At 67.3% G+C, this 56,696-nt stretch carries 51 protein-coding genes and 1 pseudogene (1 of these 52 only partly in view); 15 read left to right on the plus strand and 37 right to left on the minus strand.

What is annotated here, in order from left to right; genetic code table 11:
• Nucleotides 1-227, plus strand: the final stretch of a protein-coding gene (locus I4484_RS11130) for a bifunctional nicotinamide-nucleotide adenylyltransferase/Nudix hydroxylase (RefSeq protein ID WP_197447377.1). Its footprint begins 850 nt before the window's first position; 227 of the gene's 1,077 nt are visible here — the last part of the coding sequence; its start codon lies beyond the left edge, outside the window; its stop codon occupies nt 225-227.
• 226 nt (nt 228-453) lie between these two features.
• Here the strand turns inward: I4484_RS11130 and I4484_RS11135 are convergent, their stop codons facing one another.
• From I4484_RS11135 to I4484_RS11165, 7 genes are all read right to left on the minus strand, one after another.
• Nucleotides 454-1,371 (minus strand): LysR substrate-binding domain-containing protein, encoded by a 918-nt coding sequence (locus tag I4484_RS11135; RefSeq protein ID WP_197447378.1) that lies wholly within the window; start codon nt 1,369-1,371, stop codon nt 454-456.
• Nucleotides 1,372-1,488: 117 nt separating this feature from the next.
• Nucleotides 1,489-2,907: a cardiolipin synthase gene (cls, locus tag I4484_RS11140; protein WP_197447379.1), complete on the minus strand. Its 1,419-nt coding sequence runs from the start codon at nt 2,905-2,907 to the stop codon at nt 1,489-1,491.
• Between the two features lie 145 nt (nt 2,908-3,052).
• Nucleotides 3,053-4,558, minus strand: coding sequence for a fumarate hydratase (locus tag I4484_RS11145; protein ID WP_197447380.1), 1,506 nt, complete (start codon nt 4,556-4,558; stop codon nt 3,053-3,055).
• A gap of 172 nt (nt 4,559-4,730) precedes the next feature.
• The gene (gene nei, locus I4484_RS11150) at nt 4,731-5,552 is read right to left on the minus strand and encodes an endonuclease VIII (RefSeq protein WP_197447381.1); all 822 of its coding nucleotides are present in this window, start codon (nt 5,550-5,552) and stop codon (nt 4,731-4,733) included.
• A gap of 159 nt (nt 5,553-5,711) precedes the next feature.
• Nucleotides 5,712-7,733: an excinuclease ABC subunit UvrB gene (gene uvrB, locus I4484_RS11155; protein WP_197447382.1), complete on the minus strand. Its 2,022-nt coding sequence runs from the start codon at nt 7,731-7,733 to the stop codon at nt 5,712-5,714.
• Between the two features lie 81 nt (nt 7,734-7,814).
• Entirely contained in the window at nt 7,815-8,237 is a 423-nt protein-coding gene (locus I4484_RS11160; RefSeq protein WP_197447383.1) for an OsmC family protein, read from the minus strand.
• 16 nt (nt 8,238-8,253) lie between these two features.
• The gene (locus I4484_RS11165) at nt 8,254-8,451 is read right to left on the minus strand and encodes a hypothetical protein (RefSeq protein WP_197447384.1); all 198 of its coding nucleotides are present in this window, start codon (nt 8,449-8,451) and stop codon (nt 8,254-8,256) included.
• A gap of 139 nt (nt 8,452-8,590) precedes the next feature.
• Between I4484_RS11165 and I4484_RS11170 the strand changes: the two genes are divergently transcribed.
• On the plus strand, nt 8,591-9,631 hold the full coding sequence (locus I4484_RS11170) for a folate-binding protein YgfZ (protein ID WP_197447385.1): 1,041 nt from the start codon (nt 8,591-8,593) through the stop codon (nt 9,629-9,631).
• Here I4484_RS11170 and I4484_RS11175 read toward each other — a convergent pair.
• Genes I4484_RS11175 through prfC form a run of 3 tightly spaced genes read right to left on the minus strand, consistent with a single transcriptional unit; the run spans nt 9,628 to nt 12,576 of the window.
• On the minus strand, nt 9,628-10,395 hold the full coding sequence (locus tag I4484_RS11175) for a TatD family hydrolase (protein ID WP_197447386.1): 768 nt from the start codon (nt 10,393-10,395) through the stop codon (nt 9,628-9,630). The genes I4484_RS11170 and I4484_RS11175 overlap by 4 nt on opposite strands.
• Nucleotides 10,396-10,438: 43 nt before the next feature.
• Nucleotides 10,439-10,927: a large conductance mechanosensitive channel protein MscL gene (gene mscL, locus I4484_RS11180; RefSeq protein WP_197447387.1), complete on the minus strand. Its 489-nt coding sequence runs from the start codon at nt 10,925-10,927 to the stop codon at nt 10,439-10,441.
• Nucleotides 10,928-10,986: 59 nt separating this feature from the next.
• Nucleotides 10,987-12,576 (minus strand): peptide chain release factor 3, encoded by a 1,590-nt coding sequence (gene prfC / locus I4484_RS11185; RefSeq protein WP_197447388.1) that lies wholly within the window; start codon nt 12,574-12,576, stop codon nt 10,987-10,989.
• A gap of 146 nt (nt 12,577-12,722) precedes the next feature.
• Here prfC and I4484_RS11190 point away from each other — a divergent pair, with 146 nt between their 5' ends.
• On the plus strand, nt 12,723-13,988 hold the full coding sequence (locus tag I4484_RS11190) for an ATP-binding protein (protein ID WP_197447389.1): 1,266 nt from the start codon (nt 12,723-12,725) through the stop codon (nt 13,986-13,988).
• A gap of 19 nt (nt 13,989-14,007) precedes the next feature.
• Complete coding sequence (locus I4484_RS11195) at nt 14,008-14,547, plus strand: response regulator transcription factor (protein ID WP_197447390.1); 540 nt, start codon at nt 14,008-14,010, stop codon at nt 14,545-14,547.
• A gap of 108 nt (nt 14,548-14,655) precedes the next feature.
• On the opposite strand, the gene I4484_RS11200 is transcribed toward I4484_RS11195, so the two are convergent.
• Together I4484_RS11200 and hybE are read right to left on the minus strand one after the other, a co-directional pair.
• Nucleotides 14,656-15,429, minus strand: a complete 774-nt coding sequence (locus tag I4484_RS11200) for a 3-hydroxybutyrate dehydrogenase (RefSeq protein WP_197447391.1) — start codon at nt 15,427-15,429, stop codon at nt 14,656-14,658.
• Between the two features lie 87 nt (nt 15,430-15,516).
• Nucleotides 15,517-15,963 (minus strand): [NiFe]-hydrogenase assembly chaperone HybE, encoded by a 447-nt coding sequence (hybE, locus tag I4484_RS11205; RefSeq protein ID WP_197447392.1) that lies wholly within the window; start codon nt 15,961-15,963, stop codon nt 15,517-15,519.
• A 121-nt stretch (nt 15,964-16,084) separates the two neighbouring features.
• Here hybE and I4484_RS11210 point away from each other — a divergent pair, with 121 nt between their 5' ends.
• From I4484_RS11210 to I4484_RS11220, 3 genes are all read left to right on the plus strand, one after another.
• The gene (locus I4484_RS11210; RefSeq protein ID WP_197447393.1) at nt 16,085-16,906 is read left to right on the plus strand and encodes an inositol monophosphatase family protein; all 822 of its coding nucleotides are present in this window, start codon (nt 16,085-16,087) and stop codon (nt 16,904-16,906) included.
• A 119-nt stretch (nt 16,907-17,025) separates the two neighbouring features.
• Nucleotides 17,026-17,286, plus strand: coding sequence for a GrxA family glutaredoxin (locus tag I4484_RS11215; protein WP_197447394.1), 261 nt, complete (start codon nt 17,026-17,028; stop codon nt 17,284-17,286).
• Between the two features lie 151 nt (nt 17,287-17,437).
• The gene (locus I4484_RS11220) at nt 17,438-18,205 is read left to right on the plus strand and encodes a DUF1338 domain-containing protein (RefSeq protein WP_197447395.1); all 768 of its coding nucleotides are present in this window, start codon (nt 17,438-17,440) and stop codon (nt 18,203-18,205) included.
• 171 nt (nt 18,206-18,376) lie between these two features.
• Here I4484_RS11220 and I4484_RS11225 read toward each other — a convergent pair whose 3' ends face one another.
• Together I4484_RS11225 and I4484_RS11230 are read right to left on the minus strand one after the other, a co-directional pair.
• A complete protein-coding gene (locus I4484_RS11225; protein ID WP_197447396.1) occupies nt 18,377-19,036 on the minus strand; it encodes a CoA transferase subunit B in 660 nt (219 codons plus the stop codon).
• A 78-nt stretch (nt 19,037-19,114) separates the two neighbouring features.
• A complete protein-coding gene (locus I4484_RS11230; RefSeq protein WP_197447397.1) occupies nt 19,115-19,816 on the minus strand; it encodes a CoA transferase subunit A in 702 nt (233 codons plus the stop codon).
• 130 nt (nt 19,817-19,946) lie between these two features.
• On the opposite strand from I4484_RS11230, the gene I4484_RS11235 reads away from it, so the two are divergent.
• The 4 genes from I4484_RS11235 (at nt 19,947) to I4484_RS11250 (ending at nt 23,315) form a co-directional block, all read left to right on the plus strand.
• Entirely contained in the window at nt 19,947-20,840 is an 894-nt protein-coding gene (locus tag I4484_RS11235; protein WP_197447398.1) for a LysR family transcriptional regulator, read from the plus strand.
• Nucleotides 20,841-20,918: 78 nt separating this feature from the next.
• A complete protein-coding gene (locus I4484_RS11240; protein WP_197447399.1) occupies nt 20,919-21,788 on the plus strand; it encodes an acyltransferase in 870 nt (289 codons plus the stop codon).
• The gene (locus I4484_RS11245) at nt 21,737-22,687 is read left to right on the plus strand and encodes a LysM peptidoglycan-binding domain-containing protein (protein WP_197447400.1); all 951 of its coding nucleotides are present in this window, start codon (nt 21,737-21,739) and stop codon (nt 22,685-22,687) included. The genes I4484_RS11240 and I4484_RS11245 overlap by 52 nt, the downstream gene beginning before the upstream one ends.
• Nucleotides 22,688-22,691: 4 nt before the next feature.
• Entirely contained in the window at nt 22,692-23,315 is a 624-nt protein-coding gene (locus I4484_RS11250) for an alpha-ketoglutarate-dependent dioxygenase AlkB (RefSeq protein WP_197447401.1), read from the plus strand.
• 6 nt (nt 23,316-23,321) lie between these two features.
• Here the strand turns inward: I4484_RS11250 and I4484_RS11255 are convergent, their stop codons facing one another.
• The 21 genes and pseudogenes from I4484_RS11255 to I4484_RS11355 all read right to left on the minus strand — a co-directional run bounded on the left by I4484_RS11255 (nt 23,322) and on the right by I4484_RS11355 (nt 49,034).
• Nucleotides 23,322-24,596, minus strand: a complete 1,275-nt coding sequence (locus I4484_RS11255; RefSeq protein WP_197447402.1) for an O-antigen ligase — start codon at nt 24,594-24,596, stop codon at nt 23,322-23,324.
• Nucleotides 24,597-24,725: 129 nt separating this feature from the next.
• The gene (gene glmS, locus I4484_RS11260; protein ID WP_197447403.1) at nt 24,726-26,576 is read right to left on the minus strand and encodes a glutamine--fructose-6-phosphate transaminase (isomerizing); all 1,851 of its coding nucleotides are present in this window, start codon (nt 26,574-26,576) and stop codon (nt 24,726-24,728) included.
• 139 nt (nt 26,577-26,715) lie between these two features.
• Nucleotides 26,716-28,683 (minus strand): nucleoside-diphosphate sugar epimerase/dehydratase, encoded by a 1,968-nt coding sequence (locus tag I4484_RS11265; RefSeq protein WP_197447404.1) that lies wholly within the window; start codon nt 28,681-28,683, stop codon nt 26,716-26,718.
• A gap of 50 nt (nt 28,684-28,733) precedes the next feature.
• Nucleotides 28,734-29,915: a DegT/DnrJ/EryC1/StrS aminotransferase family protein gene (locus I4484_RS11270; protein WP_197447405.1), complete on the minus strand. Its 1,182-nt coding sequence runs from the start codon at nt 29,913-29,915 to the stop codon at nt 28,734-28,736.
• Complete coding sequence (locus tag I4484_RS11275; RefSeq protein WP_197447406.1) at nt 29,915-30,625, minus strand: acetyltransferase; 711 nt, start codon at nt 30,623-30,625, stop codon at nt 29,915-29,917. The genes I4484_RS11270 and I4484_RS11275 overlap by 1 nt, the downstream gene beginning before the upstream one ends.
• Entirely contained in the window at nt 30,618-31,217 is a 600-nt protein-coding gene (locus I4484_RS11280; protein ID WP_197447407.1) for a sugar transferase, read from the minus strand. The genes I4484_RS11275 and I4484_RS11280 overlap by 8 nt, the downstream gene beginning before the upstream one ends.
• The gene (locus I4484_RS11285; protein ID WP_197447408.1) at nt 31,214-32,464 is read right to left on the minus strand and encodes a glycosyltransferase family 4 protein; all 1,251 of its coding nucleotides are present in this window, start codon (nt 32,462-32,464) and stop codon (nt 31,214-31,216) included. The genes I4484_RS11280 and I4484_RS11285 overlap by 4 nt, the downstream gene beginning before the upstream one ends.
• A gap of 11 nt (nt 32,465-32,475) precedes the next feature.
• Nucleotides 32,476-33,594, minus strand: a complete 1,119-nt coding sequence (locus tag I4484_RS11290) for a glycosyltransferase family 4 protein (RefSeq protein ID WP_197447409.1) — start codon at nt 33,592-33,594, stop codon at nt 32,476-32,478.
• Complete coding sequence (locus I4484_RS11295; protein WP_197447410.1) at nt 33,554-34,903, minus strand: hypothetical protein; 1,350 nt, start codon at nt 34,901-34,903, stop codon at nt 33,554-33,556. The genes I4484_RS11290 and I4484_RS11295 overlap by 41 nt, the downstream gene beginning before the upstream one ends.
• A 16-nt stretch (nt 34,904-34,919) precedes the next feature.
• Nucleotides 34,920-36,368, minus strand: coding sequence for a polysaccharide deacetylase family protein (locus I4484_RS11300; RefSeq protein ID WP_234283487.1), 1,449 nt, complete (start codon nt 36,366-36,368; stop codon nt 34,920-34,922).
• Between the two features lie 5 nt (nt 36,369-36,373).
• The gene (locus I4484_RS11305; protein ID WP_197447412.1) at nt 36,374-37,300 is read right to left on the minus strand and encodes a GNAT family N-acetyltransferase; all 927 of its coding nucleotides are present in this window, start codon (nt 37,298-37,300) and stop codon (nt 36,374-36,376) included.
• A complete protein-coding gene (locus I4484_RS11310; RefSeq protein WP_197447413.1) occupies nt 37,297-37,947 on the minus strand; it encodes a GNAT family N-acetyltransferase in 651 nt (216 codons plus the stop codon). Before I4484_RS11310 ends, I4484_RS11305 begins: the two co-directional genes overlap by 4 nt.
• Nucleotides 37,948-37,949: 2 nt before the next feature.
• The gene (locus I4484_RS11315) at nt 37,950-39,575 is read right to left on the minus strand and encodes an asparagine synthase-related protein (RefSeq protein WP_197447414.1); all 1,626 of its coding nucleotides are present in this window, start codon (nt 39,573-39,575) and stop codon (nt 37,950-37,952) included.
• Nucleotides 39,572-41,017, minus strand: coding sequence for a lipopolysaccharide biosynthesis protein (locus I4484_RS11320; protein ID WP_197447415.1), 1,446 nt, complete (start codon nt 41,015-41,017; stop codon nt 39,572-39,574). The genes I4484_RS11315 and I4484_RS11320 overlap by 4 nt, the downstream gene beginning before the upstream one ends.
• 28 nt (nt 41,018-41,045) lie before the next feature.
• Nucleotides 41,046-42,131 carry a DegT/DnrJ/EryC1/StrS aminotransferase family protein gene (locus I4484_RS11325; protein ID WP_197451006.1) on the minus strand — a complete coding sequence of 362 codons (1,086 nt, stop codon included), beginning with the start codon at nt 42,129-42,131 and terminating at the stop codon, nt 41,046-41,048.
• A gap of 51 nt (nt 42,132-42,182) precedes the next feature.
• Nucleotides 42,183-42,776: pseudogene (locus tag I4484_RS11330) on the minus strand (acyltransferase); the annotation flags it as partial.
• Between the two features lie 8 nt (nt 42,777-42,784).
• Nucleotides 42,785-43,735 carry a Gfo/Idh/MocA family protein gene (locus I4484_RS11335; RefSeq protein ID WP_197447416.1) on the minus strand — a complete coding sequence of 317 codons (951 nt, stop codon included), beginning with the start codon at nt 43,733-43,735 and terminating at the stop codon, nt 42,785-42,787.
• A 29-nt stretch (nt 43,736-43,764) separates the two neighbouring features.
• On the minus strand, nt 43,765-45,081 hold the full coding sequence (locus tag I4484_RS11340) for a nucleotide sugar dehydrogenase (protein ID WP_197447417.1): 1,317 nt from the start codon (nt 45,079-45,081) through the stop codon (nt 43,765-43,767).
• Between the two features lie 112 nt (nt 45,082-45,193).
• Nucleotides 45,194-47,392, minus strand: a complete 2,199-nt coding sequence (locus I4484_RS11345) for a polysaccharide biosynthesis tyrosine autokinase (RefSeq protein WP_197447418.1) — start codon at nt 47,390-47,392, stop codon at nt 45,194-45,196.
• A 36-nt stretch (nt 47,393-47,428) separates the two neighbouring features.
• Nucleotides 47,429-47,887 (minus strand): low molecular weight protein-tyrosine-phosphatase, encoded by a 459-nt coding sequence (locus tag I4484_RS11350; RefSeq protein WP_197447419.1) that lies wholly within the window; start codon nt 47,885-47,887, stop codon nt 47,429-47,431.
• A gap of 10 nt (nt 47,888-47,897) precedes the next feature.
• On the minus strand, nt 47,898-49,034 hold the full coding sequence (locus tag I4484_RS11355; RefSeq protein WP_197447420.1) for a polysaccharide export protein: 1,137 nt from the start codon (nt 49,032-49,034) through the stop codon (nt 47,898-47,900).
• 785 nt (nt 49,035-49,819) lie between these two features.
• On the opposite strand from I4484_RS11355, the gene I4484_RS11360 reads away from it, so the two are divergent.
• The 4 genes from I4484_RS11360 to I4484_RS11375 are packed head-to-tail and all read left to right on the plus strand — an operon-like array spanning nt 49,820 to nt 53,809.
• On the plus strand, nt 49,820-50,137 hold the full coding sequence (locus I4484_RS11360) for a hypothetical protein (protein WP_197447421.1): 318 nt from the start codon (nt 49,820-49,822) through the stop codon (nt 50,135-50,137).
• Nucleotides 50,137-50,889: a YjbF family lipoprotein gene (locus tag I4484_RS11365; protein ID WP_197447422.1), complete on the plus strand. Its 753-nt coding sequence runs from the start codon at nt 50,137-50,139 to the stop codon at nt 50,887-50,889. Before I4484_RS11360 ends, I4484_RS11365 begins: the two co-directional genes overlap by 1 nt.
• A gap of 14 nt (nt 50,890-50,903) precedes the next feature.
• Nucleotides 50,904-51,686: a capsule biosynthesis GfcC family protein gene (locus tag I4484_RS11370; RefSeq protein WP_197447423.1), complete on the plus strand. Its 783-nt coding sequence runs from the start codon at nt 50,904-50,906 to the stop codon at nt 51,684-51,686.
• Nucleotides 51,683-53,809 (plus strand): YjbH domain-containing protein, encoded by a 2,127-nt coding sequence (locus tag I4484_RS11375; RefSeq protein WP_197447424.1) that lies wholly within the window; start codon nt 51,683-51,685, stop codon nt 53,807-53,809. Before I4484_RS11370 ends, I4484_RS11375 begins: the two co-directional genes overlap by 4 nt.
• A gap of 77 nt (nt 53,810-53,886) precedes the next feature.
• On the opposite strand, the gene gcvT is transcribed toward I4484_RS11375, so the two are convergent.
• Complete coding sequence (gene gcvT, locus I4484_RS11380; RefSeq protein WP_197447425.1) at nt 53,887-55,002, minus strand: glycine cleavage system aminomethyltransferase GcvT; 1,116 nt, start codon at nt 55,000-55,002, stop codon at nt 53,887-53,889.
• Nucleotides 55,003-55,092: 90 nt separating this feature from the next.
• The gene (locus tag I4484_RS11385) at nt 55,093-56,499 is read right to left on the minus strand and encodes a sodium:alanine symporter family protein (protein ID WP_197447426.1); all 1,407 of its coding nucleotides are present in this window, start codon (nt 56,497-56,499) and stop codon (nt 55,093-55,095) included.
• Nucleotides 56,500-56,696 lie beyond the last annotated feature (197 nt).

Consider the following 56,696-nt stretch of genomic DNA (forward strand, 5'->3'; position numbering starts at 1 on the left):
GGCTGTTCGACGAACCCCACCGCAGCTGGCGCGGCCGCACCCTGGCCGAGGCCTTCTACTTCGCCCTGCGCCCCGACCAGCAGTTGCCCCGGCTCAAGCCGGTCAAGGGCGGCGATCACGCGCGCTGGGTACCGTTGGCCGAACTCGAGCCCGACAGCCTGTTCGAGGACCACTTCTTCATCATCCAGAACTTTCTCGGCCTGCCGGCCGACTTCGGCGGGGCCTAAAAGTGCTTTACGGATCGGCGAGCGGCCCTAGCGCAAGGCGACCGGAGCACAGGAGGTGCAGCATATGGTGTATATGTGGCGCCTCGACGGTCCGACGCTTCGGCACCGCGTACAAATTCGTCGGGAACGAATTTGAACAGCCTTTAGGCTGGCCCGAAGGATAGCCGCCAGGGGACGGCGGCGATAGCGCAGCGATTGCGGGCGCAGTCATTCGTCGAGTGCTTTCCTAAGCCTGTAGGAAGTCGCGCGGCAGCTTCATCATCTGCCGCCACAGCTTCTCGACGCCCGGCTTGTGCACCAGCGAGCAGCGATAGAGGCGGATCTCCAGCGGCACGTCCCATTTCTCGCCGCCGGCGCGCACCAGCCGGCCGTTCTTGAGCTCCTCGCGCACGCAGAAGTCGGGAATCCAGGCCAGCCCCACCCCTTGCAGCACCATGCCCTTGAGGCCTTCGGCCATGGCCGTCTCGTAGACGGTACGCAGACGCAGGCGCAGCGGGTCGTTCTTGAGCAGCATGCGCACGCTGCGGCCGAGGAAGGCGCCCTGGGTATAGGCCAGGTAGGGAATCGTGTCCTTGCTGTCGAGGCTGAAGCGCGGCCTGCCCTTGGCGTCGGGGAGGCTGACCGGCAGCATCTTGACCTGGCCGATGGAGAACGAGGGGAACACCTCGGCATCGAGCTGCATGGTCGCGTAGGGATCGTGGTAGGCCAGCATCAGGTCGCAGTTGCCCTCGCGCAGCACGTGGATCGCCTCGCCCACGTTCATGGCCACCAGCCGCGTCGGCAACTCACCCAGCCCCTCCTGCAGGCGTGAGATCCACTCGGGGTAGAAGCTCAGCGCCAGGGAGTGGGCGGCCACGATGTCCAGCGCCTCGCGCGCCATGGAAACGCCACGCAGGTGGCCCAGGCATTCGTTGAGCTGTTCCACCAGGTTGCGCGCCGTGATCAGGAACAGCTGCCCTTCCGGGGTCAGGTTGATGGGCGTGGTCGAGCGGTCGACGAGGGTGACGCCGACTGCCTGCTCGAGTGCGCGAATGCGGCGACTGAAGGCCGGCTGAGTGACATGGCGCTGCCGGGCGGAGGCAGAGAAGCTGCGGGTGTTGGCCAGGGCCACGAAATCTTCCAGCCACTTTGTCTCGAGGTTCACCGGGACTCCCGCTGACAGCAATCACGATTCGAGTGAATTCATCGTGCCCCAGGACATCTTTCTGAGGCAGCGCCTAATGTACCCCAGCCGCTCATCGAACCCAAGGAACTTCACGCCTCACTGGATCGGCGCGGTGAGGTAGGCGGCGCGTGACACCAGCTTGCTCCACAGCGGTCGCCGCTGAAGCTCCTCGTAGCTGATGCGACGGCAATCGGCGAAGTCCCGCTCGAGCATCAGGTGCACCTCGGCCGCGAAGCGACGGTCGGGGATGAAGGCGGTGATCTCGAAGTTGAGGCGGAACGAGCGATTGTCGAGGTTGACCGTACCGACCGCCGCGGCGCTGTCATCGATCAGTATCACCTTCTGATGCAGGAAGCCCGGCTGGTAGCGATATACCTTGACCCCGGCCCGCACCATGTCGGGGAGGAACGAGAAGGCGGAAATGTAGATCAGCAGGTGGTCGGGATGCTCGGGCATCATGATGCGAACATCGACGCCGCGCATGGCCGCCAGGCGCAGGGCGTCCTGTACGCCCTGGTCGGGCACGAAGTAGGGGCTGGTCACCCACAGCCGCTCCCTGGCGCTGTGGATGGCCTGCTGCACCAGCAGGCTCGCGGTCTCCTGGCGATCGGCGGGGCCCGACGGCACGATGACCACGTTCTGGCACTCGTCGCAGGTCACTAACGGCTCCCAGCACAGGTTGATGACTTCACCGGTCGCCCAGTGCCAGTCTTCCCAGAAGGCCTCTTGCAGGCCCAATACGCTGGGGCCGGTGAGCTTCAGGTGGGTATCGCGCCAGGGACCGTGCCGGGGATGCTGGCCGAGGTACTCGACCCCGACGTTGAAACCGCCTAGCCAGCCCTCTCGGCCGTCGACCACCAGGATCTTGCGGTGGTTGCGAAAGTTGAGCTGAAAGCGGTGCTTGAAGCCGCGCGACGAGCGGAACGGGCTCACTTCCACCCCTGCATCGGCGAGCTCGCGGAGATACCCCTCGGCAAGCTTGCGGCTGCCGATCTCGTCGAACAGGAAGTAGACCCGCACGCCGCGTCGCACGGCGCGAAGCAGGCGCTCCTTCAACTGCTGCCCCAGGGCATCGTGGCGGACGATGAAGAACTGTACCAGCACGTAGTCGCGGGCGGCATCGATGCCGGCGAAGATGCTGTCGAACGTGGCCTTGCCGTCGATCAGCAGTTGCGCATGGTTGCCGCTGGTCAGCGGCATCATGGCCAGACGCTCCACCGCGCGCACATCGGGGCTGCGGGCATCGGCCAGATACGGTTCGAGGCGGACGCGATAGTCGGCGAGAATGCGCCGCAGCACGGTGTCGCGCTCGCCGCGGGCGGAAACGTAGCCATAGAAACGTGGCCGGCCGAAGATCCAGTAGGCAGGCACCGCCAGATAGGGGAAAGTGACCAGGGAGATGATCCAGGCCACGGCGCCCTGTGAGGTGCGACTCGAGAGCAGCGCCAGGATCGCCGACAGAAAGCCGAGCAGATGCACCAGGAAAATCGCTAGGCCGAACAGCCAGGATGCCATGATCTCTCCCTGAAAAAACAGCACGCTGCAGCATACCCCAGACGACGACGGCCCCGCCAGTTGGCGGGGCCGTTTGCAGCATGGGCCATCGACGACCAGAAGGACGCCGGGGACAGCCTTGTTCCCGGCCCAGGGTCGAGCGCCCTCAAGCGCGCTCGGCGATGATCTCCTTCCACTTGGCGGGGCCGGTCTGGTGCACCGAGGTGCCCTGGCTGTCCACCGCCACGGTGACCGGCATGTCCTCGACCTCGAACTCGTAGATCGCTTCCATGCCCAGGTCGGCGAAACCCACCACGCGGGACTTCTTGATCGCCTGGGCCACCAGATAGGCGGAACCGCCCACGGCCATCAGGTAGACCGCCTTGTTGTCGCGGATCGCCTCGATCGCCGCCGGGCCGCGCTCGGCCTTGCCCACCATGCCGAGCAGGCCGGTCTCTTCCAGCATGGTACGGGTGAACTTGTCCATGCGCGTGGCGGTGGTCGGGCCGGCCGGGCCGACCACCTCGTCGCGCACCGGATCCACCGGGCCGACGTAGTAGATGAAGCGCCCTTTCAGATCGACCGGCAGTTCCTCTCCCTTGGCGATCATGTCGACCATGCGCTTGTGGGCGGCATCACGCCCGGTGAGCAGCTTGCCGTTGAGCAGCAGGGTGTCGCCCGGCTGCCAGCTCTGCACCTCTTCCGGCGTGACCGTATCCAGGTTGACGCGCTTGACGTTGTCCCCCGCCTCGCGGGTGATCTCGGGCCAGTCCTCGAGCTTCGGCACCGGCAGCGCGGCCGGGCCGCTGCCGTCCAGGGTGAAGTGCGCGTGACGGGTGGCGGCGCAGTTGGGGATGATCGCCACCGGCTTGTTGGCGGCGTGGGTCGGGTAGTCCTTGACCTTGATGTCAAGCACCGTGGTCAGGCCGCCAAGGCCCTGGGCCCCGATGCCGCTCTTGTTGACCTTGTCGAACAGCTCCAGGCGCAGCTCCTCGGCGCGGTTGGACGGGCCACGCGCCTGCAACTCCTGAATGTCGATGGGGTCGAGCAGCGCCTCCTTGGCGATCTCCATGGCCTTCTCGGCGGTACCGCCGATGCCGATGCCGAGCATGCCGGGCGGACACCAGCCGGCGCCCATCTTGGGCAGTTGCTCGAGCACCCAGTCGACCACGCTGTCGGAGGGGTTGAGCATGGCGAACTTGCTCTTCGCCTCGCTGCCGCCGCCCTTGGCCGCGACGTGCACCTCGACGGTGTCGCCCGGCACCAGCTTGTGATGGATCACCGCCGGCGTGTTGTCGCCGGTGTTCTTGCGCGCTCCGTCCGGATCGGCCAGCACCGAGGCGCGCAGCACGTTGTCCGGGAAATTGTAGGCACGGCGCACGCCCTCGTTAATCATGTCGTCGAGGCTCATGTCGGCCTCGAAGCGTACGTTCATGCCCACATGCACGAACACGGTAACGATACCGGTATCCTGGCAGATCGGCCGGTGCCCCATGGCGCACATGCGCGAGTTGATCAGGATCTGAGCGATGGCATCCTTGGCCGCCGGATTCTCTTCCCGCTCGTACGCCGCCGCCATGGCGTCGATGAAATCCTTGGGATGGTAATAGGAGATGTACTGCAGGGCGTCGGCGACGCTCTGGATCAGATCGTCCTGGCGGATCACGGTCATGTGCTAGGAACTCCTCGGCAGTGTCGGCATGCCCGCTTCTGGATTCGCAAGCGCGAAGCGGCGGGTTCGAACGGTGCCGAATTATACCGTATCGGGACCTGCTAGACAGGTTCGTAGGCCAAGGTAGTAGGCAGACTGGAGATATGCAGGAAGATAACGGTATAAATACAAGTTACTGTGACTGGCACTGCGGGCAAAGATAGAGCCGACGCGAAGCCACCATGGCCCGTTCGATGGGCGTACCGCAGGCATGACACGGCAACCCGTCGCGCTCATAGACAGCAAAGCGACAAAGGCGCCGGTTCTCGCCTCGCCGTCGCGCAGCTGCTGCCCATTCGTCACGGTTGGTCACACCTGCCTGGTCGTAGGCACGCCGCGTCACGTCGAGAATGGCGCGCGCCAGTAGCGCCAGACGCTCCTCGCCCAGCTCCATGGGCTTCTCACTGGGCGAGGCGCCGGCGAAGAACAAAATCTCTGAGCGAAGGTAGTTGCCGATGCCGGCAAATGGCGCCTGGTCGAGCAGCAGGCCGCCCAGCCGGCGGCGCACGAAGCGCGGCTCGCTCAGCCGCGCCATGGCCTGCTCCGGGGTAACGCCGTGGGTCAGCAGGTCGGGGCCGAGCCGGGACAGGAACGGATGCTCGGCGAGCCTGTCGCCCGGCCACAGCGAGACGTCCGAGGCGCTGTAGAGGCTGGCCGAGCGCCCTTCCGCCGTCAGCCGCACGCGCAGCGAGCGCTCGGTATCGGGCTCGCGCTCGGCGTCGTGCAGCTTCCACACGCCGTAGAGCTGGTTGTGACTGTAGAGCACGCGACCGTCGTCGAAGCGGGTCAGCAGCGCCTTGCCCCAGCTGTCCACCGCCGTGACCTCACGCCCTACCAGCGAATCGGCCTCGGCGGCCAGTTCGGGGAAGGCAAACCACACCGACTCCAGCCGCCTGCCAGCAAGCTGCTCGTGCAAGCGGTCGGCGGCACGGCGAATCTCAGGGCCTTCGGGCATCGTGACTCCAAGTTCAGGACAATGCGGGAACGCAGCAAGAGGCGCCGGGGACTGGGCGTAGAGGGGGTCTTTTGCCATGGATGGCAAAAGTAGCGCCCAGGGATGGGTTTACAGCGCCCCCTCGTAGTCCTGTCGACGGAAAGCCTCGAGCGGACAGACTTACCCAAGCGCCAGTTGCCGCTCCTTGAGCTCATGCAGCCGGTCGCGCAGCCGTGCGGCCTCCTCGAACTCCAGGTTCTGGGCCGCCTCGAACATGGCGTCCTCGACCCGCGAGACCTCCTTGACCAGGTCCGTCGGCGAGAGCTCGGAGATATCGTAGATCGCCGCACCCTCGGCCACCTTGCGCTCGCCGCGGCGCCCCTTGCCCTTGCGACCCGGGGCCTGGGCCGCCTCCATGATGTCGGCCACCGAGCGGGTCACGGTGGTGGGCGTGATGCCGTGCTTCTCGTTGTGGGCGATCTGCTTGGCGCGGCGCCGCTCGGTCTCGTCGATGGCGCGGCGCATGGAGTCGGTCACCCGGTCGGCGTAGAGGATCGCCTTGCCGTGGGCGTTGCGCGCCGCCCGGCCGATGGTCTGGATCAGCGAGCGCTCGTTGCGCAGGAAGCCCTCCTTGTCGGCATCGAGGATCGCCACCAGCGAGACCTCGGGGATGTCGAGGCCCTCGCGCAGCAGGTTGATGCCCACCAGCACATCGAACTTGCCCAGGCGCAGGTCGCGGATGATCTCCACCCGCTCCACCGTGTCGATGTCCGAGTGCAGGTAGCGCACCCTCACGTCATGTTCGTCGAGGTACTCGGTGAGGTCCTCCGCCATGCGCTTGGTCAGGGTGGTGACCAGCACCCGCTCGCCCACTTCGGCGCGGGCACGGATCTCGGAGAGCAGGTCGTCGACCTGGGTCGAGGCCGGACGCACCTCGATCTCGGGATCGACCAGCCCGGTGGGGCGCACCACCTGCTCAACCACTTGGCCAGCGTGCTCGGCCTCGTAGGGCCCCGGGGTGGCCGAGACGAAGATCGTCTGCGGGCAGATGCGCTCCCACTCCTCGAAGGTCATGGGGCGGTTGTCCAGCGCCGAGGGCAGGCGGAAGCCGTACTCGACCAGCGTCTCCTTGCGCGAGCGGTCGCCCTTGTACATGCCGCCGACCTGGGGAACGCTGACGTGGGACTCGTCGATGAACAGCAGCGCATCGTCGGGCAGGTAGTCGAAGAAGGTGGGCGGCGGCTCGCCGGGGTTGCGGCCCGAAAGATAGCGCGAGTAGTTCTCGATGCCGTTGCAGTAGCCCAGCTCGTTCATCATCTCGAGATCGTAGAGAGTACGCTGCTCCAGCCGCTGGGCCTCGACCAGGCGATCGTTCTTGCGCAGCCACGCAAGGCGTTCGACCAGCTCGGCCTTGATCGCATCGGCAGCCGAGATGATGGTCTCCCGCGGCGTCACGTAGTGGCTCTTGGGGTAGATGGTCATGCGCGGTACCTGGCCGCGCACCTCGCCGGTAAGCGGGTCGAACAGCCGGATCGAGTCGATCTCGTCGTCGAACAGCTCGACCCGAACCGCTTCCTCGTCGGAATCGGCCGGGTAGATGTCGATCACGTCGCCGCGCACCCGGTAGGTACCACGCTTGAAGTCCATGTCGTTGCGGGTGTACTGCAGCTCCGCCAGGCGGCGCAGGAAGCGGCGCTGATCGATCAGCTCGCCGCGGGTGAAGTGCAGGCGCATCTTGAGGTACTGGTCGGGGTCGCCGAGACCGTAGATCGCCGAGACCGACACCACGATCAGCGCATCGCGCCTTTCCAACAGCGCTTTCGTCGCCGAGAGCCGCATCTGCTCGATGTGGTCGTTGATCGAGGCATCCTTCTCGATGAAGGTATCCGACGAGGGAACGTAGGCTTCCGGCTGGTAGTAGTCGTAGTAGGAGACGAAGTACTCGATGGCGTTGTCGGGAAAGAACGACTTGAACTCGCCGTAGAGCTGGGCGGCCAGGGTCTTGTTGGGCGCCATGACGATGGTCGGCCGCTGCAGCCGCTCGACCACGTTGGCCATGGTGAAGGTCTTGCCCGACCCGGTCACGCCGAGCAGCGTCTGGTGGGCCAACCCGGACTCGAGCCCGTGGATCAGGCCCTCGATGGCGGTAGGCTGATCGCCGGCGGGCTTGAAGTTGGCATTGAGGCGAAACGGCTTGCTCATGACGGCTCCAGACGGCTTCAGGCGCCGTTCGGCGCCCGGACGGTACGTACCGATATCAGCAGCAAAAGGCCGGCCTTCGGCCTATGCCTGGGTGACATCGGCAGCGCGCGTGGTGACTTCCACGGTGGCACTGGTCATGAGGCGATGAATGGGGCACTTGTCGCTGATCTCCTCCAGCCGCACCCGCTGCTCCTCGTCCTCGATGCCATGGAAGGTCATCACCACTTCGAGTCGGTAGACGCCCTTGCGTTCCTCGCTGTCGTCGCGGTTGACCCTGACGCTGACCCCCTCGAGCGGCCACTGCTTGCGCCGGGCGTACATCTGCGCGGTGATCGCCTTGCAGGCGCCGAGGGAAAGGTCGAAGTAGTCGTGTGGGTCCGGCGCACTATCCTCGCCGCCGAAGGCACTGGGCACATCGGCGTAGAGATCCTCGAACCCCTCGATGCGAACCCGCTGACGAAAGATGCTGTTGCGCTCGCTGACGATCTCGATGGACTTGGGCATGGGCGATTCCGTTCGGTTACTTGATATCGATGGGAAGCTTGAGGGCCTGGACGGCACGGATCAGCGCCTCGCGGCTGACGCGCCCCTCCACGTCCGCCCCATGGCGCCCCACCTCGGCGCTCTCCACGCCCTCCACCATCATCAGGGCCGTGGTAATGCGATTGACCTGATCGGCGCTCTCCACGCCGCTGAAACTGAGCGACTGCTGCGGCATGCCTGACTCCCCGGGGCATGGAATAGGAATGCACGAGTCTAACATGGCAACCTTGAAGCGGCAGCCGCTTGCATTCCCGCCGCCGTGCCCGCATACCATGGGCCATATCCCTGACATGACGACCCGGAGCCACACAGGCATGAACGATTGGATAACCGCCCTGGGAGGACGACGCTCGAGCGATGAGCGGGTGGCGTTCGATACGCCAGACCCCGCCCGCCAGGCCATGGAGCATACCGTCATCACTCCGCTCGTCCACCTCGGCGTTCTCGATGTGGTCGGCCCCGGCGCCGGCAAGCTGTTGCAGGGCCAGACCAGCGCCCAGGTCGACCTGGCCGACGGCAGCTTCGCCCCGCTGACCTGCTTCTGCAGCGCCAAGGGGCGCATGCTGGCCAATGCTCAGCTGCTACGCATCGATGCCGAACGCTACCGCCTGATTCTGCATCGCGGCCTGCTCGCGCCGCTGTGCGCCCACCTGAAGAAGTTCGCGCCGTTCTACAAGAGCGAACTCGCCATCCGCGACGACCTGGTACTGCTGGGGCTGATCGGCAAGGAGGCCCAGGCGCTGGCAGAGGTACGCTTCGACGTCGCCCCTCCCGCCGTCTGGCACCAATCGGGCGACGAGAAGGTGCAACTGCTGGCCCACCCGGGGCCACAGTACCGGCTGCTGGCCTGCCTGCCGCTGGAGCAGGCCGAAGCGGTCGCCACCCGACTCAACGAGCAGGCGGCTGCGGTCGGCAACGCCGTGTGGTGCCTGCAGGACATCCAGGCCGGGCTCGCCTGGCTGACGCCAGCCCACCAGGACGCCCTGCTCCCGCAGATGATCAACTGGGAGGCGCTGGGCGGGGTCAGCTTCAAGAAGGGCTGCTACACCGGCCAGGAGGTAGTGGCCCGCGCCCACTTCCGCGGCCAGGTGAAGAAGCGCCTGGTTCGGGCTCAGCTCGAGGGGGAGTGTCTGCCTGCACTCGGCGCAGCGGTGGTCGACGACAGCGGCAAGAGCCTGGGCGAGATCGTGGCGGCGGAACTCGACGCCTACGGCCAGGCCGAGATCCTGGCAGTGCTGAGTACCCGCGACGATCCCGGCCCGCTCAGCGTCGATGGCCAGGCCGTCAAGCTGCTGAAGCTGCCCTACCCCATCGAACGCCTCGATCCGGAGAGCCTGGCCCAGGCAAGCGCCTAGGGCAAGTCCAGCCCGAACACCCGCTTGGCGGTCGCCGTGCTCTGGGCGGCGACCGCCTCCGTGCTCTCCCCTCGCAGCTTGGCCACCATCTCGCACACCTGGGCGATGCGTGCCGGCTCGTTGCGCTGGCCCTGGTGCCCGCATAGCGGCATGTCGGGGCTGTCGGTCTCCAATACGAAGCCATCCTCAGGCAGGCGCTTCACTGCCCGCCACAGGCGCTGGGCGCGCTCGTAGGTCACGGCACCGCCCAACCCCACCACGAAGCCGAGATCGAGGAATTTCCAGGCCTGGTCCGGCGAGCCGGCGAAAGCGTGAATCAAACCGCCCGCCGGCAGGTCGAGCTGGCGCAGCCGCTTGGAGACCTTGTCGTTGGCGTGTACGCAGTGGATCACCACCGGCAGCCGGCGCGCCTTGGCCAGGCGCAGTTGGGCGTTGAACAGCGCCCACTGGTCGTCCAGGGTCTCCTCGAAGCGCGCGTCGATGCCGCATTCGCCCAGCGCCCGCACCTCGGGATGGTCATCCAGCATCTGCGCCAGCGCCTCGACGTCGCCCTCGCCGTGTTCATGCATGAAATAGGGGTGCAGGCCCAGGCTGACGTGGACGTCGTCGCGCTGGCCGAGCGCCAGCACGGCCGGCCAGCGCTCGCGGGTGGTGCCCGGCACCATGAAGTGACCGACACCGGCCGCCCTGGCGCGCGCGAACATCGCCTCGCGGTCGTCGTCGAAGGCCTCGAAGTCGAGGTGGCAGTGGGCGTCGATCAACATCCGTGTCGTGCTCCCTTGCGTGGCGTGGCTTCGCCGCCTGCCGTCACTCCGCCTCGGCTGGCGTCGCCGGCAGCTCAGAGGTGCAGGCCGGACAGCGCGTGGCCGGAATGGGAATCTTGCTGAGGCAGTACGGGCAATCCTTGACCGTCGGCGCCGCCGCCGTCTCGGGCGGATAGGCGAGGTTCTTGAGCCGATTGATGTTGCGGATCAGCAGGAAGGTGGCGAAGGCGACGATCAGAAACGACAGCACCGCATTGAGGAACAGGCCGTAGTTGAGGGTCACCGCCCCCGCCGCCTGGGCCTGCTCCAGGGTGTGGTAGATCTCCTCCCCCGGGCCGTCGCGCAGCACCAGGAACTGGTTGGTGAAGTTCAGCCCACCCGTCGCCAGGCTGATCAGCGGGGTGAAGACATCCTTCACCAGGCTGTTGACGATGGAGGTGAACGCCGCCCCGATGATGATCCCCACCGCCATGTCGACGACGTTGCCCTTGACCGCGAACTCGCGAAACTCCTTCAGCATCTTCGATGCCATGCCCCCATCTCCCCATCGCAGCTTCTTCGGCTTGCTCTCTCGCCTGGTCGACGCCCGCCTCAGTGTTCCCGGGTGGCGGCGAAACGAATCTCCGGCCAGCGCTCCTGGGTCATCTGAAGATTGACCCTCGTGGGAGCAATGTAGGTCAGGTAACCGCCGCCATCCAGCGCCAGGTTGGCGCTCGCCTTGCGCCTGAACTCCTCGAGCTTCCTGGCATCGTCGCAGTAGACCCAACGCGCGGTCTGCACGTTGACCGGCTCGTAGACGCAGTCGACCTTGTACTCCTCCTTGAGCCGGTGCGCGACCACATCGAACTGCAGGGTACCCACGGCACCGAGGATCAGGTCGTTGTTGTCCAGCGGCTGGAACAACTGGGTGGCGCCCTCCTCGGAGAGCTGCTGGAGCCCCTTCTGCAGCGCCTTGAGCTTGAGCGGGTCCTTCAGCTGCACGCGCTTGAACAGCTCCGGCGCGAAGTGTGGAATGCCGGTGAAGCGCATCTCCTCACCCATGGTGAAGGTATCGCCGATCTGGATCGTGCCGTGGTTGTGCAGGCCGATGATGTCGCCGGGCCAGGCCTCCTCGACGTGGGCGCGGTCGGAGGCCATGAAGGTCAACGCATCGGCGATCTTGACGTCCTTGCCGATGCGCACGTGGCGCATCTTCATGTTCTTCTCGTACTTGCCCGAACAGACCCGCAGGAAGGCGATGCGATCGCGATGCTTGGGGTCCATATTGGCCTGGATCTTGAATACGAAACCGGTGAAGCGCGAGTCCTCGGCCTCCACGGTACGGGTGTCGGTCTCGCGCGGCTGCGGCGGCGGCGCGTACTCGACGAAGCCGTCGAGCATCTCGCGCACGCCGAAGTTGCCCATGGCGGTGCCGAAGTAGACCGGGGTCAGTTCGCCGCGGCGGTAGGCGTCGAGATCGAACTCGTGGGAAGCGCCGCGCACCAGTTCCACCTCCATGCGCAGCTCCTCGGCCTGCTCGGCACCCAGCACCGCGTCGACCTCGGGATTGTCGAGCCCCTCGATGCGCCTGTCGTCGGGAATGCGGCTGCCCTGGCCCTGGGTATAGAGATGGATCACGTCGTTGTAGAGGTGATAGACCCCCTTGAAGTGGCGCCCCATGCCGATCGGCCAGGTCATCGGCGCGCACTGGATGTCGAGCACCGTCTCCACCTCGTCCATCACCTCGATGGGATCGCGAATGTCGCGGTCCATCTTGTTGACGAAGGTGAGGATCGGCGTGGTGCGCAGCCGGCACACCTCCATCAGCTTGATGGTCCGCGCCTCGACGCCCTTGGCGCCGTCGATCACCATCAGCGCCGAGTCCACCGCGGTCAGGGTGCGGTAGGTGTCCTCGGAGAAGTCCTCGTGCCCCGGGGTGTCGAGCAGGTTGACGATGCGCCCGCCATAGGGGAACTGCATCACCGAGGTGGTCACCGAGATGCCCCGCTCCTGCTCCATCTTCATCCAGTCGGACGTGGCGTGGCGGTCGTTGCGCTTGCTCTTCACCGAGCCGGCGAGCTGAATGGCGTTTCCGAACAGCAGCATCTTCTCGGTGATGGTGGTCTTGCCCGCATCGGGGTGCGAGATAATGGCGAAGGTTCTACGCAGCCCGACTTCGCGGGCCAGATCGGCAGCTGACATCAGTCTCGGATTCGTCGTGGCACCCAGACGGTGCGTGAATGGTGAATTGGCACGCATTCTACGGCTTTGCCCCGCACAGTTGTAGGGCAGCGGCGAGAAAGGGCACGAGACGGTATCATGGCGGCACGAATGCTCCAGGAGACGTCATGCCTACCGCTCCCCCCCTCCCGCTGTCGACGCCCAGCCGCAACCTGATTCGCCTGACCATCGTGCGCGGCATCACCTGGACCGGCTTCCTGGCGGCGGTCATCGTCGGCGTCGAACTCCTGCACTTCGAACTCGAGATCGCAGCGGTGATCGGCGTGATCGTCTGCATGGGCCTGGTCAACCTATTCACCTGGTGGCGGCTCGGTCGCCAATGGGCGGTCAACCACACCGAGTACGTGATCCACCTGCTGGTCGACGTGCTCGGCCTGACGCTGCTGTTCTATCTCACCGGGGGGGCCACCAACCCCTTCATCAACTATTACCTGGTGCCGGTCACCATTGCCGCCGCCACCCTGCCATGGCGGTATGCCTGGATCGTCGCCGCCTCGGCCATGGCCTCCTACACCCTGCTGATGTGGGACTACCATCCGGTCCCTCAACTGACCCACGACCAAGGCAACGAGATTCTCAACCTGCACGTGCTGGGCATGTGGATCAACTTCGGCCTGTCGGCCGGCCTGGTGACCTTTTTCATCTTCAAGATGGCCCACGCCCTGCGCAGCCGTGAACAGGCCCTGTCCCAGACCCGCGAGTCGGCGCTGCGCAACGAGCAGATCGTCGCCGTGGCCACCCAGGCCGCCGGCACCGCCCATGAGCTGGGTACGCCGCTGTCGACCATGGCGGTGCTGCTCAGCGAAATGCGCGAGGACGCCCGCGGCAACCCGGCGCTGGAACAGGATGTCGAGTTGCTGCGCCAACAGGTCGATGTATGCAAGTCGCGGTTGCGCCACCTGGTCGAGAGCGCCGACCGCCGACGCATGGCCGAACCCGAAGTGCGCGACGCCCGCGATTGGCTCAGCGGCGTGGTGCAGCGCTGGCTGGTACTGCGACCGGACGTCAGCCACCGCCTCGAGATCGCTAGCCAGCGCGGCACGCCCTGGCTCAAGGTCGACACGACCCTCGACCAGGCAATCACCAACCTGCTCAACAACGCCGCCGACGCCAACCCCGACGACATCCATATCGGCCTGGACTGGAATGCCCAGGACGTGGTGATCGACATCCGCGACCATGGCCCCGGGGTTACCCTGGACATCGCCGACCAGCTGGGCGAGACCTTCGTCTCGACCAAGAGCAAGGGACTCGGCATCGGCCTGTTCCTCACCCACGCCACCATCAATCGCTTCGGCGGCGGCGTGAGGCTGTATAATCATCCGGACGGGGGGACGCTGACCGAAGTGATCCTGCCACACAGTGAGCCCTGAGCGACGCGACGAGGTTGCCATGCAAGATGCCGATACCCGCCTGTTGATCATCGACGACGACGAGATGTTCTGCCATGTTCTCTCTCGCGCCATGACCCGACGCGGCTACGAGGTGCTGGTGGCCAACGATGCCGAACAGGCACTCGCGTTGGCTCGCCGTCACCGCCCCCAGCTGGCCACGCTAGATCTCAAGCTGGAGCACAGCTCGGGGCTGAAGCTGCTGCCGGAATTGCTCGATGTGGTGCCGAACTGTCGCATCGTGGTGCTGACCGGTTACTCCAGCATCGCCACCGCGGTGGAGGCGATCAAGCTCGGCGCGGTGAACTACCTGTGCAAGCCCGCCGATGCCGACGAGATCCTCGTTGCCCTGGGTCGGGAAGAGGGCGATCCGGAAGCCGAAGTGGCCGATAACCCGCCGTCGATCAACCGCATCGCCTGGGAGCACATCCAGAAGGTGCTGCAGGAGCACGACGGCAACATCTCCGCCACCGCCCGCGCCCTGGGCATGCATCGCCGCACCCTGCAGCGCAAGCTGCAGAAGCGGCCGGTGCGGCGCTGATCAGAGGCGCAAGAATGAAGATTGAAGAGAGAAGAAGGGATGGAGTTCTTTCTTCCCTCTTCCAGGTGCGTAGCGCCGCTCTGCCCTTTCGAGCGGCGTAGCCGCGTCTTACTGAGCCGTCCAACCCAGATCAATGTTCCAGCTCGAGCCGCTCACCGCACCCGCCGCATCCGAGGCCAGGTAAGCCACCAGGCCGGAGACCTCCTCGGGATCGATCAGGCGCTTGACCGCGGCGTTCTTGAGCATGATCTGCTCCACCACGTCCTGCTCGTCCATGTTGTGCAGCCTGGCCTGGTCGGCGATCTGGTTCTCCACCAGCGGTGTCTTGACGTAGGCCGGGCAGATCGCGTTGGCCGTGATCCCCTGGGGGCCACCCTCCAGCGCTGCCGTCTTGGTCAGCCCAATCAGGCCGTGTTTGGCACTGATGTAGGCCGACTTGCCCGGCGAGGCGACCTGGGCGTGCACCGAGGCAATGTTGATGATCCGCCCCCAGCCGTTCTGGCGCATCGAGGGCCAGACCGCCTGGGTCAGCAGGAACGGCGCCGTCAGCATCAGGTCGACGATCTGCCGCCACTTGGCTTCGGGAAAATCCTCGATCGGCGAGACATGCTGGATGCCGGCGTTATTGACCAGGATATCGACCCGGCCGAAGCGCTTGATCGCTTCCGCGACGGCTCCCTTGCAGGCCTCGCCATCGGTGAGGTCGGCCTGGTAGAAGGCCGCCCCGGCGGCGTCGGCCTTCTCCTTGGCCTGTTCGTTGAAATCGACGGCCAGGACCTGATGGCCGAGCTCGCGGAACTGGCGTACCACGGCTTCACCGATACCGCTGGCGGTGCCCGTGACCAGGGCGACGCGAGGCACGGGGGTCGTTGCATTGGGCATGGGTAAATCCTTCTACGCGGCGTTGGGATGTGAGAGTGTCACCAGCATAAGCCGGAGGCGGCGATCAGGGCCAGCCGCGGCATCGCCTCAAGCGGCATCCTCGGGGTTCATCACCCGGTCCATCAGGCGTTGCGCCAGGCGGCTGCCCTCCTCGCGTGTCTCCAGGTCGGAGAGATCGTCGAGCAGCTGGCAGCGCCACAGCCACAGTTCCGCCTCCAGCACCTCGGCGACGAAGGGGTAGCGGCCCGATGGCAAGGCGAAGGCGCGACGCTCGCCCTCGGCCGGTGCCGCGACGGTGGCAAAGGCCGGGAACAGCACCAGCGACAGCGAAACGGGGCTGATCAGGGCGCCGACAAGGTAATCGCGGCCCGCCGTCGCCGCCACGTCATCGGGACAGACTTGGAAACACAGCGCGTCGACGTCGAGTTGCGGGTTGTATCCCGGGGCTGTCTCGAGCGCATCGGCCTGGCGGCGCTTCCAGGCCTGGGCCATCTCGTTCAGGCGCCGGTACTGCTCGGGCGTTGGGGCCAGCATGCCGCTCTCCTCTAATCCGCAATGGACGATGCGCCACCGGCGCTCATCGGCGAGAGGTCTCATTCGGCAGGACGCCTCGCGGCTGCTATTCTGGCAGCTCCATGCGCGACGAGGAATGCCCATGCTCCCCCAGCAACGTCTTGAGCTGGCCGTCTCCATCGCCCGCGAGGCCGGCGAGCGAATCGTGGCGGCCAGGCAGAGCCAAAGCTTCAACCAGCAGTTCAAGCACGGCCAGGAGCTTGTCACCGACGTCGACGTGGCCGTCGACACCCTGATCCGCGACCGCCTCGACGCCAGCCTGCCGGGCGAGCAGCGGCTCAGCGAAGAGCTCGCCCCCGACCGTGAGGTGATGCGCACGGCCGAGGCGCTGTGGGTCATCGACCCGATCGACGGCACCGTCAATTTTGCCCATGGCCTGCACCATGTCGCCGTCTCCATCGCCTGGGTCAGCGAGGGCAAGTCCCGCCTGGGCGTGGTGCATGCCCCCTTCCTCGGCGAGACCTACACCGCCCTGTGCGGTCAGGGCGCCTGGCGCAACGGCAAGCCGATTCATGCCAGTCGCACCACCAACCTGCAGCGCTGCCTGGTCGGCACTGGCTTCCCCTACCGGCGCGACAGCCGCCCGCCGTTGATGCGTCGGCTGATGGCCGTGCTGGAGCACTGCCAGGACGTGCGGCGCAACGGCTCGGCCGCGCTCGACCTGTGCGACGTGGCCTGCGGTCGGCTGGATGCCTATTACGAGAGCGTATCGCCCTGGGACTTTGCCGCCGGCCTGCTGATTGCCCGCGAGGCCGGCGCCCGTACCGGCCACCTCTATCCCTGCCCGAAGGGCATTCCGGAAGACCTGTACGGCGAGAACCTGCTGGTCAGCGCCCCCGAGATCCACGCCGAGCTCGGCGACCTGCTGCGCGCGGCCGATGCCAACGAGCTGAGACCGTACTGAAGGCTTCCGCCGCGGCCGCGATAGGGCTGCCCAATCGGGCCGCTAGCAGCCTGCTATTGGCCCGCAGCCCTCCCATCCGTCACAATGGCGCCCAGGAAAATACCTTCAGGAGACATGCTATGTTCGTGGTCATCTTCGGTCGTCCCGGCTGCCCCTTCTGCGTTCGTGCCCAGCAGCTCGCCGAGAGCCTGGAAAGCGCCAACGTGATCGAGGGTCACCGCTACGTGGACATCTGGGCCGAAGGCATCAGCAAGGCCGACCTGGAGAAGACCATCGGCAAGCCGGTCTCGACCGTGCCGCAGGTCTTCATCGACCAGCAGCACGTCGGCGGCTTCACCGAGTTCGATCGCTACGTGCGTGACAATGCCCTCATGGCCTGACGAATCCGGCCCGCCAGGCCGAGACAGAGCGCCGGCCTGGCCCCTGCGTCCATTTCCCGTTTAACGTTCCTCCCCCGTTGAAAGCCGTTCCTGTCCAGCCCCTATACTGAGGTCTAATGCGCAAGCGCATCTGGACATAAGGAACGGCACGATGCAAAGGGAAGAATTCCTCCAGCAGCTCTGGCTCGACTACATCCACCACCATCCAGACGTGGGGATGCTGCGCCTGTGGCCGACGAATGCGCCGGTCGAGTACCTGACGCTGCTCACCCTCAATCAGCCTCCCTTCGCTGCCGACGACCTGCTACCCACGCTCGGCCACCTCGGCTATCGCCCCGTACAGCGCTACGCCATGGCCGACCGCGGCCTGCTGGTCACCCTGCTGGCGCCGCCCGACAGCGGCACCTGGCTGGTGCTGGCGGAACTCCAGCTCAGCAGCCTGTCGCGCCAGCCGCGCGATGCGCTCGCTGCGCTGGTCAGCCGCACCCACCCCCAGGATACCCGCGGCAAGAACCTGCTGAGCCGGGGCCGCCCTTGGCCCATGCCCAGCTGGGACGTCTATCGCTCGCTGTACGACGCGCACCCCTTGGCCGCCTGGTTTGCCGCCATGGGGCCGAGCGTACATCACGCCGGCTTCGACTGCGCACGCCTCGGCAACAGCTTCGAAGCGCTCGATGCCGCCCTGTCGGCAGCCGGCCTCGCGGGCAATGAAGACCGTCATCACGGCGTCTTCCCGGTATCGCCGCTGCTCCAGTATCGCTTCTACCCCACCTGCTCACAGCGGCTTGCCTTTGCCGAGGGCGACGAGCACCGCATCTGCCTGGGCGGCCTGGCCTTGATGCAGAAGCGCCTGAGCAGCGACCACGAGCGCAGCGTGGAGCTGCTGCTGCCTCACCACACCCGCTGCGAGCTCACCTGACCCGCCGCCGGGCGTTATCCACAGAAACTGTGGATAACGCTGTGCAAGACGCCGTGACAAGCCTCGTTGGCCCAGGCACGACGCCCCTCGCTCGGGTTGATCATAAAATCATCACAGATTGAAACAGAAAGGCCCGGGCAAAGCCCGGGCCCGAAGGTACCGCGGAGCAGCTCAATCGAAGGTCATTTCCGGCACGTGATCCGGGACGATCAGCTTGCCGGCGGTCTTCTCGACGATCTCCTCGACGCTGACGCCGGGCGCCCGCTCCTTGAGGATGAAGGCGCCGTTCTCGATCTCCAGGTAGGCGAGGTCGGTGAGCACCCGATTGATGCAGCCCGCCCCGGTCAACGGTAGCGTGCATTTCTCGAGCAGCTTCGACTCACCATGCTTGGAGGCATGGGTCATGGTACAGATGATGTTCTCGGCGCCGGCCACCAGGTCCATGGCGCCGCCCATGCCCTTGATCAGCTTGCCGGGGACCATCCACGAGGCGATGTTGCCCTCCTGGTCGACCTCGAAGGCGCCAAGCACGGTCAGGTCGACGTGGCCGCCGCGGATCATGGCGAAGGATTCGGCGGAATTGAAGATCGCCGCCCCCAGGCGGGCCGTCACCGTCTGCTTGCCGGCGTTGATCATGTCGGGGTCGACCTCGTCCTCGGTGGGGAAACGCCCCATGCCGAGCAGGCCGTTCTCCGACTGCAACATCACGTCGATGCCCTCAGGCACGTAGTTGGCCACCAGGGTGGGGATGCCGATGCCCAGGTTGACGTAGAAGCCATCCTTCAGTTCCTGCGCCACGCGCTGCGCCATCTGTTCGCGAGTCAGTGCCATCTTGTTTGCCTCTAGTGTTCGGTGGAGAAGCGATATGTGGTGTGCCGGTCGCTGCCGGCGGCGGAAGCGGCGCCGGGCTCAGCCCTCGCGCACCGTGCGCTTCTCGATACGCTTCTCGAAGGTGCCCTGGATGATGCGGTCGACATAGATGCCCGGGGTATGGATCTGGTCGGGGCGCAGTTCGCCCGGCTCGACGATCTCCTCGACCTCCACCACGGTGATCTTGCCGCAGGTGGCAGCCAACGGGTTGAAGTTCTGGGCGGTGTCGCGGTAGACCACGTTGCCGTAGCGATCGGCCTTCCAGCCCTTGACGATGGCGAAATCGGCGTGGAACGCCTCCTCGAGAATATAGTGACGGCCGTTGAATTCGCGCACCTCCTTGCCCTCGCCGATCGGCGTGCCGTAGCCGGTGGCGGTGTAGAAGGCCGGAATGCCCGCCCCTCCGGCGCGCATCTTCTCGGCCAGGGTGCCCTGCGGCGTCAGGATCACCTCGATCTCCTCGTTGAGCATCTGCTGCTCGAACAGGGCGTTCTCTCCCACGTAGGAGGCATAGAAGCGCTTGATCTGCTTGTCTTCCAGCAGCACGCCCAGGCCGAAGCCGTCGACGCCACAGTTGTTGGAGATGACGGTCAGGTCCTTGACACCGCGGCGCTTGACCTCGGCGATCAGGTTCTCGGGGATGCCGCACAGGCCGAAGCCCCCAGCCACCACGGTCATCCCGCTTTCGATGCCTGCCATCGCCTCTTCGTAGGAGTACACGCGCTTGTCGAATCCGGACATCGCAAAGCCTCGTCTTGTTGTGAAATGGGTACAGGTGACGGTACCTGATCAGTGTTGACCTGCCCAATATATTTGTTAAGTTTGTTTTTTTTATCAATTGATATGAATTATTTATAAAATAGGCCGCACCATGACCGTCAAGCAGCTTCGCGCCTTCCTCGCCGTGGCCCAGAGCCTCAGCTTTACCCAGGCCTGCGAGCGGCTGCACCTGTCGCAACCGGCGCTGAGCCTGGCCATCAAGGGGCTCGAGGAGACCCTGGGCGGCCCCCTGCTGATTCGCAGCACACGCAGCGTGCGCCTCACGCCGGAGGGCGAGATCCTGGTGCCGCTGGCCAAGCGCCTGCTGGCCGACTGGGACAACGCCGAGGAACTGCTGCGCCAGCGCTTCACCCTGCAGCTCGGGCGGGTGGCCCTGGCCGCCATGCCCTCCATCGCCTGCAATCGGCTGCCTCGCGCGCTGAGGCGCTTCCGCGAGCGTTTTCCCCGGGTCAACGTGACGGTGCACGACGTGATCAACGAGCAGGTGATCGACATGGTGCGCCACCAGCGGGTCGAGCTGGGCATCGCCTTCGAGCCCGAAACCCGCGAGGGCATCGACTTCCTGCCGCTGTTCGACGACACCTTCGTTGCCGTGCTGCCGCCGGATTCCCCCCTGGTCGCCGCCGAATCGGTCGACTGGAAGGCCCTGCTCTCGCACGACTTCATCGCCCTGCAGCGCCCCTCCATGGTACGCATCCTGCTGGAACAGGCCCTGGCGCGCCGGCAAACGGAGCTGCCGGTGGCGTTCGAGAGCCATCAGCTGGCGACGGTCGGTCGCATGGTGGCCAGCGGTCTCGGCGTCAGCGCCGTGCCCACGCTGTGCCGCGAGCAGATGCATGAGCTCGGCGCTCGCTGCGTGCCACTCTTCGACCCCCAGATCCGCCGTACCGTAGGCGTGGTAGTGGGTGCCGGGCAGGAGCTTTCGATTGCGGCGCGGGCGCTGTTCGACGTGCTGCAGACGACGCTGTGCGAGCCGTCAGCGTGAGTGGAAGCGCTGGGCAGTAAGGGCCCGATCCATTAGCATGTGCGGCTATTGTCACGACGTCACATCGAGGAGTCAGGCATGTCGACCCTGAAGGGGCTCGTCAGCGCATTGCTACTGGTGGTCACCACCCTGTTCTGGTCGGTTCCCCTGATCCTGTTGACCCTGCTCAAGCTGATCACGCCGACGCGCCCCCTGCGGTTGATCGTGCTGCGCGGCCTCAATGGCGTGGCGCTGAACTGGATCGGCTGCAACCTGTGGTGGATGCGCCACTGGCTCAAGCCTCGCCTCGAGGCGACCCTGCCCGAAGGCCTGTCGCCCGAACAGCGCTGGCTGGTGATCTCCAATCACCGCAGCTGGACCGACATCTTCATGTTGCTCATGGTGCTGCACCGGCGCATCCCGATGCCGCGCTTCTTCCTCAAGCAGCAGCTCATCTGGATACCGATCGTGGGGCTCGCCTGGTGGGCCCTCGAGTTCCCTTTCATGCGCCGCTACCGCCGCGAGCAGATCGAGCGCAATCCGCAACTGGCGGAGGTCGACCGCAAGGCGACCGAGCGCCTGTGCGAGCGCGCCCGCGAGATGCCGCTCGCCATCTTCAACTTCGTTGAAGGCACGCGATTTACCCCGCTCAAGCGCGATGCGCAGAATAGCCCCTTCCGCCATCTGCTTCGCCCCAAGGCCGGCGGTGTCGCCCAGGTGCTGAGCCTGCTGGGTGCCCAGCTCGACGGTATCCTCGACGTGACCTTGCACTATGCTAACCCGGACCCGACCTTCTGGGGCTTCCTGTGCGGACGCGAAGGGCCGATAACGCTCGAGGCTCGCCGACTCGAGGTACCGGGCTGGATGCTCGACAGTCGCTACCATGACGATCCGCACTACAAGGAACGCTTCCACTCATGGCTCAACGCCCTGTGGCAGGAAAAAGACCAGGCGCTCGCATCGCGCTGACGCTGCTTTACGTACTGGCACTGCTGTCGCTCGTCGCTTGCGCCTCGCCCGGCGGCGAGGTCCAGCGCAGCAGCGATCCCGGCATTGCCGGCAGTTGGGTCGTGGTACAGCGCGGCGACACTCTCGGCAGCATCGCCGCCCGTGCCGACGTGCCGCTGGCCCGCCTGCAGCGCTTCAACCCCGGCGTCAACGCCAATCGCCTGGCGGTCGGCCAGCGCCTGCTGATTCCCACCCAGCAGGAGCGAGCCCCCTCCGGCGGCCCCTACCGCTACCAGATTCGCCCCGGCGATACCTTCTCGGCGGTCGCACGGCGCTTTGGCACCACGCCGGCGCGCATCCAGTCGGCCAACCCCGGTGTGGCGCCAACCCGCCTGCGCGTGGGCCAGCTCATCCAGGTCCCCCTGCGCGGCTCGACCACGACGACGACCGCCCGCTCGTCAAGCGCTTCGAGCAGTCGCGCCAGTACCCCGAGCCGCCCTGCCAGCCCCCCCACGGCAGCGTCCGCACCGAGTTCGGTACCGGGTTCGGCGCGGAACTGGCCCTGGCCACTCGAGGATTATCGTGTCGTGCGTGCCTACGGCACCGACAGCCGCGGCACCCTGCAACCGATGCTGCTCGCCACCAACCGTGGCGCGCGGGCCAAGGCGGTCGCCGACGGCGACGTTCGCTTCGCCGGCAGCATGCGTCAGCTCGGTCGCGTCGTGATCGTGCACCATGCCGACAACCTGCAGAGCGTCTACGCGCTGTGCGACAAGCTGCTGGTGGACGACGGCGCGCGTGTCAGCCGCGGCACGCCGCTGTGCGAGGTGGGCTTCAGCAATGCCACGGAGCGTTTCGACCTGCTGTTCGACATACGTCTCGGCGGCAAGCCGATCGACCCGCGCCGGGTGCTGCGCTAGCGCCATGGCGACGCCAGCCTGGGAACGGTGCCTGCCAGCACCGCCGCTGTATCGCTACCGGGGCGTACTGGGAGAGCCCGCGGCCAGTGAGGTCCTGGCCAGGCTGGAGGCGGAGCTGGACTGGCAACAGCCCCGCCTGCGCCTGTACGGGCGCGAGCACCCGATTCCCCGCCGCCAGGTATGGATGGGCGACCCCGAGGCGCACTATCGCTACTCGGGGCGTGACTTCGTGCCGCTGGCGTGGCATCCCGACGTCGTCGCGATACGCGAGCGCATCGCCGCCCTGCTGGCGAAGCTGGGTCTCGACATCGCGTTCAACAGCGTGCTGCTCAACCGCTATGCCGATGGCGACGAGCGCATGGGCTGGCACAGCGACGACGAGCCGGAGCTCGGCGACAACCCCGTCATCGCCGCCGTCACACTGGGCAGCGAACGGCCGCTGCGGTTCCGCTGGAAACAGGGCGGCGACCCACCCTTCAATGTCTGGCTGCCCCACGACAGCCTGCTGCTGATGGGACCCGGCTGCCAGGCGAAGCTGCAGCACGCCCTGCTGCCCAGGCGCGTCCCCGGGCTGCGCATCAGCCTCACCTTCCGGCGCGTGCTGATACGCCCCCGGCGCCGGCGCTGAGCCCGGTCAATGGGCTTGGCGGTAGAGCCCCCATAGGATCGTGATCAACAGCGCGTAGACCAGCCCGCCGACGGGATAGGTGAGAAAGCTGTAGGTCAAGCCGAAGTCGATGAAGGCGACCGGCACCAGCGTGCCCGCCACCGCCAGCGCCCGCTGCTCGCCCGAGCCGGCGCCGACCCCGCGGGCGAACAGCCACAGCGGCGTGAAGTAGAGCGCCAGCAGCGCCAGCAGCCCCGGCACCCCGCGCTTGACCCAGGCGTCGAGGATATCGTTGTGGGCGTGCCAGAAGCGCCCCAGCGCAGGGTCCTGCTCGCCCTCGGCGCCGCGCTCGCGCATGGCGGCCTGGTAGCCGCTGCCGCCCCACCCGAGCAGCGGGCGCTCCAGTATCAGCTGCGAAGAACCCCGCCACATCTCCAGCCTGGCGCTGACCGAGGTCATCTCGTCGTCCCCCGCCACGTACTGGCGCAGGCTGTTGACGGCATTGTCGACGCGCGTGGCCACGCCGGTCTGCGGCATCGCATACAGGCTGCCCAGCAGCGCCATCAGGGCCGCCACCAGGGTCACCCGCCAGCCCAGCGAGAGGCGGCGGCCATGCCCGCGATAGAGCACCCAGATCGCCAGGGGCAGGCCGATCCAGCCCCCGCGCGACCCGGACAGCGCCGAGGTGAGCAGGCCCGCCAGGCCACCGACGATCAGCAGCAGCGACCAGGGCCAGCGCTCCCGCCGGGCAAACGACCAGCTCAGGCCCGCGAGGCACAGCAGCCCCATCAGCAGGCCGAGGTTACCGAACAGGATGGCGTGCAACGGCTCATGACCGTTGGCACGCGTCGTCCCCTCGACGACGCGCTGCCACAAGGCCCAGGCGCTCGCCGCCAGGCTGCCCAGCGCCAGGCCGGCCCAGAGCCAGGTGGCACGGACCCTGACCCTGGCGAACGCCACCAGCGCGACCATGGCCAGCGCGAATGGCCAGGCATTGACCAGACCGGAGGCGCCTTCGCCGTGCAGCAGGAGCATGCCGACCCAGGCCAGGCCCTGCAGCCCCATGGCGGCCACGAGCAGCAGATCCTCGCGCCGCGGAAACGCATCGACCTGCCCTTCCTCGCCAAGCCAGGCCGCTGCCAGCAGCAGCAGCGGCACGACGATGAGACCCTCCCACGGCAGCGCCAGCATCGACGCCCCCAGGGTGAGCATGGCCAGGGCCGACAGCCACGCCTGGCACACGGCTCTCCAGCTGCGCGACATGGATCCGGGGAGCGGTCGATAGGAATTGTCTTCGATCATGGCAATGGCTCATCCGTTGATACGCTGCCGTCAACGGCGCCCGGGGAACTGCCCTCCTGGCTTCCGGGCGCCGTGTCGAAAGATTACCCTCTCAGGATAGTGGAAGCGATGTCCACCCGACCGATTCCTTCACTCCACGGTGACGGACTTGGCCAGGTTGCGCGGCTGGTCGACATCGGTATCGCGCGCCACCGCGACGTGATAGGCCAACAGCTGCAGCGGTAGGGTGTAGACGATGGGGGCCAGGAAGCGGCAGCAGCCGGGTACCTTGATCACCGTCATGCCCGCTTCCTGCTCCAGGCCGCTCTCGGGATCGGCGAAGACCAGCAGTTGGCCGCCGCGCGCCCGCACCTCCTGCAGGTTGGACTTGAGCTTGTCGATCAGCTCGTCCAGCGGCGCCAGCGCCACCACCGGCATACTGCCGTCGATCAGCGCCAGGGGCCCGTGCTTGAGTTCCCCGGCGGGATAGGCCTCGGCGTGGATGTAGGAGATCTCCTTGAGCTTGAGCGCCCCCTCCAGGGCGATCGGCATCTGCGCACCGCGCCCCAGGAACAGGGTATGGCGGTAGTCGACGAAGCGCTGGGCCAGGGCGGCGATCTCGCCGTCGAGCTTGAGCGTGTCGCCCAGCAGGGTCGGCAGGTAGCGCAGGCGGTGCACCAGCCTGGCCGTCAGGTCGGGGTCGCCGCCATGCAGCTGGCGCAGCGCCAGCGCCACCAGCATCAGCGAGGTCAGTTGGGTGGTGAACGCCTTGGTCGAGGCCACGCCGATCTCGGGGCCGGCATGTGTCATCAGGCTGAGGTCGGACTCGCGCACCAGCGAGCTGCCCGGCACGTTGCAGATCGCCAGCGCCCCGACGTAGTTCTCGCCCTGGCGCTTGCGAGCATGGCGCAGGGCGGCCAGGGTGTCGGCCGTCTCGCCCGACTGCGACAGGGTCAGCAGCAGCGTCCCCGGAGGGGCCACTACGTCGCGATAGCGGTACTCGGAGGCGATCTCCACCTGGCACGGCACCCCGGCCAGCGCTTCGATCCAGTAGCGCGCCACCATGCCCGCATGGTAGCTGGTCCCGCAAGCGACGAGATGAATCTGGCGAGTCTTGCCCAGCAGCTCGCGCGCCTGGGGGCCGAAGGCCTCGATCAGCACCTGATCGCCCCCCAGCCGCCCTTCCAGGGCGTTGGCCACGGCCACCGGCTGCTCGTGGATCTCCTTGAGCATGTAATGCTCGAACTCGCCCTTGCCGACCGCCGGGTCGTCGTGCTCGTAGCGCAGCACCTCGCGCACTACCGGGGCACGCCGCCCCTCGGCGTCGAGACCATGCACGACGCAGCCGTCGCGCGTGGCCTCCACCAGATCGCCGTCCTCCAGGTAGACGAAGCGATCGGTCACCGTGAGCAGCGCCAGCGGGTCGGATCCCAGGTAGCAGCCCGGCTCGCCGATCCCCACCACGAGCGGGCTGCCGTGGCGCGCGCCGACGACGCGATCGGGCCGGTCGGCATCGATCACCCCCAGGGCATAGGCGCCTTCGAGCCGTGCAACCGCCGCCTCGACCGCCAGCAGCAGGTCTCCCCGGGCTTTCAGCTCGCGCTCGACCAGGTGCGCCACGACCTCGGTGTCGGTCTGGGAGACGAAGACGTAGCCATCGGCGACGAGCTCGGCCTTGAGCGCATGGTGATTCTCGATGATACCGTTGTGGACGACGGCGACGCGCCCCGAGACGTGGGGGTGGGCGTTGTCCTGGCTGGGCTCGCCGTGGGTCGCCCAGCGGGTGTGGGCCACCCCCGTCATGCCCGTCAGCGGCGACGCCGACAGTAGCCGCTCCAGCGCCGCCACCTTGCCCACTTCCCGGGCGCGGCCCAGCTTGCCGGGGGCTTCCACCAGGGCGACACCGGCTGAATCATAGCCCCGGTATTCGAGGCGCTTGAGACCTTCCATCAGGATGGGCAGGACGTTGTCCGCCCCCACTGCAGCTACGATGCCACACATGCTCTCTTCTCCATGAACGGTGCCACGACCTCGAGCCGTGATGCACTGGCTAGGGCAATCAAATCGCGTGCGATGCGCCGGCTGCGATGACACCGGCTGGCGGCCGTCCCGGGCCGCCAAGGCGTTCGACCGATGCCGCCTACTTGTGCCGTTCCAGCACCGGGCGCAGCGGCATGATGGCGACGTTGGAGGCCATCGGCGGGGCCTCGCGATGGCGCTTCTCGAGCCACACCAGGTCGACGATCTCGCCCTCCGGCCGGTACGCCGTCGGCGCCTCCAGCAGCAGGCGGCGAATCCCGTCGTGCTGGAAGAGACGGCACGCCTCGAACAGCCGGTCGAGGAACGCCTCGAGCCGCGGCCACTCCCAGAACACCTCCTGGGCGGTCATGATGCGCGGGTGCGAGGTCGCCGCGACGTCGTCGCCCACCAACAGTTCCTCATAGAGCTTCTCGCCCGGACGCAGGCCGCTGTAGGCGATGGCGATGTCGCCATCCGGACTGTGCTCGTCGCGCACCTTCAACCCCGACAGGCGTACCATCTGCCGCGCCAGGTCGGCGATGCGCACCGGCTCGCCCATGTCGAGCACGAAGACGTCGCCGCCGCGGGCCATGGCACCCGCCTGGATCACCAACTGGGCGGCCTCGGGGATGGTCATGAAGAAGCGGGTGATGTCCGGGTGGGTCACCGTGATCGGCCCGCCCGCCTGGATCTGCTCGCGGAACAGCGGCACCACCGAACCGCTGGAACCCAGCACGTTGCCGAAGCGCACCATGCAGAATCGTGTCGCCTCCTGGTGCTTGGCGAAGGCCTGGCAGATGAGTTCGGCCAGTCGCTTGGTGGTGCCCATGACGTTGGTCGGCCGCACCGCCTTGTCGGTGGACACCAGCACGAAGGTCTCGACCCCGGCGTCCATCGCCGCACGGGCGGCCGAGAGAGTCCCGAAGACGTTGTTCTGCACGCCCTCTACCACGTTGTGCTCGACCATCGGCACATGCTTGTAGGCCGCCGCGTGATAGACGGTCTGCACCTCGAAGGCCTTCATCACCGTGGTCAGCCGCTTGCGATGCTGCACCGAACCGAGCAGCGCCTCGATGCCGACCTCGAGCCCCTCGTCCCTGGCGATGCGGCGCAGCTCCTGCTCGATGCGGTAGAGCCCGAACTCGGAGATCTCGAGCAGCAGCAGCCGCCTGGGTCCGTGACGCAGCAGCTGGCGACAGAGCTCGGAACCGATGGAGCCCCCTGCGCCGGTGACCAGTACCACCTTGTCGCGAATGTTGGCCTCCATCAGGGTGGGATTGGGCGGCACCGGGTCGCGACCGAGCAGATCCTCCACCGCCACGTCGCGCACCTCGCTGATCCTGGCGCGCCCGGTCACCACGTCGACCACGCCGGGAATCGTCTGCACCGGGAAGCCCTGCGGCTCCAGCTCGGCGAGGATCTCGCGCCGCCGTGCCCGGCTCACGCTGGGCATGGCCAGCAGCACCCGCGAGGCGCCATAGGTGTCGGCCAGGTAGCCGAGCTGGCGCGGCGGATAGACCTTGAGCCCCTCGATGTAGGTGTTCTGCAGGCTCACCGCATCGTCGACGAAGGCGATCGGCAAATACTCCTCGCCATGGCTGAGCGACACCGCCAGCTGGCGCCCGGCCGCGCCGGCGCCATAGATCACCACCCGCGGCTTATGGCGAATCTGGCTGCGCAGGTAGATCGCGCGCAGCCCGAAACGCACCCCACCGATGGTGAGCAGCGCCAGCATGGCGTAGATGAAGGGCACGCTGCGCGGGATCCCCAGCGCGAAGAGATAGCTGGCCAGCGGCAGCGACAGCGCCGACACCACCACCCCGATGACCACGGCACGTATCGCCTTGGGCCCCAGGTAGCGGATCACCGCGCGATAGAACCCGAGCCGCACGTAGATCACCAGGCTCAGCGGGATCATCACCAGCAAGGCCATCCAGGTCTGCGCCTCGGCCAGGGGCGCCCAGCTCTCCAGGCGCAGCAGCATGGCCAGCAGGAAGCTGGTGGCGATCAGCACGCAGTCCACCACCAGCTGGATGGTGCGTTTCTGCCGTCTGGGCAGGCGGAACAGGGATTGGAGCAGGTCTCGCATGTCGTCTCTCCATGACCGCGGGCGCCGACGCACCCGCCTGATTCCGGGCGTCAGGCACAGGCCCGCGCCATGACCTCTTCGAGCACCGCGCAGGTCCGCGCGATCTCACCCTCGGTCAGCGTCGGATGACAGAGGAACATCAGGCTGGTGTCGCCCAGCTCGCTGGCAACGGGAAGTGGCGCTGCGGGGCGCCAGCCGGTGCCGTCGAAGGCCTTCTCGCGGTACACCTCCGAGCAGGAGCCCGAGAAACACGGCACCCCGGCGGCATTGATCTCGGCCATGATGCGGTCGCGATCCCAGCCCGCTGCCAGGCGTTCTGGCTCGACGAAGACGTAGCACTTGTAGGCGGCATGGTCGCAGTGCGGCGGCACCTCAGGCACGCGCAGGCCGGGGCAGCCGGCTGCCGCCCGCCAGATACGCTGCGCATTCGCCCGGCGCGCCGCATGCCATTGCGGCATGCGCCCGAGCTGGATACGCCCGATGGCGGCCTGCATCTCGGTAAGCCGCCAGTTGGTGCCGAAGCTCTCGTGCAGCCAGCGGAAGCCGGGCGGGTGCTCGCGCTCGTACACCGCCTCCCAACTCTTGCCGTGGTCCTTGAAGGCCCACATGCGACGCCACAGCTGGGCGTCGCTGGTGGTGACCATGCCGCCCTCGCCGCCGGTGGTCATGATCTTGTCCTGGCAGAACGACCAGCAGCCGACGTGGCCGATGCTGCCCACGCTGCGACTGCGGTAGCGCGCCCCGTGGGCCTGGGCGCAATCCTCGATCACATGGAGCCCGTGGCGCTCGGCCAGCGCCATGAGCGCATCCATCTCGCAAGGCCAGCCGGCCAGGTGCACGGCGACGATCGCCCGGGTGCGCGGCGTGATCTTCTCGGCCACGCTCTCGGCGGTGACGTTCTGCGAGTCGCGGTCGACGTCGGCGAAGACCGGCGTGGCCCCGGAGGTGACGATGCTCGACGCCGAGGCCAGGAAGGTGCGCGAGGTGACGATCACCTCGTCGGCGGGGTCCGCGCCGATGCCGAGCCCACGCAGGGCGAGGTCGAGGGCGACGCTGCCGTTGGCCACGGCGATGGCGTACTCGCTGCCGGCAAAGCGGGCGAATTCGCGCTCGAATTCGCGACACTCATCGCCGGTCCAGTAGTTGACCCGGTTGGAGAGCAGCACGCGCGCCACCGCATCGGCTTCCTCAGGCGTGAAGGCGGGCCAGGGAGAAAAAGGTCCGTTGAGCATCATGATCTTCCTTGCGGTGAAATCAGGTCGAAGCGCAGCACGTTCGACCCACTGGGAGGCGTGTCGTCGTCGTCCTGAGCCGACGCCAGCGGGCGTGCCGGCACGCCGGCCACCACCTGGTTGCCATCGATGTCGGAGACCACGGCCGCCCCGGCGCCGACCATCACGGCCTCGCCGATCGCCACGCCCTGACGCACCACGGCGCCGGCGCCGATCCAGCTGGTGCGACCGATCTCCACGTCGCCGGCCACGTTGGCGCCCGGCGCGACGTGCACACAGGCGCCCAGGCGGCAGTCATGATCCACGGTGGCGGCGGAATTGACGATGGTGCCCATGCCGAGCTCGGCAAAGGCATTGATGATCGCCCCCGCCATGACCACGCATCCCGGGCCGAGACGGGCCATCGGACTGACCGTGGCTCGCGGATGCACCAGCGAGACGATCCTGGCACCCTGCGTCAGCAGGGCATCGAGCTTGGCCTCGCGGATGGCGTTATGGCCGATCGCCACCACCACCCCCTCGAAGTTGGGCAGGTCGTTGAGCAGCATCGGCAGCGTGCCTTTTATCTCCCAGTGCTCGTGACGCGTCCTCTCCGGCCAGGCATCGTCGTAGAAGACCAGATCCCGCCAGCCGGCGTGGAGGGCGATATCCGCCACCACCTTGCCGTGGCCGCTGGCGCCGAGAATGGCGAGACGATGACGATTACTCATGAGGATGGCCTCCACGGAACCTCGGCATGGCGACATCGCCGTCATGGGCGATGCCTTCGCGAACCAGCACTTTCTTCACCGTCAGCAGCAGGATGCGCAGGTCGAGCCACAGCGAGCGGTGGTCGACGTACCACACGTCAAGCTCGAACTTCTGCTCCCAGGAGAGCGCGTTGCGGCCGTTGACCTGGGCCCAGCCGGTCACGCCCGGGCGCACCTCGTGGCGCCGCGCCTGGCGCGGCGTGTAGAGCGGCAGGTACTCCATCAGCAGTGGACGCGGACCGACCAGGCTCATGTCGCCCTTGAGCACGTTCCACAGCTCCGGCAGCTCGTCGAGGCTGGCCGCGCGCAGCCGCTGGCCCAGAGGGGTCAGGCGCGCCGCATCGGGCAGCGGATTGCCGTCGCGGTCGACGGCATCGCGCATGGTGCGAAACTTGATCATCTCGAACGGACGCCCGCGCCGCCCCGGCCTTGTCTGGCGGAACAGCACCGGCGAGCCGAGCCTCAGCCTCACCAGCACGGCCACCACGAGCAGCACAGGCGAGAGCAGCATCAGCGCCACCAGGGAGAGCACGATATCGAACAGTCGCTTCATTGCCTCTCATCCATTACGTCGTTCATGATCCCGGCCAGGCGCTCGGCCAGGATCCGGTAGTCGTAGACGGCTTCCACATGGGCCCGACCCGCCCGCCCCATGCGGGCGCGCTCATCGGGCGGCAGCGCCGCCAGCCGCTTGATCGCCTCGGCCAGGGCCAGCGGATCCTCGGGCGGGACGGTGATGCCGGCCCCCGCCTCGGCCACCGGATCGTTGACCGCCGCCGAGGCGATGATCACGGGACGCGCCGCGGCCATGTAGTCGAACAGCTTGTTCATGCTGATGCCGAAGCGATATAGCCGCGGCAGGTCGCGCACCGTGATGACGAAGGCGTCGGCCTCGCTGGCCAGCGCCGGGATCTCGCGCTTGGGTACCGGCGGCTCGAAGCGTACCCAGCGCCCGTCGAGCCCGAGGCCGCTGGCCTGGCGCATCAGCTCGCGCTTGCCCGGCCCGTCGCCGATCAGGCGCAGTTGCACCGGTACCTCGCCGGCGCGGCTGTCGGCCTTGACGATCGCCATGGCCTCCAGCAGGTCCGCGAGCCCGTTGGCCTCGCCGTGGCTGCCGAAGTACATCAGCGACAGCGGCATCTCGGGCGGCCGCGGCGCGGGCGCATCGGGTTCGGGGAACGCGGCCAGGTCGACCCCGTTGGAGAGCCACACCACGCGCTCCTCCGGCACGCCCAGCGGGGCGATGTAGTCCACCGCCCGCGGCAGCAGGGTGAGCACACGACGCGCCCGGCGGTAGAGGAAGGTCTCGAGCCGGCGCATCGCCCGGGTCAATGCCGCGCCCTCCCGCAGCCGGCCCATGTCGATCAGGGTCTGCGGCCACAGGTCGCGCACCTCGAACACGAACGGCACGCGGTGGCGTCGCGCCAGCCACCAGCCGGCAAGGGCCGCGAACGGATGCACGCTCGAACCGACGATCAGGTCGGGACGCTCGAGCTCGGCCAGGCGCGTCGGCCGCATCGCCTGCCAGGCGTACTCCAGCATGTTCTTCATGCGCCCGCCCCCGTTACCGCGGTAGCTCGAGGTGCGCAGCCACAGGAAATTCACGCCGTCGATGGTCTCCAGCCGCCAGGGCTCGCCCTTCTCCAGGCGCTGCTCGCCGCTGGGGTGGTCGACGCTGGAGGCAATCAAGGTGGCGTGCCAGCCGTGTGCCGGCAGGTGCCGGGCGAGCTGGAAGTGACGGGCCCCGCCGGCCGCGTCGGGGTGCTTGGCATAGTGATTCAGGATCCAGACGTGTCTCATGGGAGCCTCGGTCAGCGGGCAAGGGCGCGATAGGTGTCCAGCAGCTTGCGTTCCTCCTGCTGCCAGTTGTAGCGCTCGACCACGGCCCGCTGGCCGTTCTGGCCCATCTCGCGGGCGCGCTCGGGGTGGCTCACGATGTACTCGATCGCCTCGGCGATGGCCTCCGGGTCGAGGGGGTCGACGCACAGCCCGCAGTCGCTGCCCTCGACGATCTCCCGCCACAGCGGGAAATCGGAGGCGATCACCGGTAGCCCGGCGCTCATGTACTCGAACATCTTCACCGGCAAGGCATCGAGGTAGTTGATGATGGGGTGAAGCGTGACCAGGCCGGCGACCGAACCGGCCATGACTCGGCGGACCCCGGCGCGATCGAGGTAGCCGTGCGCCTCGACCCGCGCCCAGCCGGCGTAGGTCATCACCTCCTGCTCCAGGGCCAGCGTCTTGAAGTCGCCGGCGAGCTGCAGCCGGCAATCGTGGCCGACCCCCTCCATCGCGCGGATGATCTCGCGAATGCCGCGCACCTCGGCGATGCCGCCGACGTAGCACACCGACTGGGATTCGCCCGGACTCGCGGCCAGGCGCGCATCGAGCGCCCCGTCGAGCTCGCCGAGCATGGGGAAGTTGTTGACGTCCACCACCCGGGGGTGGAACTCGCCGAAACGATCGCGGATGTAGGGGGTCGCCGCCACGATGGCATCGAAGCGACGGCAGGCCCGCCGCTGATAGGCTTCGACCCCGCGCGACAGCACGTGCCGCGTGAACTTGCCGAGATAGTGCTTGGCCAGCATCTGGCGCGGCAGATCCTCGTGGGCATCGTAGACCACGCGCTTGCCCAGCCGCTTGAGCCGCTGCCCCACCGGCATCAACTCAGGGTCGTGCAGATGGTAGAGATCGGCATCCAGCCGCCTGGCCTGATCAAAGACACGCTGCGTCGTCTTCAAGATACGGTTGAGGCGCCCGGGCAGTTGCCCGACGTCGACGATGACGACCCCGTCGCGCTCCTCGTCGCCCTCGCCGTCGGCGACGACCAGCGTCACCGGGTAGCCGCCGGCGGCCAGCGACCGGCACTGCTTGTGGAAGATCCGCGTGTCATAGCGCGGATGGGCGGAGGTCAGGTGTACCACTTTCATTATCGTTGCGTCCTTGTAAATCCCTTGCAGCGTCGTGCTGCCCCGGTTCGTCATCGTGGCGGCCGAGCGTGCCGGCGTACCCCATGTCATCCGCGTCGCGCTCCCGGCGGGAGGCGACGAGGGCGTTGGCGAAGGCGCCCCAGCCGAGCGCCGGCAGTGGCCAGAACACCGGCTTGGCCAGCACCATCAGCAGCAGGCAAACGAAGTTGACGGAGAAGGCGAAGACCCATCTGCCGCCGCGATCGCCGAGCAGGATCAGGCGGTAGGCGGCGCCGACGAAGGCAAACAGCGTCAGGCCGAGGTAGAGGGCAAAGCCCAGCAGCCCGTAGTTGACCCAGGCGGAGAGCATGCTGTGGGCATAGCCGCCGGTCACTTGCGCCGAGGCGATATGCCCGCCGAAGCGGCCCAGCAGCGGGCTCTCGAGGATCTGCGCCACGGCACGCTGCCCGAGGTTCTGGCGCGCCAGCCAGGAACTGGTCCCCGACAGGTCGAAGATCTGCAGCTGGCGGCTGCCGGCCAGCGCCTCGAACTGGCTCACCACCAGCGCCATGAGCACCCCGACGACCGCCAGCAGCGTCAGCATGTACTTGACGCTCATGCCTGCCCACAGCAGCAGCAGCAGCCCCGAGAGCGCGAGGAAGGCATACAGCTCCGAGCGCGCGCCCAGCACGAACATGACGAAGGCGCCGAGCACGATCAGCACGGCGCGTACCACCGCGCGCTCGCTGACGGCGATCAGAAACAGCAGCAGCACCAGAGCGCTGCGGGCATAGCCCTGGTAGGTGGAGACGCTGTCCCCCGCCTCGGCCTCGACCTCTAGCATGCGGCGGGCGAAAAACATCCACTGGCCGGTGGTGGCCACGTGGAACGCCAGATAGCCGGCAATGAGCACGAAGGCGATCCAGAAGGCCCGCGCCAGTCGCGGCGAGTCGAGCGGGATGCGGTAGCCCAGCACGAACAGCACCAGCCACAGCACCAGCGTCTCGACGGTCTGGATCAGCGCCGCCTGCATCACGCTGCCCCCGATCAGGCCGTAGTTGACCGCCGACCACAGCAGCACGTAGACGAAGAAGCACAGCGTGACCAGCGCGTAGCCGCGGGATGCGGTCAGCAGCAGGTAGAGCTGGGACGGCAGCAGCGCGCAGTAGACGATGAACATCAACACCGACACCACCCCGAACAGGCCGCCCAGCACCGCCGGGATCACCCCCATCGCCACCAGCGTGTGATAGAGAATGAAGCCCGGGAAAAGCACGAAGAAGCCGATGGCCGAGGCGCGCGTCGTCAGCGCATCACCGGACAGGACCATGCCGATACCCCTGCGCTCAATCGGCCAGCACGCGCTCGTAGAGCTCGCGCTGGGCAGACGTGGTCAGTTCCGAGTTGTGCCACAGCAGGGTGAAAACCCCGCCCATGGCGCGACAGCGCGCCTTGAGCCTGCTGAAGCATGCGAAGGCCTCCTCCCCGGTGCCGAGCCCGAGGTAGAGCGGCGAGATCACCGACGCCTCCATGGCGATCAGCGGCCGGATGCGCAGCGCCAGCGGCTCCCCCTTGACCGGGTCGAACGCCGGATACTCGAAGCAGGTGCCGCAGCGGAATCCGGGCGCTTCGGCGTAGCCCAGGGTTGTGTCGTAATCCAGCCCGGCCTGGGTGTAGCCCTGCAGCGTCAGCGGCATCTGCCAGCGCAGGTAGTGCATGCGCCCGCCCCACTGCGCCTGCTCGATGCCCTCCTCGGCACAGACCCGGCGCAGGCGCATGGCCTCGTTGGCCAGCTCCTTGGGGTTGCGGAAGGTGTGGTAGCTGGGGTGCAGGCCGATCTCGTGGCCGCGCTCGTGAAGGCGCCGCATCAACTCGCGCATCGCCGGGTGCTCCGGTTCGTAGTCGGCATCCTTGCGCGGGTCGGTGCGGCCGCAGATAAAGTAGAAAGCGCTGCTCAGGCCGTGGGACTCGGAGACGTCCATCAGCCAGTCGAAGGTGTTGAGCGGATCCAGCGGATGCAGCCGGCGGCGGGTGCTCAGGCGGACCCACGGCCCCACCACCAGCGCCTGAGGGCGGCGATGCAGCAGCGCATCGCCCAGCATGGCCCGGGCCAGCTTGACGTCGCGGGCAAAGCCATAGCGGCTGGGGCGATCGACGTCGTGGGACGGGCGCTGGGTGAACGCATGCCGGCGCAGCTGCAGCCATGGCCACTGGCGCTGGATCATCTGGCCCAGCACCGCCAGCCATTCGTCGACCACGGGCCGGTCCAGGTAACCGTGACGGCCGGCATGGGAGGCACTGGCGGGGAAGCGACAGTGCCGGTCGAGCACCTGGGCGTCGACCTCCTCCTGCCGCGACAGCATCCAGTAGGTCAGGCCGAGAATGTCGTAGTGAATCGCCAGCCCGCCCGACATCGGCTCGACCAGCGGCCGCGGCAGGCTGGCGGCGCCCGGGGCCGGCAGCGGCGAGTCGAGCGGCGCACTGAAGCCTTCGGCCGCGGCATCCCACTGGCAGTGCGGCAGGTCCCCGCCGGCCAGGTAGAAGCCCGGCTGCAGGCGGTCGAACAGCAGCTGTCCCGGCGCGTCGGCGTGGCGCAGATAGAGCCGCTCCGGGCCGTCGCGCTCCAGGTGCAGCGGCACCCCGAAGCGTTCCAGCAGGATCTGCTCCAGCCAGGCCAGTACCGGCTCGCCCGAGGTGACGCCCGACGAGACCACGGACAGGTTACCCGTCACGCAGGACGGTTTCAGCGAGGCGTTCGGCCGCGCCGGGGAATTCCGATCGTAAAGTGCAGTCATGTCATTCACTTGGATTCCCTCTTCATCAGTGTACGGGCCGTGACGTATGCCTCACGGGCCAGCTGGCGGATGCCGCGCTGGCTGATCGTGTAGTGGCACACCAGTCGCCCGCCCCATGCCTCTTTCATCTCCGCCACCGGCGCGATGTTGGCACCGATGAAGTCGAAGACCGTGCATCCCTGGCGCTCGAAGAAATCGAGCGCCTCCTCGGCGACCAGGTTGTTGACGCCGTCCTTCATGGCCTCGGTCTTCATGCCCGCCGACCAGGCCAGCGCATGGCCGCCCGGCACGAAGAGGCACACCCGGGTGCCCATGGCTTCGCCCTCGGCGTTGCGCGCCAGGAAGCAGACGAAGTGCTCCGGGCCCATCAGCTCGGCCAGCCGCGAGAGCTCCGCGGCATCGAGGCGATAGTCGAAGCCCTTGCGCGCCTCCGGGCCCGCCAGGCAGTCGGCCACCGCGGCGTACTCCTCGGTGACCTCGCAGCGGTAGCCAAGCCGGCGGCACTTGCGCGCCTTCTTGCGCGCGCTCGGGTCGATGGCGTCTTCGCGCGTGGCGATGTCCAGGTGGTAGGTGAAGCGCGGCCGTGCCGCCATGTTGGCCCACTCGAACGGGCGCACGTCGTCCGCCACCGAGGAGAGGCTGAGGCTGCCGCCGAACTCGCACTGCTGCAGGTACTCGGCCAGCCGGGTCAGGGCCAGGCGCTTGCGCCGATTGCGCGAGGCGGGCCGCTCGCTGGCACACTGGAACGCGATGGGCAGGTGGGGATTGCGCGGCGGCGTCACCAGGCGCCCCTGGTGGTTGCGGTAGAGCACGGTATCGAGCCGCCAACCGTCGCCCTTGTCGGGCGTGAAGGACAGCGGCTCGGCCGTCAGTCCCCAGCGCTGCTCGTTGAAGCGGATCCATCCGGGATGGAACAGCGGGTCGTTGTTCATGGTACGGCTTTCCTTTCCGTCTCCGGGGTCGGAGGCTGCGGTTCGCGACCCTGCGTCGTGTCATCGCGGTAGTCGTCGTCGAAATCGCAGACCAGGTAGTAGCGCTGCTCGCCGCTGACCGGGTCCTGGTAACGCTCGGCGATGTGAAAACCGAGACGCAGGCTGGGCTTGAGCGAGGCGACGTTGTCCGCCGAGATGCGCGAGGAGTAGCCACGCACCCCGTTGGCACGGAAATGCAGGATGGCCGTGCGGCGCAGCTCGGTGGCGAGCCCGCGCCCACGGTGGGCGGGGTGAACGCCGCTGAAGCTCGAATGCACCCGATCCTCGCGAAGGTCGCGGCGACTGAAGCCGTAGAAGGCCGCCCCCACCACGCGACCGTTGATGTCCAGGGCGACCACGCCGAGGCGGTTGCCCGCCAGGCGGTACAGCCAGCGCCGGGGCAGGTCGAGCGGCTGGCCGTCGTGCAGCTCGGCATACAGCGCCAGGGCGCCGGGCAGGTGCGGGCGTCGCATGGCGCACAGCCGGTAGCCGTCGTGATGGCGCAGCGGCACGGTGGCGAACCCCCTGGTACGGCGCAGGTTACGTGCGATCAGCGCGGCCGCTTCGAAGGCGACCCGCAGGTGTCGACTCGCTGCGTTGGCATTCATGATCAGCAAAACCTCTCGAGGAACAGTTGCGCCGCCACGCCGTTGTGCGAGTAGCCCTGCGAGCGCAGGCGCTCGAGGGTCTCGGGCGGGAAGCGCCCGGTGGATGCCAGGGTGTTGCCCCGGGCCAGGCCCGGCAGCAGCCGCTTGGCCAAGCGCTTGACCCGCGCACCGGGGCCGCGGCGAAAGGCCGCCAGACGGCTCAGGCGGGCGCGCAGGCTCTGGCGGGATCGATGCGCGGCGTTGCCCAGCGGCGCCTGGTGGCCGCTGACCTCGGCAAACAGGGCCTCGACGAAGCTGACATAGCCGGCACGGCACTCCAGCCAGTGGTACGGCACCGTCTGCCACAGCGCCATGAAGTCGCGGTCGTAGAGCGGCATCCACCAGTCGTGGCCGAAGAACTCGAAGCTGCGCACCGAGTTGACGATGAACTTGGCCTGGCGCTCCTGCCAGCCGAACTGCACGAACTGGCGAATGAACTCGTCGGGCTCCAGCGCCTCGTCCAGCGGATAGTCGAGGGCTAGGCGCGGCAGCACACGATCGTGGAACAGCGCCTCGCCCTCCTCGCTGGCGTTGAGCGTGAAATGCCGCTGACGCAGGGCCTCGCCCAGCGCGTCCGCCGGCATTTGGCGGTCTTCTCGCCTGGCCTCGAACGCGCTCGACGGTACGAAACCGGTCACGCAGCAGTGACCAGGCACGAACAGCGACCCCGGCTCGACCTCGCCCCGTTCCGTCAGCGACTTGACCGCCAGCCAGTCCTGCATGTTGGCGATGGCGTTCCAGCCCGAGGCCCAACGCTGGTAGCGCCAGTACGCCTCGCTCTCGGCGACGCGACCCCATGCCTGCTGGCTGTACTCGACGAAGGTCCACGGCAACCCCAGGGCGCCGGCCACCTCGCGGCTCACCCTGGCCTCCTGGTTGTCGCGGTAGCCGTAGGCGTAGGCCAGCATGCGCGGATACTGGCGGCGCGCCAGCAGCGTGGCGATCAGGCGCGAGTCATAGCCGCCGCTGAGCGGCACCACGATCTGGCGCCCGTCGGCCGTCGCGATCAGCCGGTCGCACGCCGCCTCGAGTACCTCCTCGAGCCGCGCCAGGCACGAACTCTCGTCATGCCCCGACTCGGCGCAATGGCGAAAGCGATAGTAGCGTTCCAGGGAGAGGCTCAGGCCCGGCTCAGTCGTGTTCACGACCAGCGCCTCTCCGGCGCGCAGCTGCTTGACACGGCGAAACAGCGTGTCGCGGCCGGTGACGTAGCCGGCCAGCTCGAAGTCGGCCCTGGCCTCGTCGTCGACCCGATCCTCGCCGACCTGCTGGCGCACCCAGTCGGCATCGTCGCTGAGATAGCAGGCGTCGCCGCGGATGCCGTAGAACAGCGGAATCGAGCGCACCCGATCCACCACGGCCACCAGGCCGTCCTGCGCGTCTCGCACCAGCGCGTGAAAGCCGTTGAGCTCGCCCAGGCGCCTGCGCCAGGCCTCGACGTCCCCGGTCGGCTCCAGCCGCTCCAGGGCGGCATCGGGCGACAGCTCCCGCCCGTCGAGCCAGACGCGGCCGCAGACATGGCCACGCCCGTCCGGCAGCCTGCCTGGCTGCCAGCGCGAGGAAGCGAAGTGACAATGTATCGAACTCATTGATAGGCCCTTCGGAACAGGAGGAAATAGCGCAATCCCACCAGCGCGGCGCAAAGCAGCAGCGCCACGCTCCACGGCAGCCACGCGGGGGCCAGCCAGCCGGCGGCGAGCAGCGGCGCCAGCAGCACCAGCCCCCACCCCAGCGCCGTGAGAGTGGCCGTCGCCAGCACCCGCGGCGGGTTGTCGGTCAGCCGGGCGATCCAGACCAGAAAGCCGATCCAGCAGGCGGCGCTGCCCAGCGAGAACAGCGCCACCGTCAGCAGCAGGTCATCGCGGGCGGCGCCAATGGCGATGGCCGCCACGCGCACGCCGAGCAACAGCGCCTGGAAGATCAACCCCTGCCCCTGGCGCTCCAGCACCGAGAACAGATGGCTCAGCGGCGAGGTGATGAACACCAGGTAGAGCCAGGGCGCCATCCAGCGTGCGAATTCGCCGGCCTCGCGCCAGCGCTCGCCGAAGACCAGGGCGAACAGCTCCGGGCCGATCGCCATCAGCACGAGCACCGGCGGCATGGCGAGCTGCGCCAGCGTGGCGTGCACCTTGGCCACCAGCGGGCCCAGTTCGCCCTGCCGATGGGCCTCGGCGGCGCTGGCGAAGAACACCTTGCCCACGGCTTCGCCGATCAGCGTCATGGGCATCGCCAGCACGCGGTGCGCCAGCGCATAGAGCCCGGCCGCCACGGGGCTGAACAGCGCGGCGAAGAGCAGCGGCGGAAGCTGCTTGCCGAGGGTGTTGAACAGCCCCGACCAGGAGGAGAGCAGCGGGAATTTGCGGTAGCGGCACGCCGCCGCCCACATCCCTGCCGCCGTGACCTGCTGCTCGCCGACGGCGCGCAGCGCCGGGCGCGCCAGCGCCAGGGTACCGGCGCCCTGCCCCGCGGCATGGCCGAGCAGCAGGCCACCGCCGCCCAGCGGGCTCGCCACGAGCTGGATCGCCAGCAGCGCCAGCGACTGCTTGATCCGCGTCGAGGCCAGCGCGGCGAACGCACGCGTGCGCACCGCCCAGTGACTGACCGCCTGGTAGCCCCCGGCTGCGGCCACGCCCAGCGGCAGCAGCCACAGCCAGGCGCTCAGCGAGGGCACGCCCAGCGCCGTGGCCAGCGCCCGCCCCCCGAGCAGCACCAGCAGCAGCGCGACCAGGGTGGTCACGGCCACGACCGTCAGGCTCAGTGCCAGCACCTCGGCCGCCTCGCGCTCCGTTTCCGGCAGCGGGATGGCCAGCTGGTAGCGGCCGCTGGCCACTACGGTGAACAGCGCCAGCAGGCCGCCGTAGACCGCCAGCAGGCCGAAGTCCTCCGGCGCATACAGCCGGGTCAACAGCGGCGCCGCGGCGATGGTCAGCAGCTGCGCCCCCGCCGTGCCCCCCACCAGCACGCTGACCCCGCGGGCGAAGGCGTGGGTCGGCAGCAGGCGTCTTGCCGGTATGACGAGCCGATTCAGCACGTGATGTCTCCCCTCCCTGGCGGGCGGCTCAGGCCACCGCCTCCCTGAGCGCCGTGACGATATGCTCCTGATCCTCGGCCGTGAGGTACGGGTGCATCGGCAGGCTGACCACCCGGCGCGAGGCCGCGTTGCCGACCGGCAGGTCGACGGCCGGGTCGGCCACCGCCGGCTGCTGGTTGAGCGGGATCGGATAGTGCACGGCGGTGGGTATGCCGGCCTCGGCCAGCCGCGCGATCACCACCTCGCGGTCGTCGACCTCCACCGTGTACTGGGCGTAGGCGCTGGTGTTGTGGAGCTCCACGTGGGGCGAGGCGAAGCCGTGCGCACGCAGCAGGCGGCCATAGCGCTCGGCGACCTGCTCGCGCAGCCTCAACTCCTCGTCGAGGATGTCGAGCTTGGGCAGCAGGATCGCAGCCTGCAGGGTGTCCAGGCGGCTGTTGACGCCGATGCGGACGTGGTAGTAGCGCCGCCCCTGGCCGTGGCGGGCGATCTGGCGCAGCACCTTGGCCAGCTCGTCGTCGTCGGTGAACAGCGCCCCGCCGTCGCCGTAGCAGCCCAGCGGCTTGCTGGGAAAGAACGAGGTGGTGGCGATCTGCGACAGGCTGCACGAGCGCCGGCCGCGGTAGGTGGCGCCGAAGCTCTGGGCGGCGTCCTCGATCACCGGGATGCCGTGGCGCGCGGCGATCTCGTTGATGGCGTCCATGTCGGCGCACTGGCCATAGAGCGATACCGGGATGATCGCGCGGGTGCGCGGGGAGATGGCGGCTTCCAGCTTTTCCGGGTCGAGCAGGTAGGTGCGCGGGTCGACGTCGACGTAGACCGGGCGCGCGCCCAGCAGCGCGACGGTCTCGGCGGTGGCGATGTAGGTGAAGCCCGGCGTGATCACCTCGTCGCCGGGGGCGATGCCCAGCGCCATCTGGGCGATCTGCAGCGCGTCGGTGCCGTTGGCGCAGGAGATGCAGTGGCGCACGCCGACGTAGTCGGCGAGGCGCGCCTCGAGCTCGTCCACCTCGGGGCCGAGGATGTACTTGCCGTGATCGAGCACGTTGCGGATGCCGGCGTTGATGCGTTCGCGGATGCGCACCTGCTGGGCCTTGAGATCGATGAAGTCCATGCGACGGGTGTCCTTGGCGGCGGACGGCGCTTCCTGCGCCGGGATGCAGCGGAGCCTCTTCCCTTCGAGCCGATAGCGCTCGCCGGTGTGCGGGCAGGTCACTTCGCCCTCGCCTTCCAGCGGCAGCTCGAGACGCTCGCCGTGGCGACTCATCCAGCCCTGCTGGCGGGCGGGCACGCCGAGCATCAGGGCGAAGTCGGGCACGTCGCGGTTGACCAGCGCACCGGCGCCGATGAAGGCGTGGCGTCCCACGGTCACGCCGCAGACGATGGTGCAGTTGGCACCCAGCGTCGCCCCCTCGCGCACCAGGGTGTCGCGGTACTCGTCCTTGCGCTCGACCAGCGAGCGTGGGTTGTAGACGTTGGTGAAGACCATGCTGGGGCCGCAGAAGACGCCCGCCTCGAGGGTGACGTTGTCGTAGACCGAGACGTTGTTCTGCACCTTGCAGCGGTCACCGATGACCACCCGGTTGCCGACGAAGACGTTCTGTCCCAGCGACACGCCACGGCCGATGCGGGCACCGCCGCAGACGTGAACGAAGTGCCAGACGCGGGACGCTTCGCCGATCTCGGCCCCGTCGTCGACGATGGCGCTGGGGTGGATCCGGACACCGGGGTAACGGCTGTCGTGCGGTTGGCTGTCCATGGCGAACCTCACATCAGGTGCCGCTTGAGGCAGGGATGCGCCTCGTTGCGGGCGGGAATTTCCAGGGCGGCGTTGCGAATCGTGTCGACCGTCTCGATGCAGTGGCGGGCATCTTCGAGACCGAAGCCGCGCCCGGCCAGAATTTCCTGGTAGGAGACCGTGTGCAGGTCGGTGAAACCGCCCGAGAACTCGATCTCGCGGCCCTCGCACAGGATCGAGCGGTAGGTGGTCTGCTGCCCCTGCACGCTGCTCGGCAGGTCGTTGCTGTCGATCGACAGGAACCAGCGCACCCGCGCCTTCTGGTACTCGAGGAAGCCGGCGGCGCGATGCTCGTCGAGGTAGTGGACGACGTTGCGCTGCAGATCGCCGAACACGAAGTGCAGCATGTCGAAGAAGTGCACGCCGATATTGGTCGCCACCCCGAACGACTTGCGCGGGTCGCCCTTCCAGCTCTCGTGGTACCACTTGCCGCGCGAGGTGATGTAGGTCAGCTCGACGTCGTACTTGTCGTCCCGCGGCGTGCCGGCCACCCGCTCCTTGAGTTCGACGATGGCCGGGTGGTGGCGCAGCTGCAGGATGTTGAACACCCGGCGGCCGGTCTCCTGCTCGACCTTGGCGAGCTCGTCGAGCAGCGCCGGCGTCGGCACCAGCGGCTTCTCGCAGATCACATGGCAGCCCAGCCGCAGGCCGGCGGCGATATGGGCATGGTGCAAGTGGTTGGGCGAGCATACCGAGACGTAGTCGAGCGCCGTGTAGGGGTCGCGCTTGCGCTGCCAGGCGCTCTCGATGAAGCGCTCGAACTCGGTGAAGAACTCGCTTTCCGGCGAGATCGAATCGATGATGCCCACCGAGTCGTTGATGTCGTAGGCCATGGCCAGGTGATTGCCGGTCTCCTTGATGGCCTTCATGTGGCGGGGAGCGATGTAGCCGGCGGCGCCGATCAGGGCGAAGTATTTCATGGCGGGTACCTGTGCATTGGGCATGGGGTTCAGGCCTTTATCACGCGATCTTCGCTCTCGCCGCGGTAGATGCCGCGGGTATCGACGATCAGTTGGGCGTGGGCGCGGATCATGTCGTAATCGAAGCGGTCGTGATCGGTCGCGAGCACCACGGCATCGTACTCGGCCAGCGTGGTCGGCGTGAGCGGCACGCTCTCGAGTTCGAAATGGTGCTCACGCATCGGCGGGAAGACCGGCACGTGGGGGTCGCTGTAGGCCACTTCGGCCCCGCGGTCGCGGATGCGCTCCATGATGTGGACCGACGGCGACTCGCGCATGTCGTCGACGTTCTTCTTGTAGGCGATGCCGAGCACCAGCACGCGGCTGCCCTTCAACGCCCGGCCATGCTGGTTGAGCCCCTCGATCAGCTTGCCCACCACGTAGTCCGGCATGGCCTGGTTGATCTCGCCGGAGAGTTCGATGAAGCGGGTATGCAGGCCGTACTCGCGGGCCTTCCAGGTCAGGTAGAAGGGGTCGATCGGAATGCAGTGGCCGCCCAGCCCCGGCCCCGGGTAGTAGGGGGTGAAGCCGAACGGCTTGGTGGCCGCGGCGTCGACCACCTCGAAGATGTCGATGCCCATGCGGTCGGCGACGATCTTCATCTCGTTGACCAGGCCGATGTTCACCGCACGGTGGATGTTCTCGAGCAGCTTGGTCATCTCGGCGGCACGGGTCGAACTGAGCGGTACCACCTGGTCGATGGCCGGGCGGTAGAGCGCCACGCCGGCTTCGCGGCACGCCGGCGTGTGCCCGCCGACCACCTTGGGAATGGTACGCGTCTCGAAGTCGGGGTTGCCCGGGTCCTCGCGCTCCGGCGAGTAGACCAGGAACAGCGACTCGCCGACCGCGAGGCCGCTCTCCTCGATGCGCGGCAGCAGCTCCTCCTCGGTGGTGCCCGGGTAGGTGGTGCTCTCGAGCGAGATCACCTGGCCTTCGCGCAGGTGCCCCTTGAGCGCATCGACGGTACCGATGACGAAGCTGATGTCCGGTTCGCGATACTTGTTGAGCGGCGTCGGCACGCACAGGATCAGCGCATCGGCCTCCGCCACGCGGGAGAAGTCGGTGGTCGCTTCGAAGCCGGCGTCCCTGGCCCGGGCGACCCGCTCCGAGTCGATGTGCTCGATGTAGCTGCGCCCGGCATTGAGCTTTTCCACCTTGCCGGCATCGATGTCGATACCGAGCACGCGGTAGCCGATCTCGCTGTAGCGCAGCATCAGGGGCAGCCCCACATAGCCAAGCCCGACGATCCCGATCACGGCTTCCTTGCGCTCGAGCCGGCCAATCAGACGATCTTTGATAGTGGTCATGACGCTTCCATGGTTTTCGAGTGGTAGTGATCGGCGCTCGGCCAGCCGGCCTCACGCCAGGGAACGGCCTGCACGGGCAGGCTCGGACGACGTCCGTTGGCGCCTGCGGCGCTCAGGTCTGGGTGGTCTTGTAGGCATAGTGGTAGTAGCCGTAGCCATAGCTGGTGGCGGCCTTGCGCTCGATGGCGTTGAGGATGCCGCCCTTGACGGTGACACCGCTGGTTTCGAGGCGGCGAATGGCCACGTCGACCTCGCGCGGCGGGTTGAGCCCGAAGCGGGCCACCAGCAGCGTGGTGCCGCAGTGGTGGCCGATCACCGCGGCGTCGGTCACGGCCAGGATCGGCGGGGTGTCGACGATCACCAGGTCGAAGCGCTCGCTCACCGCCTCGAGCAGCCGCGTGAAGCGCTCGCTCATCAGCAGTTCGGCGGGATTGGGCGGCGCCTTGCCGCGGGCGACGTAACTCAGGCCGTTGATCGGCGACTGGCGGATCACCTCGTCGAGCGCGGCCTTGTCGGCGAGCACCTCGGAGAGCCCGCCCTTGCTATCGGCGTTGAAGGCGGTGTGAACGTGCCCCTTGCGCATGTCGGCATCCACGATCAGCACGCGCTGGCCGCTCTGGGCGATCACCGCCCCCAGGTTGATACAGATGAAGCTCTTGCCGATATTGGGGCTCGGCCCGGTGATCATCAGCCGGTTGTCGTTGGCCTCCAGCATGGCGAAGTGCAGCGAAGTGCGCAGGCCGCGCAGGGCCTCGATGGCGGTGTCGTCCGGCGCATTCTGGGCCAGCACCCCGTTGGTCACGGCGCGGCCACGGCGCCGGTTGTGGCGCTTGACCCGACGTACCAGCTTCTGCTGATCGTCGGAGAGCGGCACGGTGGCATACACCGGCAGCCCCAGGTCCTCGATCTGCTCCGCACTCTCCACGCCCCGGTGCAGGATGCTGCGCACGATGACGAAGGCCACCGCCAGGAAGGCGCCGATCAGGGTCAGCATGGCCACGGTCACCGGCTTGCGCGGCTCCACCGGCCCCGGCTGGGCAACGGCATCGTCGAGAATGCGCACGTTGCCCACGGTACTGGCCTTGGTGATGCTCATCTCCTGGATCTTGTTGAGCAGCTGCACGTAGACCTGCTGGGTCACCTCGACGTCGCGCGTCATGCGCAGGATCTGCTGCTGGGTCTCGGGCAGCCCGTGAATGCGCTCGTTGAGCCGCTCGCGGTCGCGCTCGAGATTGTGGCGTTTCTCCATCAGGGCGGCATAAAGCGGGTGCGAGGCGTTGTAGCGCTGGCTCAGTTCGGCCTGCTCCATCTCCAGCTCGCCCAACTGGGTGTCGAGTTCGACGACCCGGTCCAGCACCGAGCGCGTCTCGAGGTTGAGATCGAGGCTCTCGTGTTCCATGCGGAAGGCGTTGAGGGCATCCTCGGCGGCGGCCAGGTCGTTGCGCACCTGGGGAACCTGCTCCTCCAGGAATTCGAGGCTCTGCTGCGCCTCGGCGCTCTGGCGCTCGACGTTCTGGGTCAGGTAGATCTGGGCAATGACGCTCAGGGTACGCTCGGCGCGGCGCGGGTTCTCGTCGAGCAGGGTCATGTTGAACACACCGCTGTCACGACCGCGCTGACCGACGCTGAAGCGTGAGCGCAGGTTGTTTATCGCGGCCAGGCGGGTACGCCGCACCACGGTGAATTCCGCCCCCTCGCCGGCCTCCAGTTCGGCCACGCGCAGTTCGATGCGGCCCTCGTCGAAGCTCTCGGTGGTACCGACCCGCCCCTCGCCGAGCAGCGTCTCACCGTGATAGAGCCGGTAGCTGCCGGGCTCGCCGGCCACCAGGCGCAGCGCGCGGCCCAGCCACTCCGGGTCGACGCGCAGCTCCCCCACGTTGAGGTGTTCGCCGGCCCACACGCTGCGCTCGGCAAAGCCGGGCCGCTGCATGCCGCTCCTGACCAGATAATCCCCCACGAAGGCCAGCCGGGTCGGGATCACCTCGATGTCGAGGCGCTCCTGGTCGACGGCCTGGCCGAGCACCATGCGCGAGCGCAGGATCTCGAGCTCGGCTTCGGCCTTGGTCTCCTCCTCGAGGATCGAGCGCACCTCGGCGAGCGGATTGCTCAGCCCGGTCTTGCCCTCCACCTGCACCAGGGCATCGGCGCGGTAGATAGGCGTCGCCAGCTGCACGTGGATCACCGCCGCCACGGCAAAGACCGCCGTCACCAGCATGATCAGCCACTTGTTGTCCAGCAGGACGCCGAACAGCCTGCCCAGATCGATATCGTCATGGGCTGGGCGCGAGCCCGTCTTGATCTCTTTCACCATTGGTAGAGTCCTGGCGTGAAAAGGGAGTCGTTCGCGTCAGCCTCGCGAGCCGCCGAGGCGCGCCTGCCAGAGGCGCGCGGCTTCGGTAAGCTGACGATGCACGCGTACAAAGACCTCTTCGTTCCTGCGGTAGGGGTCGGGGATGTCCACCCCGCTGCCCGCCTCACCCGGCAGCCAGCGCCCGAAGCGCATGGTCTTGCCGGTGGCGAAAGGGAACTGCTCGGCAATCGCCAGCCGCTGGCCCTCGCTCATGACCAGCACCAGGTCGGCCTCGCGCACCATCCCGGCGTCGATCTGGCGCGCCCGATGGGCGGAGAGATCGAGCCCATCAGCCTCCGCCAGGCGCGCGGCGGTAGGGTCGGCGGCGTGTCCGACCAGCGCCCCCAGGCCGGCCGATGCGATACGGTGGCCGGGCAGAGCCCGCCTGAGCAGCGCCTCTCCGACCGGGCTGCGACAGACGTTGCCGATGCACACCACGAGTACTTCCTGAAACATTCCCTTCCCTCTATTCGCGGACACGATCCAGCTCACGCCCGGTGCGCGTGGTCTGGTAGAGACTGCTGACGGTGGGCAGCAGCTGGCGCACCACACGGTTCCAGCGCCCCAGCGGCGTGGTCGTCACGTACACCACATCGGTCGGCTGCAGGGTGAATTCGGCACCCAGCATCAGTGCCGTCGCGTTGCTGGCGTCGAGCTGGTAGACCGTGGCGAGCTTGTCGCTGTCCGACGCCGCCCGGCGGATGACGAAGATGCCCGAGGCGTTGGCATTGCCCTCGTTGATGCCGCCAGCCTCGGAGAGCGCATCGGTCAGCGTCAGCCGGCTCGCCCCCATCGGCAGGCTGGTCGGCTCGCGCACCTCGCCCATCACGTACACCTTCTGGTTGCTGTTGTCGGGCACGTGCAGCACATCGCCATCGCGCAGCAGCATGTTCTGGTCGAGACGGCCGTTGTTGAGCATGTCGTGCAGCGACACACGGGTTTCCTCGCCGTCCCGCGTCAGCAGCACGTCGTGCCAGTTGGCGTGCTCCGCCAGCCCGCCGGACAGGTTGATGGCGTCGAGCACGCTCATCGGCACGTTGCGGATCGGCAGCGGGCCGGGCTCCTGCACGGCGCCGGTGACGTTGACCTTCTGGGAGTTGTACTGGGCGACCTGGACTTCGACCTGGGGCATGGCCACGTAGGGCTCCAACCCGCTGGCGATGACTTCGCGCACCTCGCGCACCGTCCGTCCCTCCACCGGAATGCGGCCGATGAAGGGATAGAAGATGGTGCCGTCGCTGTGCACGGTATTGCCCGACTCCGCCGCGCTACGCTCCCCGCCGGCGGGAATCGTCAGTTCCGGATGGCCGTAGACGATGACGGTGAGCACGTCGCCCTTGCCGATGTAGTAGTCATAGTCGGTGACCTCCTCACGCAGGGCGTCGCCGGCCTTCTCCATATCCTCGGCCCCGAGGAGCTCCTGGCGCTGGCTGCGCACCAGGCCGAAGGTGATGGGCTCGATATCGACCAGATCGTCGATCGGGGCGGAGTCCGCCTGGTAATCGATATGCCCTCCCGGGGCAAAGGCACATCCACCCAAGGCAAACAGCCCGAAACAAAGAAACAAGCGCCCCACCCGGAGCCGCTGGAAGTCGTGATTCATCGAATTTTCACTCGCGTGCCATTATTAACCTGGACCCTGTCGCCTTAAGCAGTCATTCCTTGTCGCTTTTATTATTCGTTAATGTCGCCACCAAGTGACACGGGAGGAAACCAACAAATAACCTCAACCGCACCCAAATTTCTCAACCTGACACAATAATTAAACGCGATTGTAGTCATCCGGCGACACCAACTAATTCAAACTGTCTCCCGACGTCGACACCAATATTCCAAACATAAACCTAAGAATACTTTATCCGACATCGAGACAAGTAAAGAAACCCTCCCGCCGCAAGACACGCTACCGCCGCGAGGTTAAGACGACAATCCCCGAAGCCACGCGCATCACCCTGTTTTCAGGGCGAAAAAATGCCAGCGGCAAGAACCGCGACACGACGCATACTCAAGGAATTCGACAAGACAGGGCCCTTGCCTCCATGCAAGGTGCCAAGTGAACAGGGCTAGAATAATCTTTTTTTTTGCTCGCCACTACCCCTTATCAAGTTCTATACATTTTTTTACTCTTATATACACACGGACACGCTGGAACAAGATAAGTTTCTTTCCTGTTATCACTAATTAGGTTATCAATTCACCGTTCGAACCGAAACCCCCATGGCATTTAAACGTCACGGGGGCAAGTCTATGCAAGCCTGTCTGCATTACCTGCCGACGGCAGGTTGGCCGGGTGGTAATCCAGCACCATTACAGGATACGCCGTCCGGCTATTCGTACCGCCGGAAGCATCCGGCGCAATAAAGGAGCCATATCGATATGCTTGAACCCATGAAACTACGAAGGCGCATCGCCACCCTGGCGGGCGTGACCCTGCTGGGCCTCGCGCCGCTCGCGCTGGCCCAGCAGGCCACGTTACCCCAGGGTACGCCGGGCGCCCCGGGCAACTCGGCAAATACGCCGGCGCCGGGCGCGGTGGCTAGCGGCGGGCTCGCCACCGGCATAGGTGCCGGCGCCGAGGCCCCGGGCAATTCCGGCCAGGCCCTGGCCGGTGCGGTGAGCCGGGGAGCCGCCGGCATCGGCGTGGCGATCGGTGCCTCCGGCACGGGTACCGGCACCGGGACGGGTACCGGTACCGGGACGCGCTGATGAGCCGCGACAGACGGTACAGCATCAGACGTGTGCCGACTCAGGGCCGCCGCAAGGCGGTCCTGCTTCGCCTGCTGTTGGCGGGGGGACTGGTCGCGGGCATGACGGCCTGTGCCCAAGGCGGGCGGCTGACGCCCATGGGCGCCACATTGATGGGCGGGGCTCGCGGCGAGGACCCCGCAGCACAGGCCGAAGCGCTACCCTACGCCACGCTGGTGGCACGCACCGAGGGCAACCAGGCGCTGCTGGTAATGGCGCATCGCACCGGGCATAACGGCCGCGATACCTACTGGCAGGCCGGGGATCGCGCCACGCTGCAGCTGCGCGATGGCGTTCCCGCCAGCACGGCCGGCTTCGACGCGCTCCTGCTGGGACGCTGGCTCACGGCCGAGCCGGGCCATGGACACTACCGGGTGCACGTTCATTGGCGCGATGCCGACGGCCAGGAGTGGCAGGACATGGCAACGGCAAGTCTCACCTGCGAGGCGGCGCAGCCCGTCGACCTGCCGTTGACCCGGCTAACGCTGGAGCGATGTACCGAACGACTCGATTGGCAGGGCAGCAATACGCACAGCCGCGGGGTGTACTGGCGCGAGCCGGGCAGCCTGCGGATCTGGGGGGGTGACATGGCGCTCTGGCCGGACGGTCCACGCCTGCGCTGGCAGGTGGCGAGACCCTGGTGGAGCGATGCCGAGGACACCGGGCACGACGACGGGCAGACGAGCCTGCCCGACGCCGTGCCATCGTCGTGACAAAGAGAGTGAGAATGACCCGACGTCACCCCCCCCATGCCGGCGGCTGGCGCTCAGCCTGCCTGGGCGCGCTGCTGGCCCTACCCCTTCACGTCCAGGCCGAGACCCCACGGCTGTCTGACCTGTGGCTCGCGCAGCCGGCGTTGCCCGAACCACCCGCCTACAGCTACTACCTGCTGGAACGTCAGCAGGAGCCTCAGCAGCGCCGGGCCAGGCGCCTGCGGGAAGAACTGGCGACGCTGATCGACTGGTACTCCCTGGCCGGGCGCAGCGACATGGCCCGGGGGCTGGCCGCATGGCAGGCCGCCATCGTCGAGCTGCAGGCGGCGGCGGGGCGCACCCCTGCCAGGGCCGACCTCGCCGCCCTGCTCGCCTCGCCGCGGCACGATCCCTCGCTGGCCTCGCTGGCGGCCGTCGGTCATTGCGACGTGCCCGAGTGGGTGGAGCTGTGGCACTTCGGCGGCGTGACGCGTCACCGCTGGACCCCGGGCATGAGCCTGCGCGAACTGCTGCGCCAACAGCCCGACGCCCACCGGGCCGGCGCCGACGAAGCGTGGCTGATCGCCCCCCAGGGCGCGCCGCGCCGACTCGGCGTGGCCGCCTGGAACGCCGGCGATGCTCCCCTGGTTCCCGGCAGCCGCGTGGCCATCGCCCTTCCCGAACCGGTTCAGGAGTCGGACTGGGTCAATCGCGCCCTGCCCGACTTCCTGGCGACCCGCCTACCCGGCGATGCCTGTCAGGCCGTCGCCTTGCCGCACGCCGCGGGTCAAGCCGATTCGGGAGGACCTGCGACATGAAGCGACCCGCACACGGGCCCGGCTCCTCGCACCTCGCACCGCTGACCCTCGCCATCGCCATCGCCATGAGCCTGGCCGCGCCGGCACTCGCCGAGCCCGGCCTGTCTCGCCTCGGCAGCGGTCAGAGCGATTTCGGCGGCGTCGGGCTGATGCAGACCCCCAGCGCACGCATGACGCCGCTGGGCGGCTTCGCCTTCTCGCTGTCGCGTACCGCGCCCTACCGGCGCTACGGGCTGTTCTTCCAGCCCACCGAATGGCTCGAAGCCGGCTTCCGCTACGTCGAGGTGGAGAACCGGCGCTACCTGGCCGCCACGGGAGACCGCAACAACCTGGACAAGGGCATCGACTTCAAGGTGAGGCTGCGAGAGGAGGATCGCTACTGGCCGCAGATCGCCGTCGGCGCCCGCGACATCGGCGGCACCGGCCTGTTCTCGGGCGAATATCTGGTGGCCAGCAAGCGCTGGCACGACTTCGATTTCTCACTGGGGATCGGCTGGGGCTATCTCGGCAACCAGGAAGATTTCACCAACCCGCTGGCCCGGCTCGACGAGCGCTTCGAGCGGCGCTCCGGCTTCAGCTCGGGCGGCGATGGCGGCGACTTCAACCTGGGCAGCCTGTTCAGCGGCCGCAGCGCGCTGTTCGGCGGGATCGAATACCAGACCCCGTGGGATCCGCTGGTGCTGCAGCTCGAACTGGAGGGCAACGACTATCAGCATGAGCCGCAGCGCAACGACCAGGAGCAAGCGTCACGCTTCAACCTGGGGGCTCGGCTGCGCCTGAGCGACGGCATCGAACTCAGAGCCGGCTGGCAGCGCGGTGACACCGCCATGCTCGGGATCAGCCTGGCGACCAACCTGGCCAGCATCTCCCAGGCCAAGCGCGACCCCCTCCCCGTCGATTTGGCGCCGGCCCCCGCCGAGCACACCAGTGACTGGGGCGGGCTAAGCCGCGAGCTGGACGCCAACGCCGGCATCGGCGTCTACCGCATCCGCCAGCACGGCACGAGCGTCACCGTCGAGGGCGAACCCACGCGCTATCGCTCCCTCGCCGAGAGCGAGCAGCGCGCCGGGCGCCTGCTGCATAATCATCTCGACGGAGAGGTGGAGAGCTTCCGCTTCCGCTGGCATGAGCGCGGCATGCCCCTGCGCGAGAGCGTTCACCAGCGTGACGCCCTGGTCGCCGCCGCCGAGTCCAGCGAGGCGAACGTCGCCTATCGCCACGGCATCTACTCGCATGCCCAACTGAGCTCGGGCGAGGGCGAGGTGCTGCATGAAGCCCCTCCCCGCGGGCTCGCCTACAGCCTGGAACCGCAGCTCGAGCAGAATTTCGGCGGCCCCGACGGCTATCTCTACCGGCTATCCGCCAATCTCGACAGCGAGTACCGGCTGGGGGCCAATCACTGGCTCTCGGCTACGCTCACCTATACCCTCGCCGACAACCTCGCCAAGTACCGCTACATCGGCCCCTCGGAGCTGCCGCGGGTGCGGACCCATATCGGCGACTACCTGGCCGAGACCGACATCGGCATCAGCAACCTCCAGTACACCCGAACCGCCCAGCTGGGCAACGACTGGTACGCACTGGGCTATGGTGGCCTGCTCGAGACCATGTTCGCCGGCGCGGGGGCGGAGCTGCTCTACCGCCCGTTCAACAGCGACGTGGCCCTCGGGCTCGACCTCAACTGGGTCAAGCAGCGCGACTTCGACCAGCGCTTCGAGATGCGCGACTACAGCACCTGGACGGGCCATCTGACCGGCTACTGGCAGACCGACTACGAAGACGTGCTGGCCAAGGTCAGCGTGGGCCGCTACCTGGCCGGGGACCTCGGCATGACCTTCGACGTCTCCCGGGAGTTCGATTCGGGAGTGCGCCTCGGCGGCTGGGCCACCTTCACCGACGCCGGCAGCGACTTCGGCGAAGGCAGCTTCGACAAGGGCATCTACCTCTCGCTGCCGCTGGATGCCTTCTTCGTACACTCCACCCGACAGCGGGCCCAGCTCGCCTGGAGCCCGCTGACCCGCGATGGCGGCGCCCGCCTGGCGCGCCGCGAGTCGCTCTACGACCTGACCGAGGAGCGCCGCATGGGCCGCTACTGGGAGGAGCAGGCCGAGCTGATGCGATGAGCCCCTGCCGTGCGAAAACGACGAGACCACCGTATCTTCATGCGGTGGTCTCGAGGAAAGATAACGGTATAACTCAATCAGCCGCGATGATAGCCCGGCGTCACGAAGGGCATCTTGCTCACCAGCATGGGCAGCCGCTTGCCCCGCACCTCGGCATACACGGTGGTACCGAGCTCGGCATGGGCGATGTCGACGTAGCCCATGGCCACCGGCTTGCCTACGCTTGGCCCGAAACCACCCGAGGTCACCGTACCGATGCGCTGGCCCTCCTCGTCGAAGAGCTCGGTGCCCTCGCGCACCGGCGCCCGCCCCTCGCCCAGCAGGCCGACACGCTTGCGGCGATGATCCTTGGCGTCGACCTGGTGCAGGATCACGTCGGCCCCGGGGAACCCCGCCGAGCGCTCGCCGCCGTGACGACGTGGCTTGCCGATGGCCCAGATCAGCCCCGCCTCCACCGGTGTGGTCTCGGTGTCGATGTCGTGGCCATAAAGGCACAGTCCGGCCTCCAGGCGTAGGGAGTCCCGCGCCCCGAGGCCGATCGCCTCGACCTCATCCTCGGCCAGCAGGCGCCGCGCCAGGGCCTCGGCCTGGTCGGCCGGCACCGAGATCTCGAAGCCGTCCTCGCCGGTATAGCCGCTGCGGCTGATCCACACCGGCACGCCGTCGATCGCGAAGCGACCGTGCTGCATGAACACCATCTCGCACGCTTCGGGGCAGTGACGGCGCATGACCTCCGCCGCCCCGGGCCCCTGCAGGGCCAGCAGGCCGCGCTCCAGCACCTCGACCCGATGCTCGTCATCGAGCCCCAGCTCGAGCAGCGCGATGTCCTGCTCCTTGCAGGCGGCGTTGACCACCAGGTAGAGCGTCCCATCGCCGGGGTTGGCCACCATCAGGTCGTCGAGGATGCCGCCCTCCTGGCCGGTGAACAGCGCATAGCGCTGCATGCCCTCGGGCAGGCCCACGATGTCGGCGCACACCAGGGTCTCGAGCGCCTCGGCGGGGCGTGGCCCATGCAGCAGGATCTGGCCCATGTGAGAGACATCGAACAGGCCGCAGGCGGCGCGGGTATGCTCGTGCTCCTTCTTGACGCCGAGCGGGAACTGCACCGGCATCTCGTAGCCGGCAAAGGGCACCATCTTGCCCCCCAGCTCGAGATGCAAGGCGTGCAGTGGGGTGTGCTTGAGTTGACTCATGTAGGGGTCCTCGTGACGAGATGGTAGGCGAGAATGCGGCACGGGCGGAGAGACGCCCCAAGGCGCCTCCCGCACCGATACGGCAGTCACTCAGCGCTTGTCGTGATCCAGGTCCTCGCCCGGCAGCACTGTCTCGCCGTTGAAGTAGTCGCGCGTCACCTTGAACACCACGGGGGAGAGCAGGGCCAGCGCGATCAGGTTGGGGATCGCCATCATGGCGTTGAAGGTATCGGCCATCAGCCAGATGAAGCCGAGCTGGGCCATGGCGCCCAGCGGGATCGCCAGCACGAACAGCACCCGGTAGAGCATGATCGAGCGCGTACCGAACAGGAACTGGAAGCACTTCTCACCGTAGAACGACCAGCCCAGGATGGTGGTGAAGGCGAACACCGCCAGTGCCAGCGATACGATCTGGTTGCCCCAGCCCGGCAGCGCCGCATCGAAGGAGAGCGCGGTCAGCGAAGCCCCCTCTTCACCCTGGATCCATACCGTGGAGGTCAGGATGACCAGCGCGGTGATGGTGCAGACGATGATGGTGTCGATGAAGGTGCCGAGCATGGCGATCAGGCCCTGGCGAACCGGGTTGCGGGTCTTGGCCGCCGCATGGGCGATGGGCGCACTGCCCAGGCCCGCCTCGTTGGAGAAGATGCCGCGCGCCACGCCGAAGCGGATCGCCGCCATTACCGCCGCACCGGCGAAGCCACCCGCCGCCGCCACCGGGTTGAAGGCGTAGTAGAAGATCAGACGGAAGGCTTCACCGATCTGGCCGGCGTTGATGATGAGCACCAGCAGACCCGCCACCACGTAGGCGATACCCATGATCGGCACCAGCTTGCCGGCCACCTTGGCGATGCGCTTGATACCGCCCAGGATCACGGCCCCCGCCAGGACCATGATGACCACGCCGGTCAGCCAGTGGGGAATGCCGAAGGTCGAATCCAGGGCGTCGGCCACGGAGTTCGACTGCACGGTGTTGCCGATGCCGAAGGCCGCCACGGCACCGAAGAAGGCGAAGGCGCCGCCGAGCCACAGCCACTTACGGCCCAGGCCGTTCTTGATGTAGAACATCGGCCCGCCGACGTGATAGCCGGTGCTGTCGGTCTCGCGGAAACGCACCGCAAGCACCGCTTCGGAGAACTTGGTCGCCATGCCAACCAGTGCCGTGACCCACATCCAGAACACCGCACCGGGGCCACCCAGGGCGATGGCCGTCGCCACACCGGCGATGTTGCCGGTTCCGATGGTGGCCGACAGGGCCGTCATCAAGGCATTGAAGGGCGAGATCTCGCCTTCGTCGTCCGCCTTCTTCGCCTCGCCGGGCGCAGGCTTGGCGTCACGCCCTTGCCACATCAGCTTGAAGCCGGTGCCCAGCTTGCGGATGGGCATCAGCTTCAAGCCGATCTGCAGATAGAGCCCCACCCCCAGCAGCAGGATGAGCATCAACGGCCCCCAAACCACACCGTTGATGGCGCTGAATATCGCTGTCAATGTTTCCACGAACGTTTCCCTCTGTTGTTTAGACTGTTTTTAAGGACATTCCCGAAAGATCTAGATGATCAGACGGCGTACCATAGCGGAAAATGCCGGAAATATTCCACCAAGTCGTAATGCCTGCTGCGACTCGTTCGTCCTGCCCGCGGCAGCGCAAGCTTAGCGCGTGTTTCGTATCGGAAACAAACGTCACGACATCGTCA

The organism is Halomonas sp. SS10-MC5 (assembly GCF_015992245.1).
Lineage (GTDB): Bacteria > Pseudomonadota > Gammaproteobacteria > Pseudomonadales > Halomonadaceae > Halomonas > Halomonas sulfidoxydans.

Bases quoted from the DNA above. Each gene is read 5' to 3' on its own strand.
- prfC (WP_197447388.1), bottom strand. From the start codon at position 12,576: ATGTCAGCTGCCGATCTGGCCCGCGAAGTCGGGCTGCGTAGAACCTTC.
- hybE (WP_197447392.1), bottom strand. From the start codon at position 15,963: ATGCTGGCCCCAACGCCCGAGCAGTACCGGCGCCTGAACGAGATGGCC.
- gcvT (WP_197447425.1), bottom strand. From the start codon at position 55,002: ATGAGTCAACTCAAGCACACCCCACTGCACGCCTTGCATCTCGAGCTG.
- I4484_RS11250 (WP_197447401.1), top strand. From the start codon at position 22,692: ATGGCGACGCCAGCCTGGGAACGGTGCCTGCCAGCACCGCCGCTGTAT.
- cls (WP_197447379.1), bottom strand. From the start codon at position 2,907: ATGGCATCCTGGCTGTTCGGCCTAGCGATTTTCCTGGTGCATCTGCTC.
- I4484_RS11195 (WP_197447390.1), top strand. From the start codon at position 14,008: ATGCAAGATGCCGATACCCGCCTGTTGATCATCGACGACGACGAGATG.
- I4484_RS11275 (WP_197447406.1), bottom strand. From the start codon at position 30,625: ATGAGTAATCGTCATCGTCTCGCCATTCTCGGCGCCAGCGGCCACGGC.
- I4484_RS11345 (WP_197447418.1), bottom strand. From the start codon at position 47,392: ATGGTGAAAGAGATCAAGACGGGCTCGCGCCCAGCCCATGACGATATC.
- I4484_RS11230 (WP_197447397.1), bottom strand. From the start codon at position 19,816: ATGTCCGGATTCGACAAGCGCGTGTACTCCTACGAAGAGGCGATGGCA.
- I4484_RS11355 (WP_197447420.1), bottom strand. From the start codon at position 49,034: ATGAATCACGACTTCCAGCGGCTCCGGGTGGGGCGCTTGTTTCTTTGT.
- I4484_RS11300 (WP_234283487.1), bottom strand. From the start codon at position 36,368: ATGACTGCACTTTACGATCGGAATTCCCCGGCGCGGCCGAACGCCTCG.
- I4484_RS11340 (WP_197447417.1), bottom strand. From the start codon at position 45,081: ATGACCACTATCAAAGATCGTCTGATTGGCCGGCTCGAGCGCAAGGAA.
- I4484_RS11235 (WP_197447398.1), top strand. From the start codon at position 19,947: ATGACCGTCAAGCAGCTTCGCGCCTTCCTCGCCGTGGCCCAGAGCCTC.
- I4484_RS11270 (WP_197447405.1), bottom strand. From the start codon at position 29,915: ATGCTCAACGGACCTTTTTCTCCCTGGCCCGCCTTCACGCCTGAGGAA.
- uvrB (WP_197447382.1), bottom strand. From the start codon at position 7,733: ATGAGCAAGCCGTTTCGCCTCAATGCCAACTTCAAGCCCGCCGGCGAT.
- I4484_RS11160 (WP_197447383.1), bottom strand. From the start codon at position 8,237: ATGCCCAAGTCCATCGAGATCGTCAGCGAGCGCAACAGCATCTTTCGT.
- I4484_RS11170 (WP_197447385.1), top strand. From the start codon at position 8,591: ATGAACGATTGGATAACCGCCCTGGGAGGACGACGCTCGAGCGATGAG.
- nei (WP_197447381.1), bottom strand. From the start codon at position 5,552: ATGCCCGAAGGCCCTGAGATTCGCCGTGCCGCCGACCGCTTGCACGAG.
- I4484_RS11335 (WP_197447416.1), bottom strand. From the start codon at position 43,735: ATGAAATACTTCGCCCTGATCGGCGCCGCCGGCTACATCGCTCCCCGC.
- I4484_RS11265 (WP_197447404.1), bottom strand. From the start codon at position 28,683: ATGCGAGACCTGCTCCAATCCCTGTTCCGCCTGCCCAGACGGCAGAAA.
- I4484_RS11365 (WP_197447422.1), top strand. From the start codon at position 50,137: ATGAGCCGCGACAGACGGTACAGCATCAGACGTGTGCCGACTCAGGGC.
- I4484_RS11165 (WP_197447384.1), bottom strand. From the start codon at position 8,451: ATGCCGCAGCAGTCGCTCAGTTTCAGCGGCGTGGAGAGCGCCGATCAG.
- I4484_RS11225 (WP_197447396.1), bottom strand. From the start codon at position 19,036: ATGGCACTGACTCGCGAACAGATGGCGCAGCGCGTGGCGCAGGAACTG.
- I4484_RS11315 (WP_197447414.1), bottom strand. From the start codon at position 39,575: ATGAGTTCGATACATTGTCACTTCGCTTCCTCGCGCTGGCAGCCAGGC.
- I4484_RS11295 (WP_197447410.1), bottom strand. From the start codon at position 34,903: ATGGTCCTGTCCGGTGATGCGCTGACGACGCGCGCCTCGGCCATCGGC.
- I4484_RS11325 (WP_197451006.1), bottom strand. From the start codon at position 42,131: ATGGACTTCATCGATCTCAAGGCCCAGCAGGTGCGCATCCGCGAACGC.
- I4484_RS11175 (WP_197447386.1), bottom strand. From the start codon at position 10,395: ATGTTGATCGACGCCCACTGCCACCTCGACTTCGAGGCCTTCGACGAC.
- I4484_RS11305 (WP_197447412.1), bottom strand. From the start codon at position 37,300: ATGAACAACGACCCGCTGTTCCATCCCGGATGGATCCGCTTCAACGAG.
- I4484_RS11310 (WP_197447413.1), bottom strand. From the start codon at position 37,947: ATGAATGCCAACGCAGCGAGTCGACACCTGCGGGTCGCCTTCGAAGCG.
- I4484_RS11190 (WP_197447389.1), top strand. From the start codon at position 12,723: ATGCCTACCGCTCCCCCCCTCCCGCTGTCGACGCCCAGCCGCAACCTG.
- I4484_RS11200 (WP_197447391.1), bottom strand. From the start codon at position 15,429: ATGCCCAATGCAACGACCCCCGTGCCTCGCGTCGCCCTGGTCACGGGC.
- I4484_RS11370 (WP_197447423.1), top strand. From the start codon at position 50,904: ATGACCCGACGTCACCCCCCCCATGCCGGCGGCTGGCGCTCAGCCTGC.
- I4484_RS11240 (WP_197447399.1), top strand. From the start codon at position 20,919: ATGTCGACCCTGAAGGGGCTCGTCAGCGCATTGCTACTGGTGGTCACC.
- I4484_RS11220 (WP_197447395.1), top strand. From the start codon at position 17,438: ATGCAAAGGGAAGAATTCCTCCAGCAGCTCTGGCTCGACTACATCCAC.
- I4484_RS11255 (WP_197447402.1), bottom strand. From the start codon at position 24,596: ATGATCGAAGACAATTCCTATCGACCGCTCCCCGGATCCATGTCGCGC.
- I4484_RS11285 (WP_197447408.1), bottom strand. From the start codon at position 32,464: ATGAGACACGTCTGGATCCTGAATCACTATGCCAAGCACCCCGACGCG.
- I4484_RS11215 (WP_197447394.1), top strand. From the start codon at position 17,026: ATGTTCGTGGTCATCTTCGGTCGTCCCGGCTGCCCCTTCTGCGTTCGT.
- I4484_RS11210 (WP_197447393.1), top strand. From the start codon at position 16,085: ATGCTCCCCCAGCAACGTCTTGAGCTGGCCGTCTCCATCGCCCGCGAG.
- I4484_RS11350 (WP_197447419.1), bottom strand. From the start codon at position 47,887: ATGTTTCAGGAAGTACTCGTGGTGTGCATCGGCAACGTCTGTCGCAGC.
- mscL (WP_197447387.1), bottom strand. From the start codon at position 10,927: ATGGCATCGAAGATGCTGAAGGAGTTTCGCGAGTTCGCGGTCAAGGGC.
- I4484_RS11245 (WP_197447400.1), top strand. From the start codon at position 21,737: ATGGCTCAACGCCCTGTGGCAGGAAAAAGACCAGGCGCTCGCATCGCG.
- glmS (WP_197447403.1), bottom strand. From the start codon at position 26,576: ATGTGTGGCATCGTAGCTGCAGTGGGGGCGGACAACGTCCTGCCCATC.
- I4484_RS11280 (WP_197447407.1), bottom strand. From the start codon at position 31,217: ATGAAGCGACTGTTCGATATCGTGCTCTCCCTGGTGGCGCTGATGCTG.
- I4484_RS11360 (WP_197447421.1), top strand. From the start codon at position 49,820: ATGAAACTACGAAGGCGCATCGCCACCCTGGCGGGCGTGACCCTGCTG.
- I4484_RS11375 (WP_197447424.1), top strand. From the start codon at position 51,683: ATGAAGCGACCCGCACACGGGCCCGGCTCCTCGCACCTCGCACCGCTG.
- I4484_RS11145 (WP_197447380.1), bottom strand. From the start codon at position 4,558: ATGACCGTGATCCGCCAGGACGATCTGATCCAGAGCGTCGCCGACGCC.
- I4484_RS11290 (WP_197447409.1), bottom strand. From the start codon at position 33,594: ATGAAAGTGGTACACCTGACCTCCGCCCATCCGCGCTATGACACGCGG.